51 protein-coding genes and 1 tRNA gene (1 of these 52 cut by a window edge) are annotated in these 56759 nt (G+C 63.8%); 27 read left to right on the top strand and 25 right to left on the bottom strand.

Features of this window, described 5'->3' with window-relative positions:
• Nucleotides 1-558 carry the 3' portion of a DUF475 domain-containing protein gene (locus Y88_RS03230; RefSeq protein ID WP_008066263.1) on the top strand. Its footprint begins 480 nt before the window's first position, so the window shows 558 of its 1038 coding nt (coding positions 481-1038); its start codon lies beyond the left edge, outside the window; the stop codon is at nt 556-558.
• Nucleotides 559-560: 2 nt separating this feature from the next.
• Here the strand turns inward: Y88_RS03230 and Y88_RS03225 are convergent, their stop codons facing one another.
• The 5 genes from Y88_RS03225 to Y88_RS03205 all read right to left on the bottom strand — a co-directional run bounded on the left by Y88_RS03225 (nt 561) and on the right by Y88_RS03205 (nt 8187).
• Nucleotides 561-1610 (bottom strand): CaiB/BaiF CoA transferase family protein, encoded by a 1050-nt coding sequence (locus tag Y88_RS03225; protein ID WP_008066262.1) that lies wholly within the window; start codon nt 1608-1610, stop codon nt 561-563.
• A gap of 67 nt (nt 1611-1677) precedes the next feature.
• Nucleotides 1678-3294 (bottom strand): tetratricopeptide repeat protein, encoded by a 1617-nt coding sequence (locus Y88_RS03220; protein WP_232280895.1) that lies wholly within the window; start codon nt 3292-3294, stop codon nt 1678-1680.
• Complete coding sequence (gene prsR, locus Y88_RS03215) at nt 3260-4624, bottom strand: PEP-CTERM-box response regulator transcription factor (protein WP_008066258.1); 1365 nt, start codon at nt 4622-4624, stop codon at nt 3260-3262. The genes Y88_RS03220 and prsR overlap by 35 nt, the downstream gene beginning before the upstream one ends.
• On the bottom strand, nt 4621-6774 hold the full coding sequence (prsK, locus tag Y88_RS03210) for an XrtA/PEP-CTERM system histidine kinase PrsK (protein ID WP_008066256.1): 2154 nt from the start codon (nt 6772-6774) through the stop codon (nt 4621-4623). Before prsK ends, prsR begins: the two co-directional genes overlap by 4 nt.
• Before the next feature lie 27 nt (nt 6775-6801).
• Nucleotides 6802-8187 (bottom strand): TIGR03013 family XrtA/PEP-CTERM system glycosyltransferase, encoded by a 1386-nt coding sequence (locus tag Y88_RS03205; RefSeq protein WP_018075424.1) that lies wholly within the window; start codon nt 8185-8187, stop codon nt 6802-6804.
• 303 nt (nt 8188-8490) lie between these two features.
• Between Y88_RS03205 and Y88_RS03200 the strand changes: the two genes are divergently transcribed.
• Nucleotides 8491-10809, top strand: a complete 2319-nt coding sequence (locus Y88_RS03200) for a patatin-like protein (protein ID WP_026166836.1) — start codon at nt 8491-8493, stop codon at nt 10807-10809.
• A 3-nt stretch (nt 10810-10812) separates the two neighbouring features.
• Here the strand turns inward: Y88_RS03200 and dnaJ are convergent, their stop codons facing one another.
• Nucleotides 10813-11949, bottom strand: a complete 1137-nt coding sequence (gene dnaJ / locus Y88_RS03195; protein ID WP_008066248.1) for a molecular chaperone DnaJ — start codon at nt 11947-11949, stop codon at nt 10813-10815.
• 163 nt (nt 11950-12112) lie between these two features.
• Nucleotides 12113-14017 (bottom strand): molecular chaperone DnaK, encoded by a 1905-nt coding sequence (gene dnaK / locus Y88_RS03190; protein WP_008066247.1) that lies wholly within the window; start codon nt 14015-14017, stop codon nt 12113-12115.
• Between the two features lie 174 nt (nt 14018-14191).
• On the opposite strand from dnaK, the gene Y88_RS03185 reads away from it, so the two are divergent.
• The gene (locus Y88_RS03185) at nt 14192-14725 is read left to right on the top strand and encodes a copper chaperone PCu(A)C (protein WP_008066245.1); all 534 of its coding nucleotides are present in this window, start codon (nt 14192-14194) and stop codon (nt 14723-14725) included.
• 71 nt (nt 14726-14796) lie between these two features.
• On the opposite strand, the gene Y88_RS03180 is transcribed toward Y88_RS03185, so the two are convergent.
• Together Y88_RS03180 and hrcA are read right to left on the bottom strand one after the other, a co-directional pair.
• Nucleotides 14797-15369, bottom strand: coding sequence for a nucleotide exchange factor GrpE (locus Y88_RS03180; RefSeq protein ID WP_008066243.1), 573 nt, complete (start codon nt 15367-15369; stop codon nt 14797-14799).
• Complete coding sequence (gene hrcA / locus Y88_RS03175) at nt 15366-16430, bottom strand: heat-inducible transcriptional repressor HrcA (RefSeq protein WP_018075425.1); 1065 nt, start codon at nt 16428-16430, stop codon at nt 15366-15368. The genes Y88_RS03180 and hrcA overlap by 4 nt, the downstream gene beginning before the upstream one ends.
• A gap of 122 nt (nt 16431-16552) precedes the next feature.
• On the opposite strand from hrcA, the gene rph reads away from it, so the two are divergent.
• Genes rph through Y88_RS03155 form a run of 4 tightly spaced genes read left to right on the top strand, consistent with a single transcriptional unit; the run spans nt 16553 to nt 19968 of the window.
• Nucleotides 16553-17269, top strand: coding sequence for a ribonuclease PH (gene rph / locus Y88_RS03170; RefSeq protein WP_008066239.1), 717 nt, complete (start codon nt 16553-16555; stop codon nt 17267-17269).
• A gap of 14 nt (nt 17270-17283) precedes the next feature.
• Nucleotides 17284-17910, top strand: a complete 627-nt coding sequence (gene rdgB / locus Y88_RS03165; RefSeq protein WP_008066237.1) for an RdgB/HAM1 family non-canonical purine NTP pyrophosphatase — start codon at nt 17284-17286, stop codon at nt 17908-17910.
• 10 nt (nt 17911-17920) lie between these two features.
• The gene (hemW, locus tag Y88_RS03160; RefSeq protein WP_008066236.1) at nt 17921-19075 is read left to right on the top strand and encodes a radical SAM family heme chaperone HemW; all 1155 of its coding nucleotides are present in this window, start codon (nt 17921-17923) and stop codon (nt 19073-19075) included.
• Nucleotides 19072-19968: a tyrosine recombinase XerC gene (locus tag Y88_RS03155; RefSeq protein ID WP_008066235.1), complete on the top strand. Its 897-nt coding sequence runs from the start codon at nt 19072-19074 to the stop codon at nt 19966-19968. Before hemW ends, Y88_RS03155 begins: the two co-directional genes overlap by 4 nt.
• A 13-nt stretch (nt 19969-19981) precedes the next feature.
• On the opposite strand, the gene Y88_RS03150 is transcribed toward Y88_RS03155, so the two are convergent.
• The 3 genes from Y88_RS03150 to Y88_RS03140 form a co-directional block, all read right to left on the bottom strand.
• Nucleotides 19982-21373 carry a sensor histidine kinase gene (locus tag Y88_RS03150; RefSeq protein ID WP_008066234.1) on the bottom strand — a complete coding sequence of 464 codons (1392 nt, stop codon included), beginning with the start codon at nt 21371-21373 and terminating at the stop codon, nt 19982-19984.
• A 4-nt stretch (nt 21374-21377) separates the two neighbouring features.
• The gene (locus Y88_RS03145; protein ID WP_008066233.1) at nt 21378-22055 is read right to left on the bottom strand and encodes a response regulator transcription factor; all 678 of its coding nucleotides are present in this window, start codon (nt 22053-22055) and stop codon (nt 21378-21380) included.
• Nucleotides 22056-22169: 114 nt separating this feature from the next.
• On the bottom strand, nt 22170-22484 hold the full coding sequence (locus Y88_RS03140; protein ID WP_008066232.1) for a PepSY domain-containing protein: 315 nt from the start codon (nt 22482-22484) through the stop codon (nt 22170-22172).
• 135 nt (nt 22485-22619) lie between these two features.
• Here Y88_RS03140 and Y88_RS03135 point away from each other — a divergent pair, with 135 nt between their 5' ends.
• The 3 genes from Y88_RS03135 (at nt 22620) to Y88_RS03125 (ending at nt 26852) form a co-directional block, all read left to right on the top strand.
• A complete protein-coding gene (locus tag Y88_RS03135; RefSeq protein WP_026166837.1) occupies nt 22620-24416 on the top strand; it encodes an ABC-F family ATP-binding cassette domain-containing protein in 1797 nt (598 codons plus the stop codon).
• 652 nt (nt 24417-25068) lie between these two features.
• Nucleotides 25069-25641 carry a helix-turn-helix domain-containing protein gene (locus tag Y88_RS03130; protein ID WP_008066224.1) on the top strand — a complete coding sequence of 191 codons (573 nt, stop codon included), beginning with the start codon at nt 25069-25071 and terminating at the stop codon, nt 25639-25641.
• Between the two features lie 11 nt (nt 25642-25652).
• Nucleotides 25653-26852 carry a glycosyltransferase gene (locus Y88_RS03125; RefSeq protein WP_008066216.1) on the top strand — a complete coding sequence of 400 codons (1200 nt, stop codon included), beginning with the start codon at nt 25653-25655 and terminating at the stop codon, nt 26850-26852.
• Here the strand turns inward: Y88_RS03125 and secF are convergent, their stop codons facing one another.
• From secF to yajC, 3 genes are all read right to left on the bottom strand, one after another.
• Nucleotides 26853-27821 (bottom strand): protein translocase subunit SecF, encoded by a 969-nt coding sequence (gene secF / locus Y88_RS03120; RefSeq protein ID WP_008066215.1) that lies wholly within the window; start codon nt 27819-27821, stop codon nt 26853-26855.
• 16 nt (nt 27822-27837) lie between these two features.
• Nucleotides 27838-29445 carry a protein translocase subunit SecD gene (gene secD, locus Y88_RS03115; RefSeq protein ID WP_008066214.1) on the bottom strand — a complete coding sequence of 536 codons (1608 nt, stop codon included), beginning with the start codon at nt 29443-29445 and terminating at the stop codon, nt 27838-27840.
• A gap of 62 nt (nt 29446-29507) precedes the next feature.
• Complete coding sequence (gene yajC, locus Y88_RS03110; protein WP_008066213.1) at nt 29508-29864, bottom strand: preprotein translocase subunit YajC; 357 nt, start codon at nt 29862-29864, stop codon at nt 29508-29510.
• A gap of 226 nt (nt 29865-30090) precedes the next feature.
• On the opposite strand from yajC, the gene Y88_RS03105 reads away from it, so the two are divergent.
• Nucleotides 30091-30167 (top strand) — tRNA-Pro (locus Y88_RS03105).
• A 149-nt stretch (nt 30168-30316) separates the two neighbouring features.
• Here the strand turns inward: Y88_RS03105 and yghU are convergent.
• From yghU to Y88_RS03090, 3 genes are all read right to left on the bottom strand, one after another.
• Nucleotides 30317-31222, bottom strand: coding sequence for a glutathione-dependent disulfide-bond oxidoreductase (gene yghU / locus Y88_RS03100; RefSeq protein ID WP_008066212.1), 906 nt, complete (start codon nt 31220-31222; stop codon nt 30317-30319).
• A gap of 138 nt (nt 31223-31360) precedes the next feature.
• Complete coding sequence (locus Y88_RS03095; protein ID WP_008066210.1) at nt 31361-32422, bottom strand: isopenicillin N synthase family dioxygenase; 1062 nt, start codon at nt 32420-32422, stop codon at nt 31361-31363.
• Complete coding sequence (locus tag Y88_RS03090; RefSeq protein ID WP_008066208.1) at nt 32419-33279, bottom strand: sugar phosphate isomerase/epimerase family protein; 861 nt, start codon at nt 33277-33279, stop codon at nt 32419-32421. Before Y88_RS03090 ends, Y88_RS03095 begins: the two co-directional genes overlap by 4 nt.
• Before the next feature lie 164 nt (nt 33280-33443).
• Between Y88_RS03090 and Y88_RS03085 the strand changes: the two genes are divergently transcribed.
• From Y88_RS03085 to accC, 4 genes are all read left to right on the top strand, one after another.
• Nucleotides 33444-33812, top strand: coding sequence for a hypothetical protein (locus Y88_RS03085; protein ID WP_232280894.1), 369 nt, complete (start codon nt 33444-33446; stop codon nt 33810-33812).
• 112 nt (nt 33813-33924) lie between these two features.
• Nucleotides 33925-34359 carry a type II 3-dehydroquinate dehydratase gene (aroQ, locus tag Y88_RS03080; RefSeq protein WP_008066206.1) on the top strand — a complete coding sequence of 145 codons (435 nt, stop codon included), beginning with the start codon at nt 33925-33927 and terminating at the stop codon, nt 34357-34359.
• A gap of 156 nt (nt 34360-34515) precedes the next feature.
• The gene (accB, locus tag Y88_RS03075) at nt 34516-35019 is read left to right on the top strand and encodes an acetyl-CoA carboxylase biotin carboxyl carrier protein (protein WP_008066205.1); all 504 of its coding nucleotides are present in this window, start codon (nt 34516-34518) and stop codon (nt 35017-35019) included.
• A gap of 26 nt (nt 35020-35045) precedes the next feature.
• On the top strand, nt 35046-36401 hold the full coding sequence (gene accC, locus Y88_RS03070; protein ID WP_018075426.1) for an acetyl-CoA carboxylase biotin carboxylase subunit: 1356 nt from the start codon (nt 35046-35048) through the stop codon (nt 36399-36401).
• 127 nt (nt 36402-36528) lie between these two features.
• Here the strand turns inward: accC and acpA are convergent, their stop codons facing one another.
• From acpA to rsmI, 4 genes are read right to left on the bottom strand one after another with little or no spacing between them, the layout of a single operon-like run.
• The gene (gene acpA / locus Y88_RS03065) at nt 36529-38220 is read right to left on the bottom strand and encodes an acid phosphatase (RefSeq protein WP_008066203.1); all 1692 of its coding nucleotides are present in this window, start codon (nt 38218-38220) and stop codon (nt 36529-36531) included.
• Complete coding sequence (gene gshB / locus Y88_RS03060; RefSeq protein WP_008066202.1) at nt 38217-39179, bottom strand: glutathione synthase; 963 nt, start codon at nt 39177-39179, stop codon at nt 38217-38219. The genes acpA and gshB overlap by 4 nt, the downstream gene beginning before the upstream one ends.
• A 34-nt stretch (nt 39180-39213) precedes the next feature.
• Nucleotides 39214-39591: a YraN family protein gene (locus Y88_RS03055; RefSeq protein WP_018075427.1), complete on the bottom strand. Its 378-nt coding sequence runs from the start codon at nt 39589-39591 to the stop codon at nt 39214-39216.
• The gene (gene rsmI, locus Y88_RS03050) at nt 39588-40475 is read right to left on the bottom strand and encodes a 16S rRNA (cytidine(1402)-2'-O)-methyltransferase (protein ID WP_008066195.1); all 888 of its coding nucleotides are present in this window, start codon (nt 40473-40475) and stop codon (nt 39588-39590) included. Before rsmI ends, Y88_RS03055 begins: the two co-directional genes overlap by 4 nt.
• Before the next feature lie 55 nt (nt 40476-40530).
• On the opposite strand from rsmI, the gene Y88_RS03045 reads away from it, so the two are divergent.
• The 3 genes from Y88_RS03045 to Y88_RS03035 all read left to right on the top strand — a co-directional run bounded on the left by Y88_RS03045 (nt 40531) and on the right by Y88_RS03035 (nt 44672).
• A complete protein-coding gene (locus tag Y88_RS03045; RefSeq protein WP_008066189.1) occupies nt 40531-41661 on the top strand; it encodes a penicillin-binding protein activator in 1131 nt (376 codons plus the stop codon).
• A gap of 113 nt (nt 41662-41774) precedes the next feature.
• On the top strand, nt 41775-43787 hold the full coding sequence (gene parE / locus Y88_RS03040; protein ID WP_008066179.1) for a DNA topoisomerase IV subunit B: 2013 nt from the start codon (nt 41775-41777) through the stop codon (nt 43785-43787).
• A 261-nt stretch (nt 43788-44048) separates the two neighbouring features.
• The gene (locus Y88_RS03035; protein ID WP_008066177.1) at nt 44049-44672 is read left to right on the top strand and encodes a hypothetical protein; all 624 of its coding nucleotides are present in this window, start codon (nt 44049-44051) and stop codon (nt 44670-44672) included.
• A 90-nt stretch (nt 44673-44762) separates the two neighbouring features.
• On the opposite strand, the gene Y88_RS03030 is transcribed toward Y88_RS03035, so the two are convergent.
• Nucleotides 44763-45524, bottom strand: a complete 762-nt coding sequence (locus Y88_RS03030; RefSeq protein WP_008066176.1) for a hypothetical protein — start codon at nt 45522-45524, stop codon at nt 44763-44765.
• A gap of 194 nt (nt 45525-45718) precedes the next feature.
• Between Y88_RS03030 and Y88_RS03025 the strand changes: the two genes are divergently transcribed.
• The 4 genes from Y88_RS03025 (at nt 45719) to Y88_RS03010 (ending at nt 49658) form a co-directional block, all read left to right on the top strand.
• On the top strand, nt 45719-46561 hold the full coding sequence (locus Y88_RS03025) for an AAA family ATPase (protein WP_008066173.1): 843 nt from the start codon (nt 45719-45721) through the stop codon (nt 46559-46561).
• A gap of 13 nt (nt 46562-46574) precedes the next feature.
• On the top strand, nt 46575-47003 hold the full coding sequence (locus Y88_RS03020; RefSeq protein ID WP_008066168.1) for a GFA family protein: 429 nt from the start codon (nt 46575-46577) through the stop codon (nt 47001-47003).
• Between the two features lie 7 nt (nt 47004-47010).
• The gene (locus Y88_RS03015; protein WP_008066167.1) at nt 47011-48192 is read left to right on the top strand and encodes a vWA domain-containing protein; all 1182 of its coding nucleotides are present in this window, start codon (nt 47011-47013) and stop codon (nt 48190-48192) included.
• 140 nt (nt 48193-48332) lie between these two features.
• On the top strand, nt 48333-49658 hold the full coding sequence (locus Y88_RS03010) for an MFS transporter (RefSeq protein ID WP_008066166.1): 1326 nt from the start codon (nt 48333-48335) through the stop codon (nt 49656-49658).
• 15 nt (nt 49659-49673) lie between these two features.
• Here Y88_RS03010 and Y88_RS03005 read toward each other — a convergent pair whose 3' ends face one another.
• Both Y88_RS03005 and Y88_RS03000 read right to left on the bottom strand, forming a co-directional pair.
• The gene (locus Y88_RS03005; protein WP_008066165.1) at nt 49674-50891 is read right to left on the bottom strand and encodes an exo-beta-N-acetylmuramidase NamZ family protein; all 1218 of its coding nucleotides are present in this window, start codon (nt 50889-50891) and stop codon (nt 49674-49676) included.
• Nucleotides 50888-51421 carry a DOMON-like domain-containing protein gene (locus tag Y88_RS03000; RefSeq protein ID WP_008066158.1) on the bottom strand — a complete coding sequence of 178 codons (534 nt, stop codon included), beginning with the start codon at nt 51419-51421 and terminating at the stop codon, nt 50888-50890. Before Y88_RS03000 ends, Y88_RS03005 begins: the two co-directional genes overlap by 4 nt.
• Nucleotides 51422-51640: 219 nt before the next feature.
• Here Y88_RS03000 and tyrS point away from each other — a divergent pair, with 219 nt between their 5' ends.
• From tyrS to Y88_RS02975, 5 genes are all read left to right on the top strand, one after another.
• Nucleotides 51641-52870, top strand: coding sequence for a tyrosine--tRNA ligase (gene tyrS, locus Y88_RS02995; RefSeq protein ID WP_008066157.1), 1230 nt, complete (start codon nt 51641-51643; stop codon nt 52868-52870).
• A 227-nt stretch (nt 52871-53097) separates the two neighbouring features.
• Nucleotides 53098-53436 (top strand): hypothetical protein, encoded by a 339-nt coding sequence (locus tag Y88_RS02990; RefSeq protein WP_008066155.1) that lies wholly within the window; start codon nt 53098-53100, stop codon nt 53434-53436.
• A 150-nt stretch (nt 53437-53586) separates the two neighbouring features.
• The gene (locus tag Y88_RS02985) at nt 53587-54900 is read left to right on the top strand and encodes an MFS transporter (RefSeq protein ID WP_018075429.1); all 1314 of its coding nucleotides are present in this window, start codon (nt 53587-53589) and stop codon (nt 54898-54900) included.
• A gap of 76 nt (nt 54901-54976) precedes the next feature.
• Nucleotides 54977-55894 (top strand): cysteine synthase A, encoded by a 918-nt coding sequence (gene cysK, locus Y88_RS02980; protein WP_008066152.1) that lies wholly within the window; start codon nt 54977-54979, stop codon nt 55892-55894.
• Nucleotides 55891-56601 (top strand): dienelactone hydrolase family protein, encoded by a 711-nt coding sequence (locus Y88_RS02975; RefSeq protein WP_008066150.1) that lies wholly within the window; start codon nt 55891-55893, stop codon nt 56599-56601. The genes cysK and Y88_RS02975 overlap by 4 nt, the downstream gene beginning before the upstream one ends.
• Nucleotides 56602-56759: the final 158 nt, after the last annotated feature.

Here is a 56759-nt window from a genome sequence, read left to right as displayed (position 1 = left end):
GTTGCCATCGCCACCATCCGCGCGGCCGAAATCGCCCTGCTGCTCGTCGCCATGTCGGTGATCGCCCGTTTCCTGCCCGCGCACGAGGCGCTGGAATTCATAGAAGCCGGGATCGGCGGGATCGTCGCCTTCGTTCTGGTCGAGGGGATCGGAACCGTGCTCGAGGCCCGCGAGGAAGCGCGCAGGGCAGCCGGCCTTGCCATGAAGTCGGGACTTGGCGGGTTCATCTACCTCAACGTGCTTGATGCATCGTTCAGCTTCGACGGGGTGATCGGCGCCTTTGCCTTGTCCAACAACATGGTCATCATCGCCATCGGCCTGTCGGTCGGCGCGATGTTCGTCCGCTCGATCACGCTGTTGCTGGTGCGTCAGGGCACGCTCAACGAATACCGCTATCTCGAACACGGAGCGTTCTGGGCCATCGTCGCGCTGGGTACGATCATGCTGCTTTCCCCCCGCGTCGAAGTGCCCGAAACGGTGACTGGCCTGATCGGGGCGGCGCTGATCGGGGTTTCGCTCTGGTCCTCGCTCCGCGCGAACCGGCGCGAGGCGGCCTGATCCTATAACCGGGGTTTTGCGGCCGGCGTTTCCGAGAACCGGGGCGCCGGCGCCGGCATGACCATCCCGTCCTCTTCGACGAATGTCCCGCGCGCGGCATTGTGCGGATGACCGGGCGCCTCGCTCAGGCTCAGGACGGGAACGACGCAGGCATCGGTCCCGTCGAACACAGCGCACCATTCCGCCCGTGTCCTGGTCAGGAACAAGGCCGCCAGCCGCGCCTTCAACCCCGGCCACAAGGCGGGGTTCATCTGCACCTCGAATGCGGGATCGTCGGCAAACCCGGTCTTTTCCAGAAGCAGCGCATAAAACTGCGGCTCGATCGAACCGACCGAAATCCATTTCCCGTCGGCGGTTTCGTACGTGTCATAGAAATGCGTACCGCCGTCGAGCAGGTTGACACCGCGCCGGTCCCGCCATTGCCCGTTGCCGTAAAAGCTCCAGGTCATCGCCGACAGGATCGCCGCACCATCGACCATGGCGCAATCGACCACCTGCCCCTTGCCGGTTCGCTGCGCCGAAAAGACCGCCGCCATGATGCCGAATGCCATCATCATGCCGCCGCCGCCGAAATCGCCGACGGCATTGACCGGAAAGACCGGCTTTTCACCGGCGGGTCCATACGTGTGCAGCGCGCCTGAAAGCGCGATGTAATTGATGTCGTGCCCAGCACGCGCCGCCATCGGCCCGTCCTGTCCCCAACCGGTCATGCGGCCATAGACAAGGCGCGGATTGTCCTTGAGCAGAACCTCAGGCCCCAGCCCCAGCCGCTCCATGACGCCAGGGCGAAAGCCTTCGACCAGAGCATCGGCATCGCGAACGAGATCGCGGATCCGGGCCAGCGATCGGGGATCCTTCATGTCGAGCACCAGCCGTTTGCGATTGCGATTGAGAATGTCGCGATTTCCCCCGTCCCCCACTTTGCCCGCAACGCCGGGGCGCTCGATCCGGATAACCCGTGCCCCGTGATCGGCCAGCATCATGCAGGCAAAAGGCCCCGGGCCGATCCCGGCGAATTCAATGACGGTCAATCCTTCCAGCGCACCGGCCATGCCTCTCTCCCGCGCAGCCCATCATTTTAATCGAACGATTGAATGGGTAGCGCACGAGAGCATCAGGTCAAAGCGGAATATCCTGTCCCCGCGCCAGCATGGCCTTGCGCAAGGCGGCAAGATCCGAAGCGCGCGCGGGATCCTCGGCCCAGCTTGCCGCAAGCAAGGTCATCGCCGTCACGCTCGACGGGTTCTGCCCCAGAAAACGAGAGGTCATCGCATCCGCATCGCTCTTGCGCCCGGCGCTGCGCAAGGCAGCATCCATGCGGACCAGAACCGCCTCGTTGAAACGGATCGCGGCGGCATTGGTGTAATCGAGCAAGGCTCCCGCAGCATCACCCCGCATCATGCGCACGTCACCGGCCAGAAGATTGACTTCAGCATTGCCGTCATTGTCGTCGCGCAAGCGGTCGGCAATGTCCTGCGCCTCGTCGAGATGGTGCGCCGCCATCAGGGCGCGGATATAGGGTACCGCATTGGCCGCATGGGCAGGATCGTCGCCATAGCGCGAGGCCAGCACCGACAGTTCGCCATCCGCAGCGAGCGGAACCGCCACTTGCGACCCTTTTCGCGCCAAGGCCTGGGCAAGGATCGGCCGCCCCCGCCCCGGTTGCCCAAGGTGCAACCACGCCTTGCCCACCAGCGCGGCCATGTCCGCGTCGCCACGCCCCGCCGCGACATCGCCATCGAACAAGTCGACGAGACGGCGCCAGTCGCCTTTGGCCCCAAGAGCGCGCGCAAGCACATGGCGAGCGGTGCGGTTGTCCGGCTGTATCCGCACCAGACGTTCGAGCACGCCGACCGAACTGTCGTAATTCCCGGCCTGATACTCGAGAACCCCCGACAACAGCATGGCAGCGGGCATATCGCGATAGGTCGTGCCCGTGCGTTGCAGGATCGAGCGGGCAAGGTTCGTCTGTCCGGCCCGCGCGGCCAGAACTGCCTGAAGCAGGAAGGGGCGAGGGTTCTTGGGATCGACCTCGGCAAGCTTGCGACAGACGATCAGCATCGCGCGATACTGTCCGAGATCGCCCAGCGTCGAGGCATAGGCATCGAGCAACGGCGGGTCGTCGGGATGGTTCTTGAGCGCAGCCTCGAACCACGGCAACGATGCGGCGAGACCGTATTGTTCGCGGATCAGCAAGCCGCGCAGCGCCAGCGCGCGCGGATTCTTCGGATCGAGGACGACCGCCTTTTCCGAGGCTTCGATCGCCTGCTCCTGCTCACCCCCGGTAAACCGCAACGAGGCAATCGCGACCCACAAGTCAGGATCGTCAGGAACGATGCGCAAGGCCTGATCGAAGGCTGCCCCGGCTCCTCCAAGGTCGCCGTCGGCCAGCGCGACTTGCCCTTTCACCCGCAAGCCAAGACCCGCGCTGTCAGGGGTGAAGCCCCCCTCGGCCAAGACCTTGCGCGCACCGTCCCGGTCCCCCTGAAAGAACAGAGCCTCGGCCAGCCACGCGCGCAGGGCGTCCGCGGCATGGGTCTGCTTGATCGCATTCCGCAGCAAGAGCTCCGCCGCGACCGGATCGCGCCGGACAAAGGCCGCGTCGGCATCGTGCCGCGCCTTTTCGACAGCCGTCTCCCCGCCGCTTACCATGGCGGCAGCGCCACAGGCGGCAAGGCCGAGCCCGAGGCGACCGAGCAGCCTAGCCCTGGAGATCGTATTGCTTGATAAGGTCATAGAGCGTGGGCCGACTGATCCCGAGCAAGCGTGCGGTATTGCTGATATTCCCTTCGCTGCGCGCCAGAGCATGGCGGATCATCCGTTTGTCGGTCGCCTCGCGCGCGGACTTCAGGTTGAGCGAATGCTCCTCAGTATCGCCCGGCTCGACCAGATCGAGATCGGCTGCCGTCACCAGCTTGCCGTCGGCCATGATGACCGCCCGCTTGATCCGGTTTTCCAGTTCACGGACATTGCCCGGCCAGCCCCACGCGTCGATCGCCGCCAGTGCATCGGGGCCAAAGCCACGGACCTGGGGGTTCATCTCCGCCGCAAAGCGCGTGAGAAAAGCCCGCGCCAACAACACTGCATCGCCCGCTCGTTCGGCAAGCGAAGGGATGCGCACGACGATTTCGGCGAGCCGGTAGTAGAGATCCTCACGAAAGCGCCCGTCCGCAATCATCGCGTCAAGGTTCTGGTGCGTGGCGCAAACGATCCGGGTATCGACCTCGATCGAACGCCGCCCGCCGATCCGCTCGATCGTGCGCTCCTGCAAGAAGCGCAAGAGCTTGACCTGCAATTGCAAGGGGATGTCGCCGACTTCATCGAGGAACAGGGTGCCGCCATCGGCCTGTTCGATCTTGCCTTCGGTCATCTTGACCGCACCGGTGAAGGCACCCTTTTCATGTCCGAACAATTCGCTTTCGAGCAGGTTTTCCGGGATCGCCGCGCAATTGATCGCAACGAAGGCCCCTTTGGCCCGAGAGGATGCCTCGTGCAGCCCGCGTGCGAGCAATTCCTTGCCCGTCCCACTGGCGCCGAGCAGCATGACCGAGACATTGGTGTTGGCCACACGCTCGATCGTGCGGGCGACCTTGACCATTTCGGGCGCCGCGGTCAGCAGCCGTCCGAGAACGCGATGATCGGCAGGGGCCCGCTCGGCCAGCAGGCGGTTTTCGAGCTCTAGCTTGTAAACGTGGAGCGCCCGGCGAACGATCAGTCCGAGCGCGTCGATGTCGACCGGCTTGGCATAGAAGTCATAGGCGCCCCGCTGAATGGCGCGCAGGGCGGATTCGCGCGCGCCGTGGCCGGAGGCAACGATCACCTTGGTATCGGGCTTGAGCGCCATGATCTCGTCGAGGAGGGCAAACCCCTCGCTGACGCCGTCGGGATCGGGCGGCAGCCCCAGATCGAGCGTGACCACCGGCGGCTCTTCGGCACGCAACAGCGTCAGTGCAGTCTGGCGATCCCCCGCGAGCAGGACATCGAAATCCTCGTAGGCCCATTTGAGCTGGGCCTGCAGGCCCGGATCGTCCTCGACGATGAGGAGCTTGGGATGAATGGAAGTCATGCTCGGGTAACTTTCATCGGGGATTCCGGAGAAGTCCGGCTGGAGGAAATGGAGGTATCGGGTTCGGATGGCGCCAAAGGCAGGCGGACACTGAAACGGCTTCCGAGCCCTTCGCGGCTTTCGACTTCGAGCTTTCCGCGCATGGCTTTCACCAGCTCGCGCGCTTCGAAAGCTCCGATGCCGAACCCGCCGGACTTGGTCGACACGAACGGCGTGAACAGGCGATTGCGGACGAAATCGGCGCTCATGCCGCAACCGCTGTCGATCACTTCGATGACCCCTTCGGCACCATCGACCCGCGTATTGAGCACGACGCCAAGACCGTTGTCGGTAGCATCGAGCGCATTCTGGACCAGATGGCTGAGCACTTGTTCGAGCGGCTCGCGACCGGCGAGGATGCGGCAGGGGCGGACATCGGCGGCAAGGACCTGATCGCGCCCCAGGGCAGCATTGGCGCGGTGGGCGATCCCCCGGATCACGTCGGCCGCATCGATCTGCTCAATCGCCTGCACCGTCCCCGAACCATAGCGAGACAGGCGCGCGATCAGGGCATTGAGCTTGTCGGCAGCATTGCGGAGCGTCACCAGCATGTCGCTGCGAAAGGCCGGATTGTCGGCATGACGTTCGGCATTGCGGGCCAGCAGGGCAAGCTGGCTGGCCAGGTTCTTGATGTCGTGCATGACGAAGGCCATGCGCCGGTTGAATTCGTCGAACCGGCTCGCCTCGAGCAGGGCGACCTGACTGCCGTGTTCGGCAAGATAGCTTGCAAGCTGCTGCCCGACCACGCGCAGGAGGTCGAAATCCTCCCAGTCGAGTTCGCGTGCGACAGAGGGACGCCCCAGCACGACAAGACCGACGAGCCGGTCGAAATGGATCAGCGGCACCAAGACCCAGATCGCCTCTTCGGCAATCATCCAGCCCGGAACGATGGCCGCTTCCCCTTCGAAATCGGTGCCCGCCCGGATCTGGTCGAGATCGACGATGAACCCGCGCCGTTCGAGAAAGGCGACTGCATCCTGCGGCAGGGCGCTCGCAGGGACTTCAAGTGTCGGCCATTGCCAGCGCGCGGCAAGAACCAGATCGCCGCCCTCGCCCGGCACCAGCAACAGGCCGCGCGCGCTGTCGGTAATGTCGGCAACCGCCTGAACCAGACGCGCGTGCAACGGCTGGGCATTGGGCCCCGCCCGCCCGATGGTGCGGGTAAAGCGCAGCCATTCGGCGCGATAGTCATAACGATGCTGGAAGAAGTGCTTGGCCAGAACGACGTTGAGCCAGCGGCGCAGGCGGCTCGACGGAACCGCCGCGATAATCGCCACCGTCGTTGCAAAGGCAAAGCCGAGTTGGACCAGCGCGCTGGCATTGCCGCCCAACCACGCCACCGACTGCGCCGCGCCGACCATCAGGATCAGGTAGACGCCGATGACCAGGAGGACCAGCGACTGGAACGCCACCGCCCGCGAAGGCGAAAAGCGCGCATGCGATCCACTGCGCTCGCCCAGTCCGAACAGGACCACCGCCACGCCTTGGGCAAGGCCCCGCAGCATGACGAGATCCTCTGGGACCGAATGGCCGAGATAGGCGATCGTGTAGTAATTGAGGTCATAGCCCCAGATCAGCGCCAGCGCCATGCAGTTCCAGCGATCCGCCGCGCGCCGTCCGGCAACCGCCCCCACGTAAAGATTGTGAACCAGGACCAGCGCGCCGGTCGTCATCAGCAAGTGGAAGAGATCGGAAAGCTGGACGATCATCTCCGCAGCGGCCGGGATCTTCCCGAACCGCGTGAAGAGGATGGCGAGGGCAATCTGGAACAGTTCGACCAGAGCGAGCGCGGCCAGCACCGGCCGCACCGGCGCCACCGTTTCATCGCGATTGTCGCGCGCGAACAGGTTGAGCACGACGACCAGCCAGCCCAGATTGCGGGCGACTTCCCCCAATCCCGCGACAAGTCCGCCACGCCCGTCGACCGAGAGCAGCAAGCACCACAGCGCATTGAGGCAAAGCCCGACGATCATCGTCAGGCTGGTCGAACCGCGCCGCCGCCGCCGCCTGTCGAGCAACCACACCGCAAGCAGCATGGCCCCGAAAGCGGCAAGCAGGAACACCCATCCGTCAACCCCGGCCCAGCTGCCGGCGTTCAATGTCGGTGTCATGATCGCATGCCCCCTCCCTTTGAACGCTTACCGCGCGCCCTCGTTCCACAGCACCACCCGCAAGGTCTGGAGCAGGATCAGGAGATCGAGGAAGGGGGTGTAGTTCTTGGCATAATAGAGATCGAATTCGAGCTTATGCCGGGCATCCTCGATCGACGCGCCATAAGGATAGTTGATCTGCGCCCAACCGGTGATGCCGGGCTTGACCATGTGCCGCTCGGCATAGAACGGCAGCTGTTCTTCAAGATCGGAAACGAATTCGGGGCGTTCTGGACGCGGCCCGACAAAGCTCATCTCGCCTTTGAGGACAGTCCAGGTCTGCGGCAGTTCGTCGATACGCAGCTTGCGGATCAGGCGACCTATGCGCGTGACGCGGGGATCCTGCTTGGCCGCCCATTGCGCGCCGTTGGCTTCGGCATCGACCCGCATCGAACGCAACTTGATCAGCGAAAACGTCTCGCCGTAATGGCCGACGCGGGTCTGGCGGAAAAAGGCCGGACCGCGGCTGTCGAGTTTCACGAGCACGGCAAAGATCGCGATGATCGGCGCCGTGACCACCAGGAGCGTCATGCTCGCGACGATGTCGAAAAGCCGCTTGATCGCGCTCGACACCATCCGGCCCGAGGAAAATCCGTCGGAGAAGATCAGCCAGCTCGGATTGACCGTGTCGAGATCGACGCGCCCCGTCTCGCGTTCGAGAAAGGTCGAGAACTCGGTCACGAAAACGCCGGTGGTCTTGATCCGCAACAGATCCTTGAGCGGCAGGGCATTGCGGCGCTCTTCAAGAGCCAGAACCACTTCGCTCACGCCGAGATTTTCGACATGCCGCGTAAGGTTGGAAATGGCGTCGCGATGGATCGCTTCCTCGATTTCCGGTGGCTGGGCACTCATGCCGACATAGCCGACGATGACGAACCCGGCTTCGGGACGCTCGCCCAGCTTGCGCAGCCGATCCGCACGATGTCCCGCGCCCAGAACCAGCACCCGGCGCCGAAAGGCCGATGTACCCAGCAATCCGCCGAACAGTACCCGCACCAGGACCAGGAGGACCATCGAGAGGAACATCGCGTAAAGCAGGTTCGACCGCCACAGGGTGTGTCCGGGCAGGACGAAATAGACGACCGAAAGAGCAATGATGCCAAGGCTGATCGCGACGAGCAGGCGCGCGGTCGCATAACGCATCGATCGCAGCGAATCCGGGCCGTAGACCCCGACCGAAATCATCGCCAGCTGCACCAGCACCGCGAAAGTCAGCACGGGCGCCCAACGCTGTCCGAAATCGCCCGGATCGATCCCGATCTGCCAGGCGCGCAAATCCCACCCCAGCTCGCCCGAGACGATCAGCAAGGCGAAGTCGAACAACGCCAGCAACATCACGGCATTGGGGATGTAATGCTTGAACAAGCGGATCATCGAGACGGATGCCCTTCCCAAACCCCGTCCGGCACGAAAAGTCCGTTCCAGTCCAAGGCAATTGCTCCGATCATATCCCGGAGGCGTAAAGCGTCGGTAAATCTGACAGTCACACCCCGGGAGCGAGTTGTCAAAAGTGACGGAAATCGGCGAACTTTGCGACAATCGCCCTGATCATTGTCGGCCAAGTTTACAGATTTTATGTCCGATCATCCGGATTCGGCGCCGAACCGGTCCGCCCCCATCCCTTTCCCGCCCAAGGAGCCTCTGGCCAGACCTCCTGCAAGCTGTCATGCATGGGCGATGAGGCAAAAAGAGCTGCGCGTGGCCTTGGTCTGCTCGGGCGGGATCAGCCTGGCGGTCTACATGCACGGCGTGACCAAGGAAATCTGGCACGCCACCCGTGCCAGCCGGGCCTGGCACGCCGGTGAGACTCCGCCTTCCGGCGTGGTCGACATCTATACGCGCCTCTTTGCCGCCATCGGCGAGGAACGGGCGCTTGCCTTGCGGCTCTTGCCCGACATCATTTCCGGATCGAGCGCGGGGGGGATCAACGCGATCTTTCTGGCGCAGGCCCTGCTCGGCGGACAGAGCCTCGATCCGCTGACACGACTCTGGCTCGATTGCGCGGACAGCGACGTGCTCGTCGATCCCGAAGCGCGTCCGTGGGGACGCCTGGCCAAACTCTGGGCCTGGCCGGTGGTCTGGCTGGCGCTGCGCATGCCCGGCAACGGACTGGACGACGCGGGGCTTTCCCCCGGCACGCGGGGCGAAGTCCGGCGCAAGGTATCTCGCCTCATCCGCGCCCGCTGGTTCCAGCCACCTTTTGGCGGCATCGGGTTGTCCCGCACGCTTGCCGACGCGCTCGACGCGATGGCGGTTACCGGCAACGGCGAAGCCCTGCTGCCGGCCGGTCATCCGCTCGACCTCGTGATCACCGCCACCGATCTTGCCGGACACCGCGCGGAATTGCGCCTCAACAGCCCCATGCTCGTCGAGGAAGGCGAACACCGCGTCACCATCCCGTTTCGCGCAACGGCCGGAGGCGCGGCGCCTCTTGCACAAAGTCCCGAGCTCATTTTTGCGGCACGGGCGACGGCCAGTTTTCCCGGCGCCTTTCCCCCTCTCACCGTGTCGGAAATCGACGACCTGGTGGATGAACGCGGCCTCGAATGGGTTGGGCGCGACGCCTTCCTCCATCGCATCCTTCCCGAACGGTGGAAGGAAGGCACGATCGCCGATGCTGCGCTCATTGACGGTGCCGTGCTCAACAACCGTCCGTTCAACGAAGCGATCGCCGCCCTGCCCGACCGTCCCGCCCGACGCGAAGTCGACCGGCGCTTCGTCTATATCGAGCCCTTTCCCGGCCCGGTTCGGGAACGCGAAAGCGCAATCGGCGCACGCCCGCGCACCCCGGGGTTCTTCACCACCATCTTTGCCTCGCTCTCGACCATTCCCCGCGAACAGCCGATCCGCGACAATCTCGAACTGCTCGAAAGCCAGTCACAGGAACGGGCGCGGATGCGCGCGCTTGTCGAAGCCATGCGGCCCGATATCGAGGCGAAAGTCGCCCGCCTGTTCGGCCACACCCTGTTCTTCGAATTCCCCAGTCCCGCCCGAATGGCATCGTGGCGTGTCAAGGCGCAGGAAGCCGCCGCTGAATCGGCGGGCTTTGCCTATCACGGCTATGCGCGGATCAAGCTAGACACGATCATCGCCGAACTGTCGGCCACCATTGCCGAAGTCGCGCCCGATACGGGGACGAAGCAGGCCATCGCCGCCGCCCTGAGCGATCATCTCAATGCGCAGGGCCTCGCAAGGCTGGTCACGGACAAGGGGGATGCGAGCGAGGAATCGATCGCCTTCTTCCGGATGCACGACGTTGCCTTTCGCATCCGCCGCCTCAAGCTTCTGGCCCGCCGCCTGACGCAGGACTGGACCGGGGACATCGACGACGATCTCACGACCGGTCGCGAAGAAGCCCGCGACATGGTCTATCGCGCGCAGGCTCTTTATCAGGGACGCCAGACGGCACGAGGGCTCGGCCCCGGCTTTGCCGCTTCGGCAAGCGTCATCATGCACGATCCGGGCGCCGTGTTGCAGGCCATTGCCGCGCACCGCGACCTCGCCGTGCTCGACCACGAAGTCGAAGAAATGATCATCGAGGCCATGATGGTGATGGAAAAGCCGCTGCGGCGGCACTTCCTGCTCGCCTATCTCAGCTTCCCTTTCTACGATATCGCCACGCTCGCAATGATGGATGGCGAAGGTCTCGGGGAATTCGATCCGATCAAGGTCGACCGCATTTCACCCGACGATGCGCGCTCGATCCGCAAGGGCGGTGCCCCGGCCTGCCTCAAGGGCATTGCCTTCTATCATTTCGGCGCGTTCTTCAGCCGCGCCTATCGCGAAAACGATTATCTCTGGGGACGGCTGCACGGCGCGGAACGCATGATCGACATCATCGCCTCGGCCGTCGAACCACCCCTGCCCGAAGCGACGCTCGGCCGTTTCAAGCGGGAGGCCTTCCTTGCCATTCTCGACGAGGAAGCCTTGCGTCTCGACGCGGACCCGGACCTGATCCCGGGCATCCGCGCCGAAATCGAAGCGGCGTTTGCCTGAGTCTTATTCGGTCAGATCGTTCCAGGCGTCCCGGATCCGTTCGAAAAAGCCCTTGGACTGCGGGCATTCCTCGCCGGTTTCGGTTTCCTGGAATTCGCGCAGCAATTCGCGCTGACGAGTGCTGAGGCGCGTCGGCGTCTCGACGTGGATCTCGATGACGAGATCACCGGCACCGCGTCCCTGCAGCACCGGCATCCCGGCACCACGCTTGCGCAACTGCTTGCCCGACTGGATCCCCGCTGGGATCTCGATCACGTGCTTGGCCCCATCAAGGCCGGGAAGCTCGATAGAACCGCCCAGAGCCGCCGTCGTGAAGCTGATCGGCGCGCGGGTCAGCAAGGTCGTCCCGTCGCGCTCGAACACCTTGTGCCGGGCGACGTGGAGGAAAATGTACAAATCGCCCGGAGGTGCGCCGAAAGGCCCTGCCTCACCCTTGCCGGCAAGGCGGATGCGCGTGCCGTTGTCGACACCGGGCGGCACTTCGACTTCGAGCCGCTGCGGCTTGTCTACGCGACCTTCGCCGTGACAATGCTTGCAGGGCTTTTCGATGACTTCGCCCCGGCCACCGCAGGTCGGGCAAGTCCGCTCGACCATGAAGAAGCCCTGCTGCGCGCGGACCTTGCCCTGCCCGCCGCACATGTTGCAGCGGCGGGTAGCCGTGCCGGGCGTTGCTCCCGAACCCGCACAGGGTTCGCAAGCCTGGGAGATTTCGACCGAGATTTCGGTGTTCTTGCCGTGGAAGGCTTCTTCGAGCGAAATTTCGAGATCATAGCGCAAGTCCGCGCCGCGCCGCGCCGGTTGACGCCCGCCGCCGCCGAAGCCGCCGAAGATCGTTTCGAAAATGTCGCCCAGATCGCTGAAATTGCCGTCGCCGAAACCGGCTCCGCCGCCCGGACCACCCGGCCCGCCCTGCTGGAACGCGGCATGACCGAACCGATCGTAGGCCGCCCGCTTTTGCGGGTCAGACAGGCAGCCATAGGCTTCGTTGATCTGCTTGAACTTCGCCTCTGCGTCCTGGTCCCCCGGATTCTTGTCGGGGTGATACCGCATGGCAAGCTTGCGGAATGCGGACTTGATCGTCTTGTCATCCGCGGTGCGCTCGACTTCGAGCAGTTCGTAGAAATCAATTTCGGCCGACATCAGGCGTTTTCCCGATCAAGGTTTAGGGCGGCAAGGTTTAGCGCGGAAATTCCGGTGCAGCACAAACGGACCGCCGCCCGAACGCCCGCAAAAGGCGCGCAGGCGGCGACCGGTCAGAGTGGGGAACCCGAAAAAGCTCCGGTTTCCCCACTGCAAGCTGCCATCAGGCCTTGTCGTCGACTTCCGAGAATTCGGCGTCGACCACGTCGTCGCCACCCTGCGGAGCAGCACCCGGAGCCGCAGCGCCGGCCTGTTCCTTCTCGTAGATCGCCTGGCCGAGTTTCATCGCCTTTTCGGTCAGGGCCTGAGCCTTGGCGTTGATCTCGTCGGTGTCGCCACCTTCGATCGCCTTCTTGGCATCGGCCAGAGCCGCTTCGATTTCACCCTTGAGAGCGCCGTCGATCTTGTCGGCATGCTCTTCGAGCTGACGTTCGGTGGCGTGGACAAGGCTGTCGGCATTGTTGCGGGCTTCGGCCGCTTCACGCCGCTTCTTGTCGTCGGCCGCAAACTTCTCCGCGTCGCGCACCATCTGGTCGATGTCGTTTTCCGACAGACCGCCAGAGGCCTGGATGCGGATCTGCTGCTCCTTGCCGGTGCCCTTGTCCTTGGCCGACACGTTGACGATGCCGTTCGCGTCGATGTCGAAGGTCACTTCGATCTGCGGAACCCCGCGCCGTGCGGCCGGGATGCCGACGAGATCGAACTGACCCAGCATCTTGTTGTCGGACGCCATTTCGCGTTCGCCCTGGAACACGCGAATGGTGACCGCCTGCTGGTTGTCTTCGGCCGTCGAGAACGTCTGGCTCTTCTTGGTCGGGATCGTCGTGTTGCGGTCGATCATGCGGGTCATGACGCCACCGAGCGTTTCGATACCCAGCGACAGCGGGGTCACGTCGAGCAGCAGCACGTCCTTGACGTCGCCCTGAAGCACGCCAGCCTGGATCGCCGCACCCATCGCCACGACTTCGTCGGGGTTGACGCCGGTGTGCGGATCCTTGCCGAAGAAGTCGCGCACGGTGTCGCGAACCTTGGGCATACGGGTCATGCCGCCGACGAGAACGACGTCATCGATTTCGCTGGCGCTGATGCCCGCGTCGGCCAGAGCCTTGCGGCAGGGTTCGAGCGTGCGTTCGATCAGCTTGCCGACCAGACGTTCAAGATCCGAACGGGTGATCGTTTCGACGAGGTGCAGCGGCGTGGTCGCCCCGCCTTCCATGCGCGCGGTGATGAACGGAAGGTTGATTTCCGTCGTCTGCGCCGAAGACAGTTCGATCTTCGCCTTTTCCGAAGCTTCCTTCAGACGCTGCAGGGCCAGCTTGTCGGTCTTGAGGTCGAGACCTTCGCGAGCCTTGAACTTGTCGGCCAGATATTCGACCAGCGCAGTGTCAAAGTCTTCACCGCCGAGGAAAGTGTCGCCGTTGGTCGACTTCACTTCGAACACGCCGTCACCGATCTCGAGGATCGAGATGTCGAACGTGCCGCCGCCAAGGTCGTAGACCGCGATCGTCTTGCCGTCCTGCTTGTCGAGGCCATAGGCCAGCGCCGCAGCGGTCGGTTCGTTGATGATGCGCAGCACTTCAAGACCCGCGATCTGTCCGGCGTCCTTGGTCGCCTGACGCTGCGCGTCGTTGAAGTAGGCCGGAACGGTAATGACCGCCTGCGTGACCTTTTCGCCGAGATAGCTTTCAGCGGTTTCCTTCATCTTCTGAAGAGTGAAGGCCGAGATCTGCGACGGGCTGTAATCCTGGCCGCCAGCGTTGACCCAAGCGTCGCCGTTCTTGCCCTTGACGATCTGGTAAGGGACCAGACCAGCGTCCTTCTGGGTCATGGGATCGTCGAAACGACGACCGATAAGCCGCTTGACCGCGAAGATCGTGTTGTCCGGGTTGGTGACTGCCTGACGCTTGGCCGGCTGGCCGATCAGACGTTCGCCGTCCTTGGTAAAGGCGACGATCGAGGGCGTCGTACGCGCACCTTCGGAATTTTCGATGACCTTGGGCGACCCGCCGTCCATGACCGCCACGCAGCTGTTGGTCGTGCCGAGGTCGATACCGATAACTTTAGCCATAATTCCCCACTTCCTTCGCAATCGCGACACCGCGCCTTGTGACCCCTCCCCTGCCGGGCGAAAGGCCGTCTCGCGGCTCAGATGGCCGGGATATAGGTGCGCTTCGGCTTGGCACAAGGGCTCGACCACCCTAGATCTTGCCCATCTTCAAATTGTCTTGCGAAAGCCCATGCCATGCGCCGCATTTTCCTTCTGATTTCCGCCGCATCGATCGCCCTTTCGGGCTGTTCGACCAAGACGCAGGCGCCTGGCGACAAGAGCGGCAGCGAAAACGCGCCTGAAGCCTCGGCCAGTGCCGTTCCCGGGCCGTCCGGCGCGCCCGGCATCGCCCTTTCGGACGCGGTGGTACAGCTTCCCGCCGTTCCGGGCCGTCCGGCAGTCGCCTATTTCACGCTGACCCCCTCCGCCCCGGCCAAAGGCAAGCTCGTCGCCGTCCATGTCGACGGTTTTGCCCGCGCCGAAATGCATGAAAGCAAGATGGAAGGCGGCATGATGACGATGGCCCCGCTCGACAGCGTCGCCATCGAAGCGGGCAAACCGATCACGTTCGCGCCGGGCAGCAATCACGTCATGCTGTTCGATGCGGACGGCAAGCTCAAGGCCGGAGACAGGACCGAACTGACGATCACGCTCGACAGCGGAGACAAGGCAACGATCGCCGCCTCGGTCAAGGCCGTGGGCGAAGATATGGGCACGATGAAGATGTGAACGAAAAAAGGGGGAGAAGGTTCGCCCTTCTCCCCCTTTTCCTTTTCCGCTCCGAACGAACGGTTCGGGAATTATTCCGGCTTCTTGGCCACTGCGACCATGGCCGCGCGCAACAGGCGGTCCTTGATCATGTAACCGGCCTGAAGCTCCTGAACCACGGTGCCGGGTTCGACATCGTTGGTCGGGAATTCCATCATCGCCTGATGCTGGTGCGGGTCGAGCGGCAGGCCCTTGGCCGCGATGCGGCTGATGCCGTGGCTCGAGAAGACCTTGTCCAGCTCGCGGCCGGTCGCTTCCAGCCCGGAAACCAGCGCCTTGAACTTGTCGTCACCGCGCAGTTCGGCCGGAATCGATTCGAGCGCGCGGGCAAGGTTGTCCGCAACCGAAAGGATGTCGCGGGCAAAAGCGGTCGCGGCATAGGCGCGCGCGTCGGCGATGTCCTTTTCCAGACGGCGACGCACGTTCTGCGTTTCCGCCTTGGCGTACAGGATATCCTGCCGCGCGACTTCAAGTTCTTCTGCCAGCTTGCCCAGCTGCGCATCGGCCGTTCCGTCGGTCCCGCCCAGATCGATCATCTCGGCGGGCACGCCTTCCAGTTCCGCTTTCACTTCGGCGTCTTGGGCGCGTGTCTCGTTGTCGCTCATGTTCTCGAAAATCCGTCTTGTCCGATGAGTTTGCTCAGCGATTGAGCCGTGAAATCAACCATGGGGACGACGCGTGCATAATTCAACCGCGTCGGGCCGATCACCCCGACAACGCCGACCACACGTCCCTCGCCGTCCCGCCATGGCGCGGCGATGACCGCCGAACCGGACAATGACAAGAGGCGATTTTCGCTGCCGATGAAAATGCGCGTCGCCTGGGCCTCGCGCGCGGCGTCGAGCACGCGGGCAATCGCCTCCACGCTTTCGAGTTCTTCCAGCAAGTGGCGAACCCGTTCGATGTCGTGAACCGCCGCATCGTCGAGCAGGTTGGCCTGCCCACGCACGACCAGAACCGGCCGTTGCGCCGCGTCACTGCTCCAGACGGCAAGACCGCGCCGGACGAGATCGGCGCTCGCCGTATCGAGCGCACTGCGCCCGCCCGCGATTTCCGACGCGATTCCCGTGGCCGCTTCGGCCAATGTCCGCCCGACCAGCCGCGCTGTCAGATAGTTGGCGGCCTGTTCAAGCGCCTGGGGCAGGACCGGCTCAGCAAGTTCGATGACCCGGTTCTCGATTCCCCCATCCTCACCCACCAGCACGACCAGCGCGCGGCGCGGGGCCAGCGGCACAAAGGAAATCTGCGCAAGCCGCACTTCACGATGGGGCACCATGACCACCCCCGCTCCGGCCGAAAGCTCGGACAGGGCCGAGCTTGCCGCCGCGAGCGCCTGTTCGATCGTGCCGCCAAGCGCAAGCCCGCGTTCGATCTGCAACCGCTCGGCCGCCGAAGGTTCGGCCACTTGCATGATGCCATCGACAAAGAGCCGCAGCCCGACTTCGGTCGGCATCCGCCCGGCGCTGGTATGCGGCGCGGCAAGCAGCCCTGCATCCTGCAATTCCTGCAGCACCGAGCGGATCGAAGCCGGGGACAGGTTGATGCCGCCGTGCCCGGCCAGAGTCTTTGATCCGACCGGCTGACCGTTGGCGATGTACCCTTCGACCACGAGACGAAAGATGTCGCGCGCGCGGGACGAGAGTTCGGAAAGGTTGGGCCCGGTCATGTCCGCCAATGTAGCCCTCGCACCGACCGGGACAAGTCTTGCCGTAATCGGTCTTGCGGTAATCGGGGCAATCGGCCAAACGCAGCCCTTCTTCCATTTAGCGATCCTTGAGGAAAGACCCCATGCGAGCTTCGGGCCGCGCCGCTGACGAAATGCGTGCGATCACCATTGAAACCCATTTCACCAAGCATGCGGAAGGCTCAGTCCTGATCGGCTTTGGCGACACCAAGGTGATCGTGACCGCCTCGGTCGAGGAACGCGTTCCCCCGTTCCTGCGCGGCAAGGGCGAAGGCTGGGTGACGGCGGAATATTCGATGCTGCCCCGCGCCACCCACACCCGCGGCAGCCGTGAAGCGGCCAAGGGCAAACAGTCGGGCCGCACCCAGGAAATCCAGCGCCTGATCGGTCGTTCGCTGCGCGCGGTTACCGATCTCAAGAAGCTGGGCGAACGCCAGATCACGCTCGACTGCGACGTCATCCAGGCCGACGGCGGCACCCGCACTGCCTCTATCTCGGGCGCATGGATCGCCCTGCGCCTTGCCGTCGACAAGCTGATGGCGAGCGGCCAGATCAAGGAAGATCCCCTGCCGCGCAAGGTCGCCGCGATCTCCTGCGGCATCGTCGATGGCACCCCGGTGCTCGACCTCGATTATACCGAAGACAGCACGGCCGACGCGGACGCCAATTTCGTCCTGATCGAAGGCGGACAGATCGCCGAAGTGCAAGCCACGGCCGAAGGCGCGACCTATGACGAGGAAGCACTGCTTCGCCTCCTGCGTCTTGCCCGCATCGGCTGCGGCGAAATCTTCGCCGCGCAGGATCGCGCCACCGGTCGTTGAGGATACCAGCCCCCATGCCCCGCCTCACCCCCGGAAAGCTCGTCATTGCCACCCATAATGCCGGCAAGCTCAAGGAAATCCGCGCGCTTCTGGCCCCTTACGGGATGGACTGCATTTCGGCGGGTGAGCTTGGCCTGCCCGAGCCCGACGAGACCGGCACGACATTCGTCGAGAACGCGCTGCTCAAGGCTCATGCGGCGGCACAGGCGGCCAACCTGCCTGCGCTCGCCGACGATTCGGGTCTGTCGGTAACGGCCCTTGGCGGCGCACCGGGGGTCTATACCGCCGATTGGGCCGAAAAAGGCCCGCGCGAAGGCGGCCCGGGCCGCGACTGGTACATGGCCATGGGCAAAGTCGAAGGCAAGCTTGCGGAACTCGGCCCCGACACGCCTCGCGACGCATGGTTTTCCTGCGTTCTGGCGATTGCATGGCCCGATGGCGGCGAAGCGGTCTACGAAGGACGCATCGACGGCACCCTGACCTGGCCACCGCGCGGCAAACTCGGTTTCGGCTATGACCCGGTCTTCGTCGCACGCGGCCACGACCGAACCTTTGCGGAACTCGATCCTGCCGACAAGCAGGCGATCAGCCACCGCGCCGACGCCTTTGCCAAGCTGGTCGCGGAGCAGTTTGCGCGATAAGCTGCCCGCCATGGAGCCGCTGGCCCTTTATATCCACTGGCCGTTCTGCCTCGCAAAGTGCCCCTATTGCGACTTCAACAGCCATGTCCGCGACCGGGTCGATGTCGCGGCATGGCAGGAAGCTCTGCTCGCCGACATGGCGCACGAAGCGAGCCTTACCGGCGGACGCACGCTCGGCTCGATCTTCTTTGGCGGCGGCACGCCTTCGCTGATGCCTCCCCAACTGGTCGAAACGTTGCTTTCGGCCGCCGCCCGGCATTGGTCCTTTGCCCCGAACATCGAAATCACGCTCGAAGCCAACCCCTCTTCAGTCGAAGCGGCGCGCTTTGCCGCGCTCGCCGGAGCCGGGGTCAATCGGGTCTCGCTCGGCCTCCAGGCGCTCGACGATGAAACCCTGCGCTTTCTCGGCCGCCTCCACGACGCGCGCGAGGGCCTTGCCGCACTCGAAGTCGCCCAGCGCCATTTCGCCCGCGTCAGTTTCGATCTCATCTATGCCCGTCCGGGCCAGACGCCCGAACAGTGGCAGGCAGAACTCGACCGGGCCCTCGGTTTCGGCACCGGCCATCTCTCGCTCTATCAGTTGACGATCGAACCGGGCACGCGGTTCGCGACGCTCGTACGCGAAGGCAAACTCGAACCGCTCGACGATGATGCCGCCGCCGATCTTTTCACGCTGACCCGGGACATGACGGCAGCCGCGGGGATACCCGCCTATGAAATCAGCAACCATGCCCGCCCCGGCGAGGAAAGCCGCCACAACCTGACCTACTGGCGCTACGGCGACTATGTCGGGATCGGGCCGGGCGCGCATGGACGTCGCCTCGCACAAGCGACCGTGCGCCATCGCAAGCCGGAAAACTGGCTCGCGGCCATCGACCGCGACGGACACGGGATTGCCGAACAACGCCCGCTTGCTCTGGGCGAACAGGCGAGCGAAGCCTTGCTGATGGGGCTGCGCCTTGGCGAAGGAATCGACCTCGCTGCCTTGTCGAAGCGTTTCGGCCTGCCCCAAGAGGCGCTGATCGATCCGGACAAGGCGCGGTTCTATCGCGATCTCGGGCTGGTGTCCGAAATCCACGGACGTCTTGTCGTCACCCCGCGCGGGATGCCGCTCCTCGACGCGCTGCTCGGCGAACTGGTTCCCGCCGAACTGGTCACCGCGTGACGCTCCCTGAGATCCTATCGGCCTGGCACGATCACCTTGCGCACGGGCGTCGGCGCTCTCCTCACACTGTACGCGCCTATGTCGCGACCGCGCGTCGCCTGATCACGCGGCTCGAACAGGACGGCGCGCTCCACTGGGCGCGGCTGGGCGCACTCGATGCGACAGCCTTGCGCCATTATCTCGCCGATCGTCGCGAGCACGGGATCGGCAACGTCTCGGCCGCGCGCGAGCTTTCCGCGCTCAAGGCATTCATCGCCTTTGCCCGCACGCAAGCGGACATGCCCCCCGGCGCCCCGCGCCTGCGCGGTCCGCGCGTCAAGAAAGGACTGCCGCGACCGATCACGCCCGACGACGCGGTGAACCTTGCCGAGACGGTGGCCGAGGACGCGACCGAACCGTGGATCGCCGCGCGTGATACCGCAGTCCTGCTGCTGCTCTATGGATCGGGCCTGCGCATCGGCGAGGCGCTCGCGCTACCCGCCGGGATCCTGCCTGCCGGGGAAAGCATGGTCATCACCGGCAAGGGCGGTCGCCAACGCCTGGTCGCCCTGCTGCCCGTGGTGCGTGCAGCCCTCGAACGCTATGCCGCGCTCGTCCCCTGGCCACTGGGCAAAGATGACCCGTTGTTTCGCGGAGCCAAGGGCGGCCCCCTGTCGGCAGGAATGATCCGCCGCGCCATGGCCCGTGCCCGCGTGGCCCTCGGCCTGCCGCCCAGCGCGACCCCCCATGCCTTGCGTCACAGCTTTGCCACGCATCTGCTGGGTGCCGGAGCGGACTTGCGCAGCTTGCAGGAACTGCTCGGCCACGCCAGCCTGTCCTCGACCCAGATCTACACCAAAGTGGACGCGGCCCGGCTGCTCGACGTCTATCGCTCGGCTCACCCCAGAGCCTGAACGGGAAAATCGATTATTTGGCCTGACGCGCACGCGGCAGGCGCAGCGTCACGAGCAAACCGCCCAGATCCTCGCTCTCGCCCAGTTCGATCGAACCGCCATAAAGTTCGACAACGTCGCGCACGATGGCAAGCCCAAGGCCTGTACCCGGCTTTCCGGTATCGAGCCGGGCCCCGCGCGTGAACAGGCGCTCGCGGGCTTCCTCGGGAATGCCCATGCCATCGTCCTCGATCCAGATATTGCAGTAACGCGCGTCCGAGCCCGCCGCTTCGACCGTGATGAAGACCGATCCGCCCCCGTACTTGGCCGCATTCTCGATCAGGTTGCCGAGAATCTCGTCGAGATCCTGCCGCTCGATCGCGACTTGCACCTCGCGATTGCCGTCGAGATCGAAACGGACTTCGGGATAGAGCCGCACGACCGCGCGCAGCACCGCCTCCACGCTTTCCCACACGGTCGCACGCGACAGTCCGCTCGCCCGCCGCCCGACTGCACGGGCCCGCGCCAGATGGTGATCGACATGACGCCGCATGGCCGCCGCCTCGCGGATGACCGTTTCGGCCAGATCGTCAGCATGGGCAGTCGCCGCATTGGTCACCACTGTCAGCGGCGTCTTGAGCGCATGGGCGAGATTGCCCGCATGAGTGCGCGCTTCCTCCGCCTGCTGCTCGGAATGCGCGAGCAGGGCATTGAGTTCCTGCACCAACGGTTGCACTTCGAGCGGAAGCGGCTCGGTCACGCGTGTGCCGCCATCCTCGCGCAATCGCACAATCGCGAGACGGACGCGGCGCAACGGTCCCAGACCATAATAGGTCTGCAATGTCGCCATCGCCGCCAGGCCAAGCCCCAGAACCACGAACGACCACACCAGAATAAGACGGATCCGCCGCAACTGCGCATCGAGCGGACTGCGGCTGGCAGCGACAGCGAATTGCCACAGGGTGTTGTTCCCCGGCAAGATCACCGAGCGCTCGATGATGCGCAGGCGCTCTCCGTCGAACTGGTCGCTGTCATAGATATGCGGCTGTTGATCGAAGTGGTCGCTCTTCATCTTGAGCGTGCGGTCCCACAACGAGCGCGAGGGGAAATCGTCATGCCCCTGCCCCGAAATCTGCCAATAGAGACCACTGTTGGGTTCGAGAAACCGCTGATCGCCAAGCGGGCGACTGAAAAAGACTTCCCCGTCCGGACCGATTTCCGCCGATGCGACCATCGCGGTCAGCATGTAGCCGAGCTGATCGTCGAAATTGCGCGTGATGAGGCCGGTCAGCGTCCGGTCGAGAGCCACGCCCCCGCCGAGCAGGAGCACCGAAATCCACGCAAACGCGATCAGCAACATGCGCCGGCGCAGCGAGCCGGTATGCGGCGTTCCCGCCGCCGGCCCGCCGATCGCCTGATGGGGCATGACCTTAGCCGCGCGCGACCTGGGCCGGGTCGTTCAGGCTATAGCCCAGCCCCCGGATGGTGGTGATCACATCGGGCCCCAGCTTCTTGCGGATGCGGGTCACGAAAACCTCGATCGTGTTGGAATCGCGATCGAAATCCTGATCGTAGATGTGCTCGATCAATTCGGTCCGGCTGACCACCTTGCCCTTGTGATGCAGGAGATAGGACAAGAGCTTGTATTCCTGCGCCGTCAGCTTAACCGGCTCGCCCGCCAGCGTGACCCGTCCCGAACGCGTGTCGAGGCGCACGTCGCCCGCGATCAGTTCGGCACTCGAATTGCCGGTCGAACGACGGATCAGCGCGCGCAGGCGAGCGATGAGTTCCTCGGTCTGAAAGGGCTTGGCCAGATAGTCATCGGCGCCCGCGTCGAGCCCGGCAACCTTGTCCGACCAGCTGTCGCGCGCAGTCAGCACGAGTACGGGGAAACGCCGCCCTTCCTTGCGCCACATGCCAAGAACCGTGAGACCGTCGATTTCCGGCAGGCCGAGGTCGAGCACGACTGCGTCGTATTCCTCGGTCGAGCCCATGAAATGCCCGTCCTCGCCATCGGTCGAAAGATCGACGGCATAACCGTTCTGTTCGAGCGTGGACTTGAGCTGCCGCCCAAGGGTGGGTTCGTCCTCGACGATCAGGATGCGCATGGAATCTGGTGCCTTTGCCCCGCGCGCCGTTGCCCGACGCGCCTGTTTGCCTTCGTTGTCGTCATCTGCCCCCTTGAACCTGAACGGTCAAGGAATGCCGCAGTCGGAAAGCGTTCAGCGGGTACGCCCCAGAACCTGTCCGGTGCGGGCGTTCACGTCGACGAAGACCACGCGGCCGTCGCGAATGAATTTCAGGCGATAGGCCATCGCATCGGGATCGTATTCGGGGCCGAGATACTGCATCCCCTTCATCGTGGGCAGGACCTGCCGCTCGATCTCGCGCAGGGATCTGACGTTGCCCGCACGCAGGTCGCGCCGCGCCTCGTTCTGCTCGTCGGGGCGATGCTGCGCATAGGCGGGCATCACCGATCCCAGCACAAGGCTGATGGCGGCAATCCCGCGAACAGAGGCTGAAATGGTCCGCTTCATGATGCCGCAGCGTCTAACATGCGGGCATTGAACACATGGTGAATAGGCGCGCAAGGCTCCATGCAGGTCCTGCTGGGCGCAACCTTCTCAAAAAACCGGTTCCCTCTTGTTCATGCGATGCTCTATGCGCGCGCCATGGCAATCGCACCGATCCTCAGCTGGGAAGGCCTCGGCCTTCTTCAGGGCAATGGCTGGCTGTTCCAGGACATCGACCTTTCCGTGGCGCCACGCGACCGGCTTGCGCTGATCGGGCGCAACGGTGCGGGCAAGACGACGCTGCTCAAGCTGATCGGCGGAGAGATCGAGGCCGATCGCGGCAAACGCTCGATCCAGCCCGGAACCCGTGTCGTCACCCTCGAACAGGATCCGTTCTTCACCGGCCACGCGACTCTTCTCGACTTTACGCTCCATGGGCCCGACGCCCCGGCCCGTCACGAAGTCGAAGCCATCGCCGATCAGCTGGGCATCGACCTTTCCCGTGCGGCCGACAGTGCCTCGGGCGGAGAGCGCCGCCGCGCCGCACTCGCCCGTGCACTCGCGAGCGAGCCCGACCTGCTGTTGCTCGACGAACCGACCAACCATCTCGATCTTGCCGCGATCGAATGGCTCGAAGGATGGCTGCAACGCTATAACGGTGCGTTCGTTGTCATCAGCCACGACCGCACGTTCCTGGAACGCCTGACCCGCGCCACGCTCTGGCTCGACCGCGGCAGCCTGCGACGCAAGGACATCGGCTTTGGCGGCTACGAAGCCTGGATGGAACAGGTCTATGCCGAGGAAGCCCGCGCCGCCGACAAGCTCGACGCCAAGCTCAAGATCGAGGCCCACTGGCTTCAGCGCGGGGTAACCGCGCGGCGCAAGCGCAACCAGGGCCGCCTTGCCAAGCTGGTCGAAATGCGGGCCCAGCGCGCCGCGATGATGTCGCCCCAAGGCACCGCCAAGCTCGCCATCGCCACCGACGATGCCAAGAGCAAGGCCGTGATCGTCGCCGACAAGGTCTGCAAGACGTTCGGCGACCGTGCCATCGTCAAGGATTTCTCCCTGCGCATCACGCGCGGCGATCGCATCGGCATCGTCGGCGGCAACGGCGCGGGCAAAACCACGTTGCTCAAGCTGCTGACCGGCGAACTGGCCCCCGACAGCGGCACGATCACGCTCGCCAAGACGCTGGAAGGCGTGATGATCGACCAGCAACGCAGTCTGATGTCTCCGGACAAGCGCATCCGCGACGTCCTTGCCGAAGGGGGCGACTGGATCGACGTGCGCGGCACGCGCAAGCACATCCAGGGTTATCTCAAGGACTTCCTGTTCGATCCCGGCCTTGTCGAGGCCCGTGTCGGCACGCTGTCCGGGGGCGAACGCTCGCGCCTGCTGCTCGCGCGCGAATTCGCACGACGCTCGAACCTGCTCGTACTCGACGAACCGACCAACGATCTCGACCTCGAAACGCTCGACCTCTTGCAGGAAGTGATCGCCGACTATGACGGCACGGTCCTCATCGTCAGTCACGACCGCGACTTTCTCGACCGCACGGTGACGATCACTCTGGGCCTCGACGGATCGGGGCGCATCGATGTCGTTGCGGGCGGCTACGCCGACTGGGAACGCCTGCGCCAGTCGCGCCGGGCGCCGGTCAAGGCTGCGCCGCGCGCCTCTTCTTCGACGACGCCCTCGGCGCCGGCGGCACCCCCGCCCCCGCGCAAGACCAAGCTGTCCTACAAGGACCAGCGCGATTACGACCTGCTTCCCGGCAAGATCGAGGAAATCGACGCAGCCATCGCCAAAGGCGAAACCGAGTTGGCCGATCCCGCGCTCTACACCCGCAATCCTGCCCGCTTTGCCCAGTTGACGGCCGCGCTCGACAAGCTGCGCGGCGACAAGGAAGCGGCCGAAATGCGCTGGCTCGAACTGGCGGAAATGATCGAGGGCTGATCGACGGCCTCATTTTACAGCAGGTATCGGGCGGAACCCTCATACGGACCTGCAATGAGTTCATCTCGTTGCAGGTCATTTCGCTGAGACCGCCAGCGGCGGCAACGCTTCGAAGGCGTCATCTGCGGGAACCACATCGGACGGAAGCGCATCGGCGACCACGGCATACTCGACCTCTGGTACCTGTATCGAGGCTCTCAAGGCCTTTCTCGCCAACCTGCAGCAACAAAATGTTGACGCGAGCGGAACCTATTCGCTCGGCACGTCTTCCAGCAGCAGCGGATCATCCAAATCCAGCCTGGTGATTAACCAGATGCTGTCATGCAAGCGGGTCAGGGAACAACCGAACCTCAGGCTGCTTCCGGGCCCATTCCCGCAAGCACGACGCGTCGCCTTCGTTAAAAATCGGCTCGATCGCAGATCATCGATCTTGTTCAAAAGAGCAAGATCGACGTGGCCCCTCCAAATTTCCGGAGAGATCACAAAAAAGGCATAAGTTCTGCCTTTTTGAAACACCCGACCAACTGGACAACGCCGTCTTTGTGTAACCCAATATTATCCATCATTATTGCCGCATACATAGTACTTGCCCCAAGGCCGATATTGTAGGAACATTGGGAACTTGTCCGCCCCCGCGAACCGAGAATCCCTCATGATCAACCGTATCCGCGATATTCGCCGCCAAAAAGGACTGACACTTGCCGAAGTGGCGGCTCGCTGCCAGCCACCGACGACAGCACAGACCATCGGCCGTCTCGAAACCGGAATGCGCTCGCTGTCGCTGGCATGGATGAACCGGATCGCCGTCGCGCTCGAAGTCGATCCCCAGATGCTGGTGAAAGCTGACAGCGATCAGGCCCCCGCTCTCATCGCCAAACTGGGTATCAACGGTGCCGAAGCGGTAGCTCGCCCGGTCGAGGCCATTTTTCCCATTGTCCCCAACGGCGATTCGCATGTCGTCGTCATGATGGTGGAAGCCTGCGCAGGAGAGTATCGCACTGGCGATCAGATCTGGTTACGACAGATCGGTCACGACGATTTTCCGCGTGCTCTCAATCGTGACGTTCTGGCACCACGACCGGGCGGCCGCTTCGCGTTCGGGCGAATGATCGACCGCGACGGCGAACGGATTGCCATCCTTCCGCCCGGCATCGGCCAGCGGCAAGTGGTGATCGATCGCCCCGGCTGGCTCGGCGTCGCGGAAATGCTGGTGCGCAAGCTATAGGTCGAGGTCTGGTGCGACTGCTTTCGATTGCCACACTCTACCCGGCGGCACCGCGCCCCGGTTTCGGGCGTTTCGTGCGCGCACAACTCGAAGCTCTCGCCGCGCGCGACGACTGGGACGTCACTGTCATCAATCCGATCGGGGTGCCGCCGCTGCTGCCCCTTCGCCGCTACGCCCCTTTGCGCGCCATTCCTGCCGTCGAAACAGGCGGCACCCCCGACCACCCGGTCACCGTGCATCATCCGCGCTTCCCCCTGATCCCGGGCCTGTCCGGCCGCTTCAACCCTGCACTCATCGCGCGGGCGGTGCTGCCGCTCGCACAGCGCCTTCACGCCGAGCGTCCGTTCGACCTTGTCGATGCGCAGTTCTTCTATCCCGACGGCCCTGCCGCCGCACGGATCGCCCGCGCGCTGGGCCTGCCGCTCGCGATCAAGGCGCGCGGCGCCGACATTCACTATTGGGGATCCCGCCCCGCGTCCCTTGCCCAGATCCGGGTCGCAGCGAGACAGGCCAAAGTACTCCTCTCGGTATCGTCCGCGCTTGCCGAGGACATGATTGCACTCGGCCTGCCCGCTTCACGGATTCACGTCCACTATACCGGCCTCGATCACGCCCGCTTTCATCCACGTCCGCGAGCGCAGGCACGCGCTTTGCTGGCAGAGCGCGTGCCTGCGCTCGCCTTTCCCGCAGCCGTTCGGATCGTCGCCTGCGTCGGCGCGCTCATCCCGCGTAAAGGACAGGCGATCGCGATCGAAGCCCTGCGGGACTTGGATCAGGACGTGGTGCTGGTTCTGGTCGGAGCCGGGCCGGACGAAGCGGCCTTGCGCCAGTTGGCGCGGAAGGCAGGACTTGAGGGCCGCGTCGTTTTCGCAGGCGCGCTCGGCCATGACGAATTGCCGCTGCTTCTGAATGCAGCAGAAGCTATGGTATTGCCTTCGGCGAGCGAAGGTCTTGCCAATGCCTGGGTCGAGGCGCTCGCCTGCGGAACACCGATCGTCATTCCCGACATCGGCGGCGCGCGCGAACTGCTCAATCGTCGCGAGGCCGGAAGGCTGGCCGAACGAACCCCGTCGGCAGTAGCCAAGGGTCTGAGCGAAGTACTGGCCGCCCAAGCTCCGCAAACTGCCGTCGCGGCAGCGGCAGCGCGTTTCAGTTGGGAAGCGAACGCGGCGGCATTGGCAGAAATCTACTCCGCCGCCGCGTCGCGATAATCAGGCCTTTGCGCCGGCCGGGCCGTCCGACGGCTTTTCGCCGGGGACGAAGCTCTTGGGCGAAACCTTGAGCCAGATCAGAATCGGCGCCGCCATATAGATCGAACTGTAGGTCCCGATGAAAATGCCCAGCGTGATCGCAGCGGTGAAGCCGAAAATCACCTGAGGCCCGAACACCAGCAACGAAACCAGCGTGATCAGCATCGACAGCGAAGTCACGATGGTACGAGCCAGCGTCTCGTTGACCGAAAGATCGAGCAGTTCGGGCAACGGCATGCGCCGGTACTTCTTCAGATTCTCGCGGATACGGTCATAGACGACGATCGTATCGTTCAAGGAATAGCCGATCAGGGTCAGCAAGGCCGCGACGATATTGAGGTCGAATTCCAACTGCGTGACTGCAAACATGCCCAGCGTCAGCGAGACGTCATGGACAAGGCTCAGCAGTGCGCCGATACCGAACTGCCATTCGAAACGCACCCAGATATAGGCTGCGACCGCAAGCGCGGCAAAGCCCAGCGCGCGAAAGGCGTCCCATCCCAATTCCTTCGACACCTTGCCCGACACCGAGTCGACACCGTCGACCCGTGCGTCGGCATGGTTCTTGCGAATGTCAGCGGTGATCGTGCGCGCCATGCGATCGGCCAGAGCCGGATCGTGCTCGGCCCCTTCGGGCAGTTTCATGCGGATCGACACTTCATTCGGCTTGCCGAAACGCTGAAGGATCGGCTCGCCATAGCCGAGCTTGGTAACTTCGTCGCGCAAGGGACCGACCGGGGCCTCTGCGCTGCGTTCGAACGTCACCCGGATCATCTGCCCGCCGATGAAATCGACGCCCAGATTGAGCCCCTTGGTCAGGACGAGACCCCAGGAGGCCGCGACCAGCACCATGCTGACGAGATAGAAAGGCACCCGCCACTTGAGGAAGTGGATGTTGGTGTGATCGGGAACAAGCTTGAGGAGTTTCATGTTGTCCGTGCTCCTCTTACAGGCTCAGTTCCGTGGGACGTGCACGGCGCAGCCACTGCGCCACCCACATCCGCGTCAGCATGATCGCGGTAAACACCGACGTCGCGATGCCGATGATCAGCACGACGGCAAAGCCCTTGATCGGACCCGAGCCGAACGCGAGCATCAGCATGGCCGCGATCACGTTGGTGATGTTCGCATCGAAAATCGCGCGACCAGCTTCCTTGTAGCCGAGCTCCACTGCCTGGACGACACGCCGCCCGCGATGGCGCTCTTCGCGAATGCGCTCGTTGATCAGCACGTTGGCGTCAACCGCCGCACCGATCGTGAGCACGAAGCCAGCAATGCCGGGCAGCGTCAGCGTGGTGCCGATGATACCCATGACGCCAAGGATCATGAAGACGTTGAAGACAAGCGCGACGCAGGCATAGACGCCGAAGCGGCCATAAGTCGCGAGGATGAACACGGCGAGCGCAAGCGTGCCGATGCCCATCGCGATCATGCCCTTGTGGATCGAATCCGCGCCGAGGTCGGGGCCGACCGTGCGTTCCTCAACCACCTTGAGATCGACGGGCAAAGCCCCCGAACGCAGCGCGATGGCAAGCTGCCCGGCGCTGTCGGACGTGAAATTGCCCGAAATGACCGCGCTGCCGCCCAGGATCGGTTCATTGATCACCGGCGCCGACAGCACCTTGCCGTCCAGAATGATGGCGAAGGGCTTCCCGACATTGGCTGAAGTCAGCTTGGCGAAACGCTCGCCGCCATCGGTGTTGAACGTGATCGTGACCGTCGGCTGGTTGGTCTGCTGGTTGGACGAAAGCTGCGCATTGGTAAGCTGGTCACCGCGAATGCCACCAAGACGCTTGACCGCGATCTTGGCTGCGGGCTGCCCGGCCTTGGTCTCGGCATAAGGCACGATTTCGTCGCCCGGAGGCGCGATACCCTGGTACACCTGCGCCGCATCGGCAGTCTGATCGACCAGCTTGAATTCAAGCTTTGCCGTCTGACCCAGCAGGTTCTTCAGCCCCTGCGGATCCTGCAGGCCGGGAACCTGCACGACAATGCGGGTGGCACCCGAACGGATGATCGTCGGCTCCTTGGTACCGAGGGCGTCGATACGCTTGCGCACGACTTCGACAGCGGTGTCCATCGCCTGCGAAACGGCCTGGTCGATGCCTTCCGGCGTCGGGGACAGGACGAAGCGGTTGCCGTCGACGACGTTGATCGTCCAATCACGCTTTCCGGTCAGTCCCGCGCCGTTGGTCAGCGGCAAAAGCGCCTCGCGCACCGCGTCAACCTTGGTCGCGTCGTCGATCAGGAAGCTGAGCGAGCCGTTGTTGTTCGAAATGTCGCTGATACGCACCGGCTGGGCCATGGCGTGCAGCTTGTTGCGAACCGATTCCTCCATCCCCTCGATCCGCTGGGTGCGGACCTGGGTCGGATCGGCTTCGAGCATGAGATGGCTGCCCCCGGCAAGATCGAGGCCCAGATTGACCTTGGGCTCGGGCAGGGCAGCGGGCCAGCGATAACCGGCCATATCGACAATCGACGGCAGCGCGGCTGCCGCGATGACCAATGTCACCGCCCAGAGCAGGAGAACTTTCCAGCGCGGAAAATCAAGCATGATGGCAGCCTGGTTCCTTCAGGGTAAAACCGTCAGGCGCGACACGTGCCGCGCCCACCGGATCAGTCGTTGGCAGCCGGAGCGCCGCCCGGCGGAACGATTTCGCCCAGCGTCGACTTGACCGCACGCACTTTGACGTTGGGCGCGATTTCGAGTTCGACGGTGTTGTCTTCGACCTTGATCACCTTGGCGAGAAGGCCACCGGCAGTGACGACCTGATCGCCCTTCTTGAGCTCGGAAATCTTCAACTGATGATCTTTCTGCCGCTTCATCTGCGGACGCAGGATCAGGAAATAGAAGATCACCGCCATCGCCACCAACGGCAGGAACTGAATGTAGGCCGGCGGCTCGGACGTAGCGCCACCGGCAGTCTGCGCGGCGGCGACATCGAGAACGGAAAGAAGGAGAGAACCGGTCATGGTCTGGGCTGGACTTTCGCGAATCGGAAATTGTGGGCGCGCGCAAAGGCCAGGCAGCCTCCCCCGCGCCCGAATGTGGATGGCGCGACTAGCAGCTTGGCCGCTTCAAGGCAAACTGTAGCCGCCTGAGCCCCTTGCGAACGCGAAGTCTTGTTGCCTGTGGAAAAATTTACAGCAAACCTGCTTGCCATCCCCGAATACCACCCGTATAGGCGCCACCTCCGGTCGGGACGTAGCGCAGCCTGGTAGCGCATCACACTGGGGGTGTGGGGGTCGGAGGTTCGAATCCTCTCGTCCCGACCAACTTCGCAATCACTTGAAGATTGCGACTTTTTCAGCAGATAACTGACACACCCTCCCGCGATCAACGCGGCGCCTTTTTCGGCGAACGGAAAAAAGGCCTCGCCTACTTGTGGTGAACGAAGCCCCTTTCATCGCAAGACTTTCCGGTATCAAATCCGCACGCCGCCGCGCGCCTCGACCTTGTCCTGGGTATTCACATCGAAGTCCCGGGCGTCGTGGCGTTCGCGCAACTGATTTTCCGGCGCGCCGACCGCACGATTGACCATGCGGCCGCGCTTGACCGCCGGACGAGCCTCGATCTCCCTGGCCCAGCGGGCAACATTGCCGTATTCCTCGACACTCAGGAATTCCTGCGCGTCATAGGCGTCGCGGATCATGCCGCCGTACCAGGTAAAGCTGGCGATATCGGCAATGGAGTAGCTGTCCCCGGCCAGATATTCCGATTTGCCGAGCTGCGTGTCGAGAACATGCAGCAACCGCTTGGTTTCCATCGCAAACCGGTTGATCGCATATTCGATCTTGAACGGGGCATAGGCATAAAAATGCCCAAATCCGCCGCCGAGATAAGGTGCGCTGCCCATCTGCCACATCAACCAGTTCATGGTTTCGGCTCGGGCATGGGTTTCGGTCGGCAGGAACTCGCCGAATTTCTCGGCCAGGTAGAACAGGATCGAACCGGATTCGAACAGCCGCACGGGCGGATCGATCGAACGGTCGAGCATGGCCGGGATCTTGGAATTGGGGTTGATCTCGACAAACCCGCTGGAAAACTGATCGCCCTGCCCGATGTTGATCAACCAGGCATCGTATTCGGCCCCGGCATGCCCTTTCTCGAGCAATTCCTCGAGCATGATCGTCACCTTGACGCCATTGGGCGTGCCCAGCGAATAGAGCTGAAGCGGGTGGCGTCCGACCGGCAAGTCCTTGTCATGCGTGGCACCCGAGATCGGGCGATTGATATTGGCAAAAGTGCCGCCCGACGGCGTTTCCCAGGTCCATACCTTGGGGGGAACGTAACCGGGCGGCTGGTTGCTGGCGGGATCGCTTTCGGCCATGAAACGGCTCCTTCTCGGATTGCACGCAACCCATTCGCGACACTGGCGAATTGGTTACATGCCGAGATGGTCGGTCAGGCCGCCATTACAAGGCATCCCGCCAAGGAACGTCCGGCCCCCGGACGGCCACCAAGCCCCTCACCCGCGATCGGCTTCGGCAAGCGTCTTGAACTGGCCGAACGTGTTGGTCGACCGGGCGTTCTCCGGCAGGGTCAGTTCACCCCGTGCGACTTTTTCCCGCAAATAGCGATAGGTCTGGAGCGCCATCGACCACATGTGATCGCCGATGGAAATGTCGGGATATTCCGCCGTCTTTGCTCCACTGGGATCAAATTCAGGCAAAGGCCGAATCTTGGTCTCGTAGTCGCAGGCAAAGAACAGCGGGAAGGAATACCGCTCGTTGCGCACCTTGCGCACCCGGTGCGTCGTCGCAACGAAGGCCCCGGCGGTCATGATTTCCAGCATGTCGCCAATATTGATGACGTAGAGTTCCTCGCCGTCGATCGTAACCGGCGGCGCGTCGATCCAGCGCCCTTCGCCATTGAGCACTTCGAGCCCCGACTGATCGGCAAGCAACAGGGTGAAGCATTCGTAATCGGTATGGGCGCCGATGCCGGGAGTGTCCTCTGCAGTGGGATCGACCGGATAATGGATCAGGCGCAGCTTCGACGGCGGACAGGTGACGAGAGCATCGAAAGCATGCTCGTCCTGCCCCAGGGCCAGCGCGAACCCCTGGAACAGCTTGCGCCCCAAAGCAAAGACATCGGCGTAATAGCTTGAAACCGCGTCATGGAATCCGTCGATTGCAGGCCACTTGTTGCCGCCGATCAAGGGCTGCCCGGCAACGACGAAGGGATGATCCTCGCTCGCCTCGAACCCGATGTCGAAGGCCTCCTTGTGGTCGGGCTTGCCCCCGCCGTAGATTTCCTCGCCTTCGGGAACGAACCCCTTGTGCCCACGCCCAAGACCGATGTGGTAGCCCATTTTCCAATCGAAATCGCGCGCGAACAAGTCGGCGGCAGCCGCACGCAGACCGGCAATGCGCCCCGCAGTGATCCCGTGTCCGCGAATGTAGAAGAAACCGACTTCGCGCGCCGCCTTTCCGAGGTCTGCGGCAACCGCCATGCGGTCCTCCACGCGGTCGCTGAACAGCCCGCTGATGTCGATGATCGGCAGGGCTTCGAAATTGGCCTTGCTCATGGCGTCATGTCCCCTTGCTGCAATTGCCAGCGGTCGAAATGGTCGCGTTCGACGCGGGCCATCCACTGATTGAGTGCCCAGGTGTCGGCAATCGGCGCCTGCGTGAACGGCAACAGATGGGTATAGCCATCCGGTCCGAATTCGGGGGTCAGCGTCGTTACGGCATAACCGCGCGCCTGTTGTGAAGCCCAGATCCTCTCCCACACGCCCTGATGGAAGGCGAGCGCCCCGGCATATTCGGGCGCGGCGGGATGGGGAACCTGAGGCCCCTGATCATAGCCGACGCGCGCCTGCACATGATGGACCCGCTCCAGAAACGGGGACAGGTCGTCGGCCGGATCATCGAGCAGGCGTTCACATACGACGACCCAATGGCTGATGTCCGACGTGAAGCGCAGGTCGGGCAATTGCGCAATCACCTCCAGCGCCACCCACGGGCTGTAGAGCGAGGTGGCGCGGTGAATCTCGAAACTGCAGATCGCCCCCGCCCCGTCGGCCAATTCCTGCGCTCGTCCGAAGAATTCGACCTGCTTGGCCAAGGGCCAGCGATCGTTGCCCGGCAGGACATTGAGGAACCGCGCTCCGACAAGCGCTGCTCCCTCGATCGAAGCCTCCAGCCGGTCCCAATGCTGCTGCAAGGTCCAACTCTGGTCGGGAATGACATCGCCCCCGGTAAAAACGACCGCGATATAGGAAAGCCCCTCCGCCTCCAGCGCGGAACGGAGCGCACGCCGCGCAAAAGGATCGGCAGGCAGCCGGGCCTCGACGCCGGTGAAGCCGATTTCACGGCATTCACTGCCGCATCGGGCCCAATCCCCCTGCCATCCCCACAGCGATCGGAACAAATCGAGTTGCATGAGACGACGTGAAACTCCCGGAAATCTGTCGCTGCACAGACAGACCCCGCCCCCGGATCATTGCAAGTTCTTTGATTGAAAACGCTCGTGGGTTTCAAAGGCCGAAGCATCGTGCGTCTTCCGGTGAGTAACGGGTAACCATTTGCGGCTAGATTGGCCGCGCCATGATCAGGACACCTGCCCCCTCGCCGTTTTCCCCTTCGCGGTCTCGTCGCGTCGCTGTGGCGCCAATCCTTGTCGCTCCGCTGCTGCTCGCTCTCCCCCTGCTGTCGGGATGCAACCGCGAGGCGGATCGCAATGCAGAGATGGAACAGCGCATTGCCGCAGTCGAAGCCAAGGCCGCCGCTGCCGAGAAACGGGCGCAGAACGCAGAACGCATGGCAGCGGACAAGCCGCTTCCCCTCACGCCCGAAGCCGCGGCACCGCCGCCGGAAGTGGCGGGCGGCGACAACGACCAGAGCTTCGGCCAGCCGATGAACGATACGCAGCCGATCGATCCTGCACCGGCCAACCAGGCCCCGTCGGGGCAATAGCGCCCCCCCCCGGACCAGCCACCCCCGAGCTCGGGCCAGCCTTGCGCTTTTGCCGCCCGGCTCTATCACCGCGACAGCAAATCCCCTTCCTCAAAGAAGCGAAAGTCGCGCCATGGCCGAAACCGTCTACGTGCTCAACGGTCCCAATCTCAATCTGCTCGGCACTCGCGAGCCCGAGATCTATGGCTACGACACGCTCGACGACATCGCCGGGATGCTCGAGGACCGCGCGCAGGAACTCGACCTCGAAGTCGATGTTCGGCAATCGAACCACGAAGGCCACCTGATCGACTGGCTGCACGAAGCTCAGGCGACCGGCGCACGCGCAGTCCTGCTCAATGCCGGGGCCTTCACCCATACCAGCGTCGCACTTTACGATGCGATCAAGTCCATCCGCACTCCGGTTATCGAGGTTCACCTGTCGAATCCGCATACCCGCGAGGCGTTTCGTCACAAGTCCTACGTCGGCATGGCCGCGCTCGGCACTGTCGCCGGCTTTGGTCCGGGCAGTTACGTTCTTGCCCTGGAAGCTGCTGCCAGGCTCTGATTTTCCCATCCGTACCGGCGGGAAACGGGCCCGTCGGACCGGGGGTTTTCCACCGCCGCGACACTAGCCCCAAAGCACAAGCCTCTTGCCAGAGGGGCAGAGCAAGGGCATGGCGCGGCGCTACCCCAGGATTTATCCCCGCGAGGAATACGACAAATGGCGCAAAACCGCGGCGCGAACAACGAAGCACCCGCCACCAAGGCAATGGCCGTCGACAGCGCACTGGTGCGCGAACTGGCCGAACTGCTCGCCGAAACCGGCCTGAGCGAAATCGAAGTGGAAGACGGCGCGCGCAAGATCCGCGTGGCCCGCACGCTGACTGCGGCACCTGTCGCGGCGGTTGCGGCCCCGATGGCAGTCGCCGCGCCTGCGCCGGTCGCAGCCCCGGCTACCGCTCCCGCCGCTGCGGCTCCTGCTGCAGATCTGGCCGGTGCGGTCCGCTCGCCGATGGTCGGCACGGCCTATCTCGCCCCCGAACCCGGCGCTGCCGATTTCATCAGCGTGGGCAAGACCGTGAAGGCCGGTGAAACCCTGCTGATCGTCGAAGCGATGAAGGTTATGAACGCCATCACCGCCCCGACCGCAGGCACCGTCAAGGCGATCCTCGTCGAAAACGCCCAGCCGGTCGAATACGACCAGCCGCTGGTCGTGATCGGTTGATCGCGGAAGAACCAGGACATCCGCTGATGGCCATCAAGCGCCTGCTCATTGCCAATCGCGGCGAAATCGCGCTGCGCATCCATCGTGCCGCGCGCGAAATGGGGATCGAAACCGTTGCGGTGCACTCCACCGCCGACGCCGACGCCATGCATGTGCGCCTTGCCGACCATGCGGTCTGCATCGGCCCGCCCGCCGCGAAGGACAGCTACCTCAACATCGCGGCAATCATTTCCGCGGCCGAAATCACCCAGGCCGACGCGATCCACCCGGGCTATGGCTTCCTTTCGGAAAACGCCAAGTTCGCCGAGATCGTCGAAGCGCACGGCATCACCTGGATCGGCCCCAAGCCGGAACACATCCGCACGATGGGCGACAAAGTCGAAGCCAAGCGCACGGCCGGAAAGCTCGGCCTGCCGCTGGTACCCGGCTCTGACGGTGCGATCGAGGACCCCGAAGTCGCAGCCAGGATCGCCGAAGAAATCGGCTATCCGGTGATCATCAAGGCCGCTTCGGGCGGCGGTGGTCGCGGGATGAAAGTCTGCAACGGCCCCGACGAACTCGAACGGCTGATGCAGCAGGCAGGCAACGAAGCCAAGGCGGCCTTCGGCGATGCCACCGTCTATCTGGAAAAGTATCTGGGCAATCCGCGCCACATCGAATTCCAGATTTTCGGCGACGGCAACGGCAAGGCGATCCATCTGGGCGAACGCGACTGTTCGCTCCAGCGCCGCCACCAGAAAGTCCTCGAAGAAGCACCCTCGCCGGTCATTTCGTCCGAGGAACGCGAACGCATGGGCGGCATCGTGTCCAAGGCCATGGCCGACATGGGCTATCGCGGTGCGGGCACGATCGAGTTCCTGTGGGAAAACGGCGAGTTCTATTTCATCGAAATGAACACCCGTCTTCAGGTCGAACACCCGGTGACCGAAGCGATCACCGGCGTCGATCTGGTCCGCGAACAGATCCGCATCGCCGACGGCCGCCCGCTGTCGGTCACGCAGGATGAAATCGAGTTCAAGGGCCACGCGATCGAATGCCGCATCAATGCGGAAGATCCGTTCAACTTCACCCCTTCGCCGGGGCTGGTGACGACCTATCACGCCTCGGGCGGGATGCATGTCCGCGTCGATTCCGGGCTTTATGCGGGATACCGCATTCCGCCCTATTACGATTCGATGATCGCCAAGCTGATCGTCTATGGTCGCACCCGTGAAGGCTGCATCATGCGGCTCAAGCGCGCGCTCGAGGAAATGGTGATCGAAGGGGTCAAGACCTCGATCCCGCTGCATCAGCGCCTGCTCGAAGATCCGGTGTTCCTGAACGGCGATTATTCGATCAAGTATCTCGAACAGTGGCTGGCAGGCGAAACGCCCGCCGAGTAATACCAACCTGCGATGAGTTCATCTCATTGCAGGTCCGTATAACGGCTCGTCAGCTTTGAAAAGAAAAGGCCCCGTCCACCACATGGACGGGGCCTTTTTCGTTCCAACGTGCTCATTCGCAGCCTGTTCAGCCCAGATCGAGCGCCTCAGTGAGATCGCCCGGTGCCGGACCACCTGCCGCGACCATCGACCGCTCGCGCAGGGCAAGACCGTCGAGCTTTTCCAGCCCGAACCGGCGCGTGATGAAGCGCGCAATCGAGCCGGTGTCGTACGTCGTGTGATCGACGTGCCCCTTCTTTGCATGGGGGCTGATCACCAGAGCGGGAACGCGCGTGCCCGGTCCCCAGCGATCCCCCTCGGGCGGGGCGACGTGGTCCCACCATCCGCCGTTTTCGTCGAAAGTGATGACGATCATCATCCGGTCCCATTGCGGACCATTGCGCAAAGCATCGACGACAGCAGCGATATGGCGGTCCCCCGAATCGACGTCGGAATAGCCCGCATGCATGTTGAGATTGCCCTGCGGCTTGTAGAACGTGACCGGCGGCAGCTTTCCGGTTTCCACGTCCGCAAGGAAGTGGTTGGTCCGCGCATTGTCGCCGAGGCCCGCATCGCGCAAATGCCTTGCCCGCGCTTCCCGGTCGGGACCCAATGCGGCGAAATAATTGAACGGCTGGTGATGATACTGGAAATTGGGATTGGGCGGAAACTGCCCGTCGTCCCCGGCACCTTGCACCGCGATCTGCCAGCCGCCCGCATACCACGCCCAATCGACCCCGGCCTTGTCGAGCTTGCTGCCGATGGTGTCGTGATGTTGCGGAACCAGATTGATCGCACGCCGGGCGTCGGCCCAGCCCGGCTTTGCCGGATCGGGATAAGGCGAAGGCACGAACGGCGGCAGCATGGTGTTGACCGCGTGAAAGTCGGGATAACCCGGCGCGGGCGGCGCGATCTGGCTCGCGACGAAGTCGGCCGGGCTGTCGATCGCGCTGGGCTTCGTCGTAGCTTCCCGCTTCAACCGGATACCGCCCGGACCGTCTTCAAGCTGCGCGATCATGTCGCGGGCAATGCTGCGGTCGGCATGGGGATAGACCGGCGGCTGTGCGGCGATCAGATACTGATGATTGAGGAACGACCCCCCGAACGCTCCCATGAAAAAACGGTCGCACAGCGTAAATTCGCGCGCCAGTTGCCACAGGCGAAGATCGCGCCGGGTCTGCGCATAATGCCCCATGACAAGGCCGCCGCTGTCCCCCCAAGCCACGAACATGTCGTTCGCGCCGCCATTGATCTGCAACTGGTTTTCATAGAACTGGTGAACCAGATCGCGCGTCACGAGGCCTGTCGGCAGCGGATCGCCCGCCGGGGTGGACAGCGCAAAGGGACCGTTCGGGATCTTCGGCAGATCGGCCTGACCGATCTTGTGAGCGCGATGCTCGACCACCTGCTCGACCGGGACCATGCCGTCCCAGACCGGCGGCAAGTGCGGCAGGATCGATCCATCGCGATCCCGCTGGCGGGCCCGCTCGGGCGGGACCGAGGAAAGCGGTTCGGCAAGTCCGGGGAAGTCGGCGAACAGGCAATTGAAACTGCGGTTTTCCGCAAAGATCACCACGACCGTGTCGATTTCGGCGCGAAGGGCATTGTCCACATCCCTGCGAACAGGCTTCTCCGCAGACTTGCCCACAGGGGCCGCATCCGCGACGCCGCCCGCCATGGCCGCCCCCAACCCGACAGCCAGACTGCCGAGAAAATCGCGCCGATCGGTCTTGATCGAGTTCCCGCCCTTGGCCGGATCAGACTTGCCGTCCTCGCTCATCCCTTGGCCCCGAGACGGCGCTCGATCGCATCCCAGATCGCCCCGCCGGTGTCGGTGCCGTCGAACTTCTCGATGGCGACAAGCCCGGTCGGCGAGGTCACGTTGATTTCGGTCAGCCACTTGCCGCCGATCACGTCGATGCCGACGAAGACCAGCCCAAGCCGCTTGAGTTCAGGCCCCAGCGCCTCGCAGATTTCCGCTTCCCGCTCGGTCAGGCCGGTCTTTTCGGCATAACCACCCACGGCAAGGTTCGACCGGAATTCCCCCTCGCCCGGCTTGCGGTTGATCGCGCCGAGCACTTCGCCATCGACCAGAACGATGCGCTTGTCCCCTTCGGCAACTTCGGGAAGGAAAGGCTGAACCATGAAGGGCTCGGGCCAGACCTGCCCGAACAGCTCGGCCAGAGCCGAAAGGTTCCCGCCATCGGCCTCGATCCGGAAAACCGCCTTGCCGCCATTGCCGTGAAGAGGCTTCACCACCACCGGCACCGTGCCCATTTCCTTTTGGAAAGCGCGGACATCGGCAGCCGAGCGCGTGATCAACGTCGGCGGCATGAAGCGCGCGTAGTCGAGCACATAGACTTTCTCGGGCGAATTGCGCACCGAGCGCGGATCGTTGACCACCAGCGTTTCGCCTTCCAGCCGCTCGAGCAGGTGGGTCGCGGTGATATAGCCCAGATCGAATGGCGGGTCCTGGCGCATCAGCACGACGTCGGCATCGCTGCCGAGGTCGATCTTGCGCATCTCGCCCAGTTCGTAATGGTCCCCGGCGACGCGCTGCACCTTGACCGGAGCGGCGTCGGCCGTCACCCGCCCCGCCTGCCAGCCGAGCGACTTGACGTCGTAATAGAACAGTTCATGCCCCCGCGCCTGTGCTGCCAGCATCAGGTGAAAGGAGGAATCCCCGGCGATGTTGATCGAGGCGAGCGGGTCCATCTGAACCGCGACGCGAATGGCCATGACGTTAAGAATCCTTGAGCGAAAGCAACTGATTTCAAGGTTGCCAGACATGGGTGATGTGGCGCGGCCAATGCCATGGCGCAAGCAGTATCGCGTCGATGCGCGTCACATCGTCGGGCCGGGCAAAGCGATGGACCATCGCCTGCGCCGCGCGCGCCACCCGGCGCAGGCGTTGTTCGTCGAGCGCCTGATCGAGCGAGCGCACATCGCTCCGCCATTTGACTTCGACAAAGGCGACGGTCCGCCCCCGTCGCACGACAAGGTCGACCTCGCCCACGCCCCGTCCCTGTCCGACCCGCTGTCGCCGGGCGAGCACGCGCCATCCCTTGCACTGCAGATAGAACGCCGCGAGGCCTTCGCCCTTGTGCCCCTTCCGATCAGCAGTGCTGCGGTTCCGGCCACCTCGGTTCATGGAAGCGAAAGCGCGCGGGCGTAGAGATCCTTCCGGTCGAGGCCGAATGCGCGGGCGACTTCTTTGGCCGCCTGCGACGGCGGCAAGCGGGTCAAGGCTTCGCGCAGAGCGGTCTCGACGGTATCCTCGTCGGGCGCCTCGGGCGCCTGGGGCGGCCCTGCGAGAACGACGATCTCGCCCTTGGGTGGATGGGAACGGTAATGATCGGCAAGATCGGCAGCACTGCCGCTACGGCATTCCTCGAAAAGTTTGGTCAGTTCGCGCGCGACGGCAATCTCCCGTCCGGGCAGGTGAACGGCCATGGCATCGAGCGTGTCGGCAAGGCGCGGCCCGGTATCATAGAAGACGAGTGTTGCGGGAACCGCAGCCAATTCCGCCAGCGTGTCCGCCCGCGCCTTTTCCTTGGCGGGCAGAAACCCGGCAAACATGAAACGATCGGTCGGAAGCCCGGCGAGCGTCAGCGCGGTGATGACTGCGCTCGGCCCCGGAAGGCTTGTCACAGCAATCCCTTCGGCACGGGCAGCGCGGACCAGGCGATACCCCGGATCGGAAATGAGCGGCGTTCCGGCATCCGACACGAGCGCGACCGGCTCGCTGCGCATGAGTTCGAGCAAGCCATCGCGCGCAGAAGCATCGGCATGGTCGTCATAGCGCCGCATCGGCTTGCGAATGCCCAGATGCGAAAGCAGCTTGCCCGTGACGCGGGTATCCTCGCAGGCTATGACCGAGACAGCACCGAGCACATCGATCGCACGGCGGGTCATGTCACCAAGATTGCCAATCGGAGTTGCGACTATATAGAGCCCGGGGGCGAGCGAATTGGTTTCCATCGGTTCAGCATGGACCGATGCATGGGAATGAGGCAAGCGGATGATGAGCGACATGGACAACCGTCGCAGGCCCCAGGGCACTGACACCACCAGGACCCGCAGGACCGGGATGGCGCGGAGGTTTGTCGTTGCCGGCACGCTCGCGCTGCTCGCAGGCTGCGCCGTGGTCCCCAAGCCCAAGGCGCCCCCGCCCGTGCAGCGGCCCACCGAGACTGCGCCCGACGCCAATGTCCTGCCCAGCGACAGCAATCGCCATCGCATCGCACTGCTCGTCCCGATGAGCGGCGCCAATGCCCTTGTCGGACAGGCGCTGGCCAATGCGACCACGCTGGCCCTGCTTGACACCAATGCGCAAAACCTGCGCATCACGACCTACGACACGATGACCGGTGCGGGCGCTGCAGCCTCGCGCGCGATCGCGGACGGCAACAAGCTCATCCTCGGCCCGCTTTCGGCCGAGGACGTCAGCGCGGTTGCCGCCATCGCGCGTCCGGCCCACGTGCCGATGATCACGTATTCCAATGATCCGGCAGTCGCCGCCCGCGATGTGCTGGTCATGGGGCAGATCCCCGGCCAGTCGGTCGCTCGCGTCGTGAATTACGCCCGCGCCCACGGCGTCACCGCAATCGGTGCGCTCATTCCGGCAGGAACCTATGGCCAACGGGTGGCACTCGCCTTCAACAGCGCCGCACGCACGGCCGGTGTCCGCATCACCGACATCGAAACGTACCAACGCACCAACACTTCGGTCGGCAGCGCGATCCGCCGGGTCAAGGCCAAGGGCCAGGTCGACGCCATTCTCGTCGCCGACGGTCCGCGTATCGCCTTGCTCGCGGCCCCGTTTGCCCATGGTGTGCGCCTTCTGGGGACCGAACTCTGGGCCGGTGACGGCGCGGTCGCGCGAACGCCGGCCATGCGCGGCAGCTGGTTCGCGACGATTTCCGATCAGCGTTACGGGCAGTTCGAGCGGTCCTATCGCAACCGCTTTGGCGCCAATCCGCCGCGCATCGCGACGCTGGGATACGATTCCGTGCTGTTGACGCTCAATGTCGCGCGGGCGTGGAAGCCCGAGACAGTGTTCCCGACCGCTCGCCTGTTCGATCCCGACGGCTTCATCGGCATCGACGGCGTGTTCCGCTTCAACGACTTCGGCGTCGCCGAACGGGCGATGGAAGTGCGCGAAGTGGGAACCGGCACGTTCGTGACGGTCAGCCCTGCCCCGCAACGCCTGTCGAATTAAGGACCAAGGGGCGCGCCACGAAAGGCTGCGCCCCGTAAATGGCCGCAAAAAGGTCGGGATAAGGACCAACGACGCCTTGCGCCGGGATTCCCGGTTCCGCTATGTCCTTGTCCATGGCCGATGACCTGTTCGACAAAGAGCCCGGTTCGCCTGCGGCGGAAAGCTACGACGGCTCCGCCATCGAAGTCCTCGAAGGACTCGAACCGGTCCGTCGCCGCCCCGGCATGTATATCGGCGGCACCGATGAACGCGCGCTCCACCATCTCGTTGCCGAAGTGCTCGACAACGCCATGGACGAAGCGGTCGCCGGTCACGCCAACCGCATCGAAATCACGCTGGAGGAAGAGCCCGGCACCCCCGGACGCATCACCATCAGCGACAACGGCCGCGGCATCCCGGTCGATGAACACCCCAAGTATCCCGGCAAATCCGCGCTGGAAGTGATCCTGACCACGCTCCATTCGGGCGGCAAGTTTTCGGGCAAGGCCTATGCCACCTCCGGCGGTCTTCACGGCGTCGGCATTTCGGTGGTCAATGCGCTTTCGGTCCTGACCCGCGTCGAAGTCGCGCGGAACAAGGAACTCTATGCGCAGGAATTTTCACGCGGGCTGGCACAGGCTCCGCTCGCCCGGATCGGCAATGCCCCCAATCGGCGCGGGACGACCGTTACCTTCGTGCCCGACACCGAAATCTTCGGCGCCGACGCGCGGTTCAAGCCTGCACGCCTGTTCCGTCTCGCACGCTCCAAGGCCTATCTTTACGCCGGGGTCGAGATCCGCTGGAAATGTTCAGCCTCGCTTGCCGGAGACGATGTCCCGGCCGAAGCGACGTTCCAGTTTCCCGGCGGCCTTGCCGATCACCTTGCCGAACAGGTCTCGGGGCGCGAATGCGTCACCACGATGCCCTTTGCCGGACGGCAGGATTTCCCGCACGGTCCCGATGGACAGGAAATGGGCCGCGTCGAATGGGCGATCGCCTGGCCTTTGTGGTCAGACGGATCGTACAGCTATTACTGCAATACCATCCCGACCCCTGACGGTGGCACCCATGAACAGGGGCTGCGCGCGGCTCTGACCCGCGGCATTCGCGCGTTCGGCGAATTGATCGGCCAGAAAAAGGCCAAGGACATCGCGCCCGAGGACATGATCACCGGCAGCGAAGTCATGCTGTCGGTCTTCATCCGCGATCCCCAGTTCCAGAGCCAGACCAAGGACCGCCTGACCAGCCCGGAAGCCGCGCGCCTGGTCGAAGCGGCCGTACGCGACCATTTCGATCACTTCCTCACCGACAACATGGATCGCGGCAAGGCGCTGCTCGGTGCGGTGATGGAACGCATGGACGAGCGCCTGCGCCGCAAGGCCGAGCGCGAGGTCAAGCGCAAGACCGCGACCAATGCGCGCAAGCTGCGCCTGCCCGGAAAGCTGACCGACTGTTCGGGCGAAGGCAGCGGCGAGACTGAACTCTTCATCGTCGAAGGCGACAGCGCAGGCGGCAGTGCCAAGCAGGCCCGCGACCGCAAGACCCAGGCGATCCTGCCGATTCGCGGCAAGATCCTGAACGTCGCGTCGGCCACCGCCGACAAGATCCGCGCCAATCAGGAAATCGCCGACCTCGGTCTTGCCCTCGGTTGCGGCACGCGCAAGGATTGCAACGCCGACGCCCTGCGTTACGACCGCATCATCATCATGACCGACGCGGACGTCGACGGCGCCCATATCGCGACCTTGCTGATGACGTTCTTCTTTCAGGAAATGCCCGAAGTCGTCCGGCGCGGGCACCTCTATCTCGCGCAGCCGCCGCTCTATCGCCTGACCTCGGGTTCGACGAGCGCCTATGCCCGGGACGATGCTCATCGCGCGGAACTCGAAACCCGCATGTTCAAGGGCAAGAAAGTCGAAGTCTCGCGCTTCAAGGGGCTGGGGGAAATGAACCCGCAGCAATTGCGGGAAACGACGATGAGTCCGGCCTCCCGTTCGTTGATCCGCATCACCCTGCCCACCGAGCACGAGCAGCGCCACGCGGTCAAGGATCTGGTCGACCGCCTGATGGGACGCAATCCCGAGCATCGCTTCATGTTCATCCAGAACCGCGCCGCCGACATCGATCCGGAAATGATCGACGCCTGAGCCCTCCGTTCCGTAATGAATGCACGTTCAAGAGGAACAGGAGAAAAATCGGTCCAGAACAGCTCTGAATCCCGAAAAAAGCTATTCTATTCCGACATTTTTTTCCGCCATATAGAAATGCGGGCGTGAACTATCACACCTTGCAAAGATCGATTTGAAAGTGGGGACTACGGAAGAACCGGCGATCTCCTTGGATGCGCGGTTCCTCCACACACATGCTGGATTGCGACAGCCGCCGAGCTCGTCGCAAGGGGGACAAAAATGCGTGTAAATTATCGTCTCGTTCAGCTGGCGGCAACGCTGGCGTTGTTCTCGACGCCTGCGTTGGCCAGCGTCGACAAACCCGAAGCCATCACGGTTCCGGCGGCACCTGCCGGAAAGGCGGAAGTGGTATTCTTTCGCGCCGGCGGATTTGCCGGCTCAGCGGTTAGCTGTGCGGTCAAGGAAGGTAAAACCAAGATCAGTTCGCTGCCGCCGGGCCGCTTCTTCATCATGGTCGCGGAACCGGGCAAGCACACGTACAACTCGTCGAGCTCGTCGGACGAAGGAATCTTCCTGACACTCAAGCCCGGCGACGTACAATATGTTCGCTGCACCATCCATGCCGGCTTCTGGGCAGGGAAGGGCTCGCTCGACCTCGCCAAGGAAGACGAGTTCACTTCCAAACTCTGGAAAACGGTAGAACCCTCCCGTATTACCGGTGGTACTGTCCTGAGCGACGAGCAAATCAAGGCGGCCAATGCAGCCCAGACTGCGTCCACGCCGCAAGCCACCGCTACGACCGCAGTCCCCAGCGCGACGCCGCTTGCCGCGTCGGAGACTCCTGCAACAACGCCCGCCCCGGCCGCAGTGCCTGCCGGTACGACGACAGCCTCACACCCCTGAGTCATGGGGATCTGGGCTGGCCGGTTTCACGCCGACCAGCCCAGCTTTCATCACTCTCCCATGGGATGACCCTGCCGCCGGTCGCGGCACTTACCCGTCGTCGTCCCGACGGTGCTTGTCGAAGTCGAAGTGGATCCGCACCCAGGTGCCGACCAACGACTTTCCGTCCACACGCGGGGGGCGGACGAGGAATTGCCAGGCTGCTTCGCGCAGGACGCGGGCCATGCCCGATCCGCGCGGTTGCTCGTCGAGTTCGTGGCAATCCTCGACGTGATAGTCCTGAATGGTGCGGCACGCGATTTCCGCCCAGCGCCCGGTCGACTGCCCCGGCCGCATATAGCCCTGGATTTCGGCATCGCGCGGCTCGTGATACCATTGCGCGCTATAGAGATGCGCCCCACCCGGACCTTCGCCACCGGCATTGCCTCCGCCGCCTGCGCTTGCATCGCTTTTCCCGGTCGACGGCGCGGAATGGATATTGCTGATGTCGGCTGCCGCAAGGTCAGCGTGGCTCATGTGCACGAAGCCTTCGGGCCACTCGACCTTGTGATCGTTGGGGATCTCCACCCGCGGCGGCAGCTTTGGCGGTGCGGTCGCGACCTGTTGCTGATGTGGCGACGTCGCGGATTTCGCCGCCTGATGGGCCTGCTTGGGCGTGGGCGTTTTCTCACCGGGCGGCGGCGACAGGTTGATCGCGCTCAGGATCGCCCCACCGGTCCGCCCTTCATCACGCATCGCCGCCATCGACAGCAGCGCCAGCAACAACAACGCACAAATCGCCCCCGAAAGCACGAAAGCAATGAAGCGCGACTGCGGCGGCGCACCACTGTACCGGCTTCGTCCGGCGTCCATGAAAGGGGGAGGAGCCTCTGCGTGTTCCATCTCTGGCCAAAACGTATCTGAACGCGGTCCCCTTTGCACCCAGTGCCGCGAGGACCGTCGACATGCAACCGTTTTCCCATACCATTTGACGATGCACGCCCCCTTGCTCATCGCGCGCAAGGGCGATAGCGTTAATCACTTGGTTAAACGAAGCAGGACAGCCCATGCGTTTTGAAGGCACCAGCAATTACGTCGCCACCGAAGATCTCAAAGTCGCGGTCAATGCTGCGGTGCTGTTGCGCCGTCCCTTGCTGGTGAAAGGCGAACCGGGCACCGGCAAGACCGTCCTTGCCCATGAAATCGCAAAAGCCGTCGGCGCCCCCCTGATCGAATGGAACGTCAAGTCGACGACCAAGGCGCAACAGGGCCTGTATGAATACGACGCGGTTGCCCGCCTGCGCGATGGTCAGCTCGGCGACGAACGGGTCCACGACATCGCCAATTACATCAAGAAGGGCAAGTTGTGGGAAGCCTTCACCGCGCCCACCCTGCCCGTTCTCCTCATCGACGAGATCGACAAGGCCGACATCGAGTTTCCCAACGACCTGTTGCAGGAACTCGATCGCATGAGCTTCGACGTCTACGAGACGCAGGAACGCATCGCCGCGCGCGAGCGTCCGATCGTGGTCATCACCTCGAACAATGAAAAGGAGCTGCCCGACGCATTCCTGCGCCGCTGCTTTTTCCATTATATCAAGTTCCCGGACCGCGAGACGATGCAGTCGATCATCGACGTGCATTTCCCCGGCATCCAGAAAACGCTCGTCGCCCGCGCGCTTGAGGTCTTCTATGAAGTGCGCGACGTTCCCGGCCTCAAGAAGAAGCCCAGCACGTCCGAATTGCTCGACTGGCTCAAGCTCCTGCTCAACGAGGACATGCCGCTCGACGTTCTCCAGAATCGCGATCCGACCAAGGCGATCCCCCCGCTTCACGGTGCCTTGCTGAAAAACGAACAGGACATCATGCTGTTCGAACGGCTTGCCTTCATGGCACGCCGGGGAAGCTGACGGAGAAAAAGCGATGTCCTATACCGGGCGCTGCGAATGCGGTGCGATCACGCTGGCGATCGGGGCCGCCCCCCTAGCCACGCGCCAATGCTGGTGCCGCCAGTGCCAGACGCTGGCCGCAGGTAGTCCGACCAACAACGCGATCTTTCCGGCCGAAGCGGTCGCGATCGACGGTCCGCTTGCCTCCTCGACCTGGACGGCTGCGAGCGGTAACACGTTGACGTTCCATTTCTGCCCTGCCTGCGGGACGCAGGTCTATGCGCAAAGCTCGGCCCGTCCGCACATGAAGACAGTCCGGTTCGGCGTCATCGACCAGCCGCATGACCTTGCCCCGCAAGCCATAATCTGGACGCAGGATGCGCCGGGCTGGGCCGTGTTCGACCCCGCGCTCGAACGCCATCCGCGCCAGCCTGCACCTCCACCATCCCCGCCACAGGACTGACCCGGTCATGTTCTTCAATTTCGTCGACGAACTGCGCGCGGCCGGGATCCAGGCCAGTTTCAAGGAGCATCTCGTGCTCCTCGAAGCGCTCGACAAGCAAGTGATCGAACAGACGCCCGAGGCGTTCTATTACCTGTCGCGCGCCACCTTCGTGAAGGACGAAGGCCTGCTCGATCGCTTCGACCAGGTATTCAACCGCGTGTTCAAGGGGGTTCTTGCCAATTACGGCCAGAACCCCGTCGAAGTTCCCGAAGACTGGCTCAAGGCGATTGCGGAAAAGTTCCTGACCGAAGAGGAAATGGCCGCGATCAAGTCGCTGGGATCGTGGGACGAGATCATGGAGACGCTCAAAAAGCGTCTGGAGGAACAGGAAGGCCGTCACCAAGGCGGCAACAAGTGGATCGGCACCGGCGGAACCAGCCCCTTCGGCAATTCGGGCTACAATCCCGAAGGCGTGCGCATCGGCGGGGAAAGCCGTCACAAACGCGCGATCAAGGTTTGGGAAAAGCGCGAATTCCAGAATCTCGACAACACGCGCGAGCTGGGCACCCGCAACATCAAGGTCGCCTTGCGCCGCCTGCGTCGCTTTGCTCGCGAAGGGGCTGCCGACGAACTCGATCTCGACGCCACGATCGAGGGAACCGCGCGGCAGGGCTGGCTCGACATCCGCATGCGCCCGGAACGCCACAACGCGGTCAAGCTGCTGCTGTTTCTCGACGTCGGCGGATCGATGGACCCGTTCATCAAGCTGGTCGAGGAACTGTTCAGCGCCGCGACCGCCGAGTTCAAGAATCTGGAATTCTTCTATTTCCACAACTGCCTTTACGAAGGCGTGTGGAAGGACAACCGGCGCCGCTGGTCCGAGCGGACGCATACCTGGGACATCCTTCACAGGTACGGTCACGACTACAAGGTGATCTTCGTCGGCGACGCCGCGATGAGCCCTTATGAAATCACCCATCCGGGCGGATCGGTCGAACATTTCAACGAAGAGGCCGGGGCCGTGTGGATGAACCGCGTAGCCCAGACTTATCCCGCGACCGTCTGGCTCAATCCGGTTCCCGAAAAGCAATGGGGCTATTCGCAATCGACACGCATGATCCGCGATCTCGTCGGCGGATCGATGCACCCCCTCTCGCTGCAGGGGCTCGACAACGCCATGCGCGAACTGACCCGCAAGAAGGGGTGATGCCGGCACGCACCCCCGGAAGGGCACCCTCGCGCGAAGGATCAAAAAGGGCGATCCGGCCCGCTTGACCTTGGTGGCAAGCGGCCGATTATTGCCCGACTTCGGGCGGCCCCTTCCCGGCCGCCCGCGAAAGGATCCGCATGGCCACGACCGCGCAGCATGACCCCCGCATAGCCCGCAGGGCCATCATCGCCGCGACCACAGGCAATGCGCTGGAATTCTACGACTTCGTCACATACGCCTATTTCGCGATCCAGATCGGGCGCGCCTTCTTCCCCTCGAACAACGGCTTTCTCAGCCTCATGGCCTCTCTCGCGACATTCGGCGCGGGGTTCGTCGCACGGCCCGTCGGCGCCTGGGTAATCGGCGGCTATGCCGACCGCCATGGCCGCAAGAAGGCGATGTTCCTGTCGATGACGATGATGGGCATGGGGATCATCACGCTCGCCCTGACGCCCGGTTATGCCACGATCGGGATCGCGGCCCCGATCATCGCGATTACCGCGCGCCTGTGCCAGGGCTTCGCGCTTGGCGGCGAAGTCGGCGCCGCAACGACCTACATGCTCGAAGCCGTCCCCCCGCATCGGCGCGGCTGGGCCTCCAGTTGGCAGAATTCGAGCCAGATGCTGGCCTTCACCGCAGGCGCGCTGGTCGGCTTCCTGCTCTCTCTGGTCATGAACGAGGACCAGCTCGGCAGCTATGGCTGGCGCATCGCCCTCTTGATCGGCACGTCGATCATGCCCTTTGCACTGGCGATCCGTTCCACTTTGCCCGAATTCCCCGGACACCATGACGAACCGTTGAGCGAGGCGGAAGAAATCACCGCCACGCCCAAGGGCTTCGTCCGCATCGCCATTCTGGGCATGCTGATGATCGGATCGGGGACGACCGTCACCTACATCTTCCTCTACATGGCAACGTACGCGCAAAACACGCTGCACATGCCCGCCTGGGTCGGCATGGCGGGCGATCTTGCCAACAATGGCGCAGGGCTGGTGACGGCGATCGTCGGCGGATGGCTGAGCGACAAGGTCGGACGGCGACCGGCAATGATCTGGCCCCAGCTTGCCTTTCTCATCCTGATCATGCCGTTGTTTTCGTGGTTCCTTGCTGCGCCGACACCGGCCGGGTTCATGGTCGTTAACGTGATCCTGTCCGGGCTCGGCACGATGCCGTTTTCCGCCGCGTTCACCTCGGTCAGCGAAAGCATGCCGCGCAAGATGCGCTCACGCGCCTTTGCCGTCGTCTACACCATTCCGGTCATGGTCATGGGAAGCACGACCCAACTGGTCCTGACCTGGTTGCTCAAGATCACCGGCCAGCCGATCGTCCTGGCATGGTATCTTGCCGCCATTGCCGTCGTCGGCCTCGTCGCCATGGCGCTGATGCCTGAAAGCGCACCGCATTGCATCCGCCGACAGAGCAGCAAGGCACGCGCGCTGGCGACCGGACCGGCCGCCAGCTAAGCTCCAAACGAAACGTCAGTACAGGCGGAAAGCCCGGCTTTCCTCGATCCAGGCCGCTTCGTCGGGAGTGGCCAGCGCATCGAGATCGCCGGGCTGCGCGGCGGCATCGTCCACCCATTCGCGCAACGACGGACCGCCGTTGATGACATCGATGGCCAGACGGTCGAGCACGTATTCGTAGGGAAAATCGCGCCAGATCGGATAGTCGGGGTATAGCCCCCGGATCGCCTTGAACGCCAGCGCCTGCAACCGCCACGGGCGAAAAGCATGGTGATCGTACCAAGGGCCTTCGGCATGGATCATCAGCCCGTTGCAGGCCTGATGAACATGTTTGTGAAAGGTCGGCTCGAACCAGCATTCGCGCAAGGCGCAGCCCGCGATCCATTCCGGTGCCAATCGCACCATCTCGGCATGCACGTCGCGCGCGGAAAGATCGGGCGCGCCGAACAGCACTTCGAGCGGGCGCGTCGTCCCGCGCCCTTCGGACAGTGTCGTCCCTTCGAGCATGACGGTCCCGGCATAGGCGCGCGCCATGTTGAGGCTTGCTGCATTGGGTGAAGGATTGATCCAGATCCGGCTTTCCGGCCAACCGGAACCGGGTCCTTGCTCGGGCGTCCAGCCCTCCATCGCGATCACGCGATAATCGACGTCGAGCTTGAAATGCTCGACGAACCAGCGCCCCATTTCGCCCAGAGTCATGCCGTAGCGCATCGGGATAGGCCCGGCCCCGACGAAGCTTTCATGCCCGGCGACAAGCGTCGTTCCCTCAACCGGGCGTCCGGCCGGATTGGGGCGATCGAGAACCCAGACCGCCTTGCCCGTGCCCGATGCCGCTTCGAGAAGGTAAAGCAGCGTAGTCAGGAACGTGTAGATGCGGCAGCCCAGGTCCTGAAGATCGAACAGGAACACGTCGGCATGATCCATCATCGCCGCCGTCGGGCGCCGCACTTCGCCGTAAAGACTGAAGACCGGAATGCCGTGGTCGGGATCGATGAAATCCGCGCTTTCGACCATGTTGTCCTGCTTGTCGCCCTTGAGCCCGTGCTGGGGCCCGAAAGCGGCCGTCAGGTTCACTTCGTCGAGCGCCGCCAGCGCATCGAGCGAATGGACGAGATCGGCCGTCAGCGACGCGGGGTGAGCCACCAGAGCCACCCGCTTGCCGATAAGCGGCTTGCGCAGTTGGGGATCGGCAAGCAGCCGGTCGATGCCGAAGCGGACAGTCGCGAAAGTCATGCCTTGCCCGGTGCCGCAAGGCTTGCCGCGAAGCAAGCGCGATCGTGGAAATCGGGCCGTTCGCCGCCATGGGCAAGAGCCCAGTAGGATTTGACGCCCCCTTCCTCTTCGAGCACCGCCGTCAACCCATACCGCCAGGGCAGAGGCGGCAATGTCGCTGTCGGGATCGCCACATCGAGGAACAGCACATCCCCGCCCCGGCGCGGCGTCACGACCGGCGGGCGCGCCATCGCCCGGTCGACCTGCCCTGCGCGATAGCCGGTAAAATCATAGGCGGCCCAGCGTTCGGACGGCGAGAAATTGAACTCGGCATAGCCTTCCCCTTCTCCGCCGACGAACAATTCGAAACATGTCGCCTGCCAAAGGCCATCCTGCCGCGCACGTCCTGCGAACGGCGGCACGATCACGGCGGCGGCACCATCGACTTTCCAGCGCAACACGCACCAGTCGCGATCGAACGACATGATCCGCGCAGCAACATCACGCGCGCGCAACGGCGGAAAGGCCGGATGAAAGGCAAGCTCGAACATTTCCAACCGCGACACTCCATGCTAGGCGCAGGCCATTAAAAGTCTGGTTCAAAATCCGCCCCTCGGCGGATTTTGGAGGCGGCACCGGCCCTCTCCCCCACCCGACTGCCCAAATACCATACACTTGCGTGGGTGGTCGGGTGGAGGAGAGGGCCGGTGCCGCCCATTGAACATCCCGCATTGCCGGACTGTTCAATCAGACACCAAGGGAAGGCAGTCATGAGCGAATACAAGTCCGATCTCCTCCGCCTGCTCGCAGAACGCGGGCATATCCACCAGTTGACCGACGCCGAAGGGCTCGACAAGCTGGCCTGCGAAGGGATCGTGGTCGCCTATAACGGCTATGACGCGACCGCGCCATCGCTGCACATCGGCAACCTCGCCTCGGTCATGCTGCTGCGCCGCCTGCAACAGGCCGGACACAAGCCGATTGCCCTGATGGGCGGCGGCACGACCAAGGTCGGCGACCCCAGCGGCAAGGACGAAAGCCGCAAACTGCTGACCCAGGACGCGATCGCCTCGAACATCGCTGGCATTTCGCAAGTCTTTCATCGCCTGCTCGATTTCAGCGACAGTCCGACCGGCGCCGTCATGGTCAACAATGACGAATGGCTCTCGACGCTGGGCTATATCGACCTGCTGCGCACGGTCGGGCCGCATTTCACGGTCAACCGCATGTTGACGTTCGATTCGGTCAAGCTGCGGCTCGAACGCGAACAGCCGCTGACGTTCCTCGAATTCAACTACATGATCCTTCAGGCCTACGATTTCCGCGAACTGGCGCTGCGTCATGGGTGCCGCCTCCAGCTCGGCGGATCGGACCAGTGGGGCAATATCGTCAACGGCATCGAACTGACCCGCCGCATGAACGGGATCGAACTGTTCGGCCTGACAACGCCGCTCCTGACCACGGCCGACGGCGCCAAGATGGGCAAGAGCGTCAACGGCGCCGTCTGGCTCAACGAGGAAATGCTGCCGAGCTACGATTTCTGGCAGTACTGGCGCAATGTCGACGACCGCGACGTGGTCCGCTTCCTCAAGCTGTTCACCGATCTTCCGCTCGATGAAATCGCCCGCCTCGAAGCCCTGCAAGGCAGCGAGATCAATGCGGCCAAGGTCGTCCTGGCGAACGAAGTCACCCGCCTCGTGCGTGGCGAAGAAGCCGCCCGTGCGGCTGAAACGACGGCGGCGGCGACCTTCGCCGGGGGCGGACTCGGACAGGATCTTCCCACGTTCGAAGTGGGCCCGGACGGCATCGGCATCATCGACGCGCTGATCGGCCTTGGATTTGCGGCGAGCCGTGGTGAAGCCAAGCGGCTCATTGCCGGAGGCGGCGCCCGTCTCGACGGCACCGCGATCACCGACGAGGCCTATCACATCACTCTCGCCAGCGGTGAGGCAAAGCTCTCGTCGGGCAAGAAAAAGCACGGAATTCTGCGCATTGCTTGACAGTCGGGGCCAAGTGCCCCGACAAATTCCGGTCACGCACCGCCCCCCGGTCCGCTCCGCCGCGACCATATCGTTGACGCAATCTTTCCGGCAAGTCCGTGCCGCGACCGGCACCATCTTTCCGTTGCTTTACGAAATGTAAGCCATTTCGGATCGATATTGGAGGCATCCCGGCACGGCGTTCGCGCTGCGGGATGCCCTGTCCACAATTGAACGAAAGGCGAGCGATGTCCGGCGGAGCGCAGCTTTCAGTCACCGATCAACGCCGTTCGACGCGGCACCCCGTTGATTTGCCCACGATTGCAGAACATCGTCGGCTCGGCGACGTTCTGCTTCAAATCGTCAACCTGTCAACGACAGGCTTCATGACACGCGGTCAGCTCGATCTTGGTCGCGGCGAACGCGTGACCATTCGTCTTCCCCAGATCGGACGGATCGAGGCTTTCCTCGTCTGGGCAGATCAGGACCGCGCCGGTTTCCAGTTCGAGCGGATCGTGCGGATGGATGACTTCACCAAGATGATCAAGGCGCTGCAGCCCAATCCCCGCCTGCGCCCCAACCGCTGACGCCGGACACATCAAAGCCGCGATCTTCGTCCCGCCAGCGGCCTTGCGGACACAAGGCCGGGTGGCCACACGGGCTTTAAATCAACTTTTTTTGTTGAGATTTCCCGCCTGAAACATTTTGTGCGCTTGGCAAGGGCCCGGCGCGCTGTCATGCCTCGCCACGTGACCGATTCTGCTGCCCCCCGCCCCAGTCAGGACCTGCCGGCCTCGCCGCTGGCAATTCCCGATTATCGCCGATACTGGCTCGCCCGTTTCACGTCGGTTTTTGCGACCAGCGGGATGGTCGTAGTTCTGGGCTACCAACTCTACGACATCGCGCGCGGCTCCTACGGCATGTCGATCAAGGCCGCCGCGTTTCAGCTCGGCGTGCTCGGTCTTGTCCAGTTCCTGCCGCAGATCCTGTTCGCGCCGATCGCGGGCGTGATTGCCGACCGGTTCGATCGCCGCAACGTGACCGCGCTTGCAACCATGATCGACCTCGTGATCGCGCTGGTTCTCACGGCGGCCACGGCCTTGGGGGCACTCAACCTGCCGCTCCTCTTCGCGCTGGGCGCCCTGCACGGAACCGCGCGCAGCTTCATCGGCCCGGCCCAATCCTCGATCGCGCCCAACATCGTGCCCGCGGCCCTGATGCCCCGCGCCATCGCGATCAGTTCGATGGCGTGGCAGACCGGCGCAGTCAGCGGTCCCGCGCTCGCGGGTATTCTCTTCGCGGTCATGCCCTCGCTGCCCTATGCGCTTTCGAGCGTCCTACTGGCGATCGCGACGATCAGCATCTTTCGCATTCGCCCGGTCCCGCCGCCGCCCGGCAATGCCGACACCCATCCCCTGCGCCAGATCGTCGAAGGCATGACCTATGTCGGCAGCGACCGGTTTCTGCTCGGCTGCGTGACGCTCGATCTCTTTGCCGTTCTCCTCGGCGGAGCGACTGCCCTGCTTCCGGTCTATGCGCGCGATATCCTGACTTGGCACGGACAGCCGGTCGGGTCCTATGGCCTCGGGATCATGCGCGCCATGCCCAGCCTTGGCGCAGCAGCCGTAGGCCTCGTCCTGGCGCGGCGCCCGATCGAACGCGAAGTCGGAGCCAAGATGCTCCTCGCCGTCGCGGCCTATGGCATCGCCACCGCAGCCTTTGGCCTTTCGCGCGATTTCATCCTTTCGCTCGGGCTTCTCGCGGCGCTCGGCGCGGCAGACATGATCTCCGTCTTCATCCGCAATGCGCTGGTCCAGTTGCACGTGCCCGATGCCCTGCGCGGTCGGGTCTCAGCGATTTCGGGCCTTGCCATTTCCGCGTCGAACGAACTGGGCGAAATGGAATCCGGGCTTGCCGCAGCCCTCCTCGGCGCGACCGGTGCTGTCGTCTTCGGCGGTGTGGGCGCGGTCGTCGTCACCGTGCTGTGGACGATCGGATTTCCCGAATTGCGGCGTGTGCGGACCTTTGCCGTCCGTTACGCCGACGAATGAACCCAAGCGCCCCGGCAATCATCCTGCCTTCGCGAACTTTAGTCGCCATTTTTTGAAGTCATAGGGAGCAAGTGACATGAAAGCGGACTCCGTACTGGCAACCATCGGCAAGACCCCGCACATCCGGCTGTCCCGCCTGTTTCCCGACCATGAAGTCTGGGTGAAGAGCGAACGCGGCAATCCCGGCGGATCAATCAAGGACCGCATCGCGCTAGCCATGATCGAAACGGCCGAAGCCGACGGCAGCCTGAAGCCGGGCGGCACCATCGTCGAGCCGACCTCGGGCAACACCGGCATCGGTCTCGCAATGGTCGCGGCGGTCAAGGGTTACAAGCTGATCCTCGTCATGCCCGAATCGATGTCGATCGAACGGCGCCGCCTGATGCTGGCCTATGGCGCCTCGTTCGACCTCACCCCGCGTGAAAAGGGAATGAAGGGCGCGATCGAGCGCGCTCGCCAACTGGTCGAGGAAATCCCGGGCGCGTGGATCCCGCAACAGTTCGAGAACCCGGCCAATGTCGCGGTTCACGTGCGCACCACTGCCGAAGAAATCCTCGCCGACTTTGCCGACACGCCGATCGACGTTCTGATCACCGGCGTCGGCACCGGCGGACACCTGACCGGCTGCGCCGAGCGGCTGAAGCAGTCGTGGCCGGGCCTCAAGGCCTGGGCAGTGGAACCCGCCCTGTCACCGGTCATTTCCGGCGGCCAGCCCGCACCCCACCCGATCCAGGGGATCGGCGCGGGCTTCATTCCCGGCAATCTCCACACTCAGTCGATCGAAGGCGCGATCCAGGTCGATGCGGGCGCTGCCAAGGACTGGGCACGTCGCTGCGCCACGACCGAAGGCCTGCTTGTCGGGATCAGCTCGGGCGCGACGCTGGCTGCCATTGCCCAGAAACTGCCCGAGCTTCCGGCTGGGAGCCGCGTGCTCGGCTTCAACTACGATACCGGCGAACGCTATCTGTCGGTGCCGGACTTCCTGCCGGAATGAGCGCGGTGAGCCTCGAACGCATCGCCTATACCGATAACGCGACGGCACTGACCGGGTGGCTTGCCCGCCCGGTCGGCGCTCCGCGCGGGGCGATCGTCCTCTTTCCGACGATCATGAACGTCAATGCGCCGATGGAACGCCGGGCAGCGATGCTCGCGGACGCCGGGCACCTTGTCCTCATTGCCGATTTCTATGGCGAACCGGTCCGCGACTTCGACCATGCCGTCGCCCTTGCAGGGATCCTGCGCGGCGATGTCGATGGCTATCGTCGCCGGATCGGCGCTGCCATTGCCACGCTGCGAGCCTTGGCCGGGGACGCAACGCTTGCCGCGATCGGCTATTGCATGGGTGGTCAGGCGGTGCTCGAAGCGGCTCGCGCGGGCGAGGATCTCGCGCTCGTCGCCAGTTTTCACGGTATCCTCTCGACCGGGCGCCCCGCCACGGCGGAAACCCCGATCGCGCCGCGCATCCTCGTCTGCCACGGCGACGCCGACCCGCTCGTCCCGCGCGAACAGGTGCTCGGCTTCTGGCAGGAAATGGATGCAGCCCAAGCCAACTGGCACTTCCATGCCTATAGCGGGGTCAAGCACGGCTTCACCGATCCCGGCAGCGACGCACGCGGCGTTCCGGCAATCGCCTATGACGCCAGCGCGGACCGGCAGTCCTGGGCCGCCCTGACCGGCCTTCTCGACGAAGTGCTGGCCTGATCGAGGTCGACGCGCCGTCCGGACGGGCATTCCGGGCGGCGCCGACCCGCAACGCGATTCAGGCCGTTTCCACGCCCCTCGTCCGCGACGAACAACGCGCGACGATGACGATCGACACCACCCCGACCACCGCCGAGACGGCACCGAACAGAAACGGC

The organism is Novosphingobium nitrogenifigens DSM 19370 (assembly GCF_000192575.1).
GTDB classification, from domain to species: domain Bacteria; phylum Pseudomonadota; class Alphaproteobacteria; order Sphingomonadales; family Sphingomonadaceae; genus Novosphingobium; species Novosphingobium nitrogenifigens.
This window is presented reverse-complemented; position numbering and strand designations above follow the sequence as displayed.

What these genes read in the sequence shown, in the direction of transcription:
- Y88_RS03225 (WP_008066262.1), bottom strand. Translation starts at nt 1,610, where the DNA reads ATGGCCGGTGCGCTGGAAGGATTGACCGTCATTGAATTCGCCGGGATC.
- Y88_RS03220 (WP_232280895.1), bottom strand. Translation starts at nt 3,294, where the DNA reads ATGACCTTATCAAGCAATACGATCTCCAGGGCTAGGCTGCTCGGTCGC.
- prsR (WP_008066258.1), bottom strand. Translation starts at nt 4,624, where the DNA reads ATGACTTCCATTCATCCCAAGCTCCTCATCGTCGAGGACGATCCGGGC.
- prsK (WP_008066256.1), bottom strand. Translation starts at nt 6,774, where the DNA reads ATGACACCGACATTGAACGCCGGCAGCTGGGCCGGGGTTGACGGATGG.
- Y88_RS03205 (WP_018075424.1), bottom strand. Translation starts at nt 8,187, where the DNA reads ATGATCCGCTTGTTCAAGCATTACATCCCCAATGCCGTGATGTTGCTG.
- Y88_RS03200 (WP_026166836.1), top strand. Translation starts at nt 8,491, where the DNA reads ATGAGGCAAAAAGAGCTGCGCGTGGCCTTGGTCTGCTCGGGCGGGATC.
- dnaJ (WP_008066248.1), bottom strand. Translation starts at nt 11,949, where the DNA reads ATGTCGGCCGAAATTGATTTCTACGAACTGCTCGAAGTCGAGCGCACC.
- dnaK (WP_008066247.1), bottom strand. Translation starts at nt 14,017, where the DNA reads ATGGCTAAAGTTATCGGTATCGACCTCGGCACGACCAACAGCTGCGTG.
- Y88_RS03185 (WP_008066245.1), top strand. Translation starts at nt 14,192, where the DNA reads ATGCGCCGCATTTTCCTTCTGATTTCCGCCGCATCGATCGCCCTTTCG.
- Y88_RS03180 (WP_008066243.1), bottom strand. Translation starts at nt 15,369, where the DNA reads ATGAGCGACAACGAGACACGCGCCCAAGACGCCGAAGTGAAAGCGGAA.
- hrcA (WP_018075425.1), bottom strand. Translation starts at nt 16,430, where the DNA reads ATGACCGGGCCCAACCTTTCCGAACTCTCGTCCCGCGCGCGCGACATC.
- rph (WP_008066239.1), top strand. Translation starts at nt 16,553, where the DNA reads ATGCGAGCTTCGGGCCGCGCCGCTGACGAAATGCGTGCGATCACCATT.
- rdgB (WP_008066237.1), top strand. Translation starts at nt 17,284, where the DNA reads ATGCCCCGCCTCACCCCCGGAAAGCTCGTCATTGCCACCCATAATGCC.
- hemW (WP_008066236.1), top strand. Translation starts at nt 17,921, where the DNA reads ATGGAGCCGCTGGCCCTTTATATCCACTGGCCGTTCTGCCTCGCAAAG.
- Y88_RS03150 (WP_008066234.1), bottom strand. Translation starts at nt 21,373, where the DNA reads ATGCCCCATCAGGCGATCGGCGGGCCGGCGGCGGGAACGCCGCATACC.
- Y88_RS03145 (WP_008066233.1), bottom strand. Translation starts at nt 22,055, where the DNA reads ATGCGCATCCTGATCGTCGAGGACGAACCCACCCTTGGGCGGCAGCTC.
- Y88_RS03140 (WP_008066232.1), bottom strand. Translation starts at nt 22,484, where the DNA reads ATGAAGCGGACCATTTCAGCCTCTGTTCGCGGGATTGCCGCCATCAGC.
- Y88_RS03135 (WP_026166837.1), top strand. Translation starts at nt 22,620, where the DNA reads ATGGCAATCGCACCGATCCTCAGCTGGGAAGGCCTCGGCCTTCTTCAG.
- Y88_RS03130 (WP_008066224.1), top strand. Translation starts at nt 25,069, where the DNA reads ATGATCAACCGTATCCGCGATATTCGCCGCCAAAAAGGACTGACACTT.
- secF (WP_008066215.1), bottom strand. Translation starts at nt 27,821, where the DNA reads ATGAAACTCCTCAAGCTTGTTCCCGATCACACCAACATCCACTTCCTC.
- secD (WP_008066214.1), bottom strand. Translation starts at nt 29,445, where the DNA reads ATGCTTGATTTTCCGCGCTGGAAAGTTCTCCTGCTCTGGGCGGTGACA.
- yajC (WP_008066213.1), bottom strand. Translation starts at nt 29,864, where the DNA reads ATGACCGGTTCTCTCCTTCTTTCCGTTCTCGATGTCGCCGCCGCGCAG.
- yghU (WP_008066212.1), bottom strand. Translation starts at nt 31,222, where the DNA reads ATGGCCGAAAGCGATCCCGCCAGCAACCAGCCGCCCGGTTACGTTCCC.
- Y88_RS03095 (WP_008066210.1), bottom strand. Translation starts at nt 32,422, where the DNA reads ATGAGCAAGGCCAATTTCGAAGCCCTGCCGATCATCGACATCAGCGGG.
- Y88_RS03090 (WP_008066208.1), bottom strand. Translation starts at nt 33,279, where the DNA reads ATGCAACTCGATTTGTTCCGATCGCTGTGGGGATGGCAGGGGGATTGG.
- Y88_RS03085 (WP_232280894.1), top strand. Translation starts at nt 33,444, where the DNA reads ATGATCAGGACACCTGCCCCCTCGCCGTTTTCCCCTTCGCGGTCTCGT.
- aroQ (WP_008066206.1), top strand. Translation starts at nt 33,925, where the DNA reads ATGGCCGAAACCGTCTACGTGCTCAACGGTCCCAATCTCAATCTGCTC.
- accB (WP_008066205.1), top strand. Translation starts at nt 34,516, where the DNA reads ATGGCGCAAAACCGCGGCGCGAACAACGAAGCACCCGCCACCAAGGCA.
- accC (WP_018075426.1), top strand. Translation starts at nt 35,046, where the DNA reads ATGGCCATCAAGCGCCTGCTCATTGCCAATCGCGGCGAAATCGCGCTG.
- acpA (WP_008066203.1), bottom strand. Translation starts at nt 38,220, where the DNA reads ATGAGCGAGGACGGCAAGTCTGATCCGGCCAAGGGCGGGAACTCGATC.
- gshB (WP_008066202.1), bottom strand. Translation starts at nt 39,179, where the DNA reads ATGGCCATTCGCGTCGCGGTTCAGATGGACCCGCTCGCCTCGATCAAC.
- Y88_RS03055 (WP_018075427.1), bottom strand. Translation starts at nt 39,591, where the DNA reads ATGAACCGAGGTGGCCGGAACCGCAGCACTGCTGATCGGAAGGGGCAC.
- rsmI (WP_008066195.1), bottom strand. Translation starts at nt 40,475, where the DNA reads ATGTCGCTCATCATCCGCTTGCCTCATTCCCATGCATCGGTCCATGCT.
- Y88_RS03045 (WP_008066189.1), top strand. Translation starts at nt 40,531, where the DNA reads ATGGCGCGGAGGTTTGTCGTTGCCGGCACGCTCGCGCTGCTCGCAGGC.
- parE (WP_008066179.1), top strand. Translation starts at nt 41,775, where the DNA reads ATGGCCGATGACCTGTTCGACAAAGAGCCCGGTTCGCCTGCGGCGGAA.
- Y88_RS03035 (WP_008066177.1), top strand. Translation starts at nt 44,049, where the DNA reads ATGCGTGTAAATTATCGTCTCGTTCAGCTGGCGGCAACGCTGGCGTTG.
- Y88_RS03030 (WP_008066176.1), bottom strand. Translation starts at nt 45,524, where the DNA reads ATGGACGCCGGACGAAGCCGGTACAGTGGTGCGCCGCCGCAGTCGCGC.
- Y88_RS03025 (WP_008066173.1), top strand. Translation starts at nt 45,719, where the DNA reads ATGCGTTTTGAAGGCACCAGCAATTACGTCGCCACCGAAGATCTCAAA.
- Y88_RS03020 (WP_008066168.1), top strand. Translation starts at nt 46,575, where the DNA reads ATGTCCTATACCGGGCGCTGCGAATGCGGTGCGATCACGCTGGCGATC.
- Y88_RS03015 (WP_008066167.1), top strand. Translation starts at nt 47,011, where the DNA reads ATGTTCTTCAATTTCGTCGACGAACTGCGCGCGGCCGGGATCCAGGCC.
- Y88_RS03010 (WP_008066166.1), top strand. Translation starts at nt 48,333, where the DNA reads ATGGCCACGACCGCGCAGCATGACCCCCGCATAGCCCGCAGGGCCATC.
- Y88_RS03005 (WP_008066165.1), bottom strand. Translation starts at nt 50,891, where the DNA reads ATGACTTTCGCGACTGTCCGCTTCGGCATCGACCGGCTGCTTGCCGAT.
- Y88_RS03000 (WP_008066158.1), bottom strand. Translation starts at nt 51,421, where the DNA reads ATGTTCGAGCTTGCCTTTCATCCGGCCTTTCCGCCGTTGCGCGCGCGT.
- tyrS (WP_008066157.1), top strand. Translation starts at nt 51,641, where the DNA reads ATGAGCGAATACAAGTCCGATCTCCTCCGCCTGCTCGCAGAACGCGGG.
- Y88_RS02990 (WP_008066155.1), top strand. Translation starts at nt 53,098, where the DNA reads ATGTCCGGCGGAGCGCAGCTTTCAGTCACCGATCAACGCCGTTCGACG.
- Y88_RS02985 (WP_018075429.1), top strand. Translation starts at nt 53,587, where the DNA reads ATGCCTCGCCACGTGACCGATTCTGCTGCCCCCCGCCCCAGTCAGGAC.
- cysK (WP_008066152.1), top strand. Translation starts at nt 54,977, where the DNA reads ATGAAAGCGGACTCCGTACTGGCAACCATCGGCAAGACCCCGCACATC.
- Y88_RS02975 (WP_008066150.1), top strand. Translation starts at nt 55,891, where the DNA reads ATGAGCGCGGTGAGCCTCGAACGCATCGCCTATACCGATAACGCGACG.